General features: G+C 69.4%; 49 protein-coding genes. 14 read left to right on the top strand and 35 right to left on the bottom strand.

From position 1 onward, the window contains the following. Window positions 1-96: 96 nt before the first annotated feature. The 9 genes from ACFWX1_RS26170 to ACFWX1_RS26130 form a co-directional block, all read right to left on the bottom strand. Window positions 97-1,290, bottom strand: a complete 1,194-nt coding sequence (locus tag ACFWX1_RS26170) for an MCE family protein (protein ID WP_378391565.1) — start codon at window positions 1,288-1,290, stop codon at window positions 97-99. Next, complete coding sequence (locus tag ACFWX1_RS26165; protein WP_378391563.1) at window positions 1,287-2,318, bottom strand: MCE family protein; 1,032 nt, start codon at window positions 2,316-2,318, stop codon at window positions 1,287-1,289. Before ACFWX1_RS26165 ends, ACFWX1_RS26170 begins: the two co-directional genes overlap by 4 nt. Beyond that, window positions 2,315-3,352 (bottom strand): MCE family protein, encoded by a 1,038-nt coding sequence (locus ACFWX1_RS26160; RefSeq protein WP_378391561.1) that lies wholly within the window; start codon window positions 3,350-3,352, stop codon window positions 2,315-2,317. The genes ACFWX1_RS26165 and ACFWX1_RS26160 overlap by 4 nt, the downstream gene beginning before the upstream one ends. After that, complete coding sequence (locus ACFWX1_RS26155) at window positions 3,349-4,695, bottom strand: MCE family protein (protein WP_378391559.1); 1,347 nt, start codon at window positions 4,693-4,695, stop codon at window positions 3,349-3,351. The genes ACFWX1_RS26160 and ACFWX1_RS26155 overlap by 4 nt, the downstream gene beginning before the upstream one ends. A gap of 76 nt (window positions 4,696-4,771) precedes the next feature. Beyond that, window positions 4,772-5,632: an MlaE family ABC transporter permease gene (locus ACFWX1_RS26150; protein ID WP_378326410.1), complete on the bottom strand. Its 861-nt coding sequence runs from the start codon at window positions 5,630-5,632 to the stop codon at window positions 4,772-4,774. Window positions 5,633-5,636: 4 nt separating this feature from the next. Further along, a complete protein-coding gene (locus tag ACFWX1_RS26145) occupies window positions 5,637-6,419 on the bottom strand; it encodes an MlaE family ABC transporter permease (protein ID WP_378391557.1) in 783 nt (260 codons plus the stop codon). A 96-nt stretch (window positions 6,420-6,515) separates the two neighbouring features. Next, a complete protein-coding gene (locus ACFWX1_RS26140) occupies window positions 6,516-7,277 on the bottom strand; it encodes a glucose 1-dehydrogenase (RefSeq protein ID WP_378391555.1) in 762 nt (253 codons plus the stop codon). A gap of 30 nt (window positions 7,278-7,307) precedes the next feature. Further along, on the bottom strand, window positions 7,308-8,207 hold the full coding sequence (locus ACFWX1_RS26135) for a 3-oxoacyl-ACP reductase (protein WP_378391553.1): 900 nt from the start codon (window positions 8,205-8,207) through the stop codon (window positions 7,308-7,310). A gap of 102 nt (window positions 8,208-8,309) precedes the next feature. Beyond that, on the bottom strand, window positions 8,310-8,498 hold the full coding sequence (locus ACFWX1_RS26130) for a ferredoxin (RefSeq protein ID WP_378339266.1): 189 nt from the start codon (window positions 8,496-8,498) through the stop codon (window positions 8,310-8,312). A gap of 103 nt (window positions 8,499-8,601) precedes the next feature. Between ACFWX1_RS26130 and ACFWX1_RS26125 the strand changes: the two genes are divergently transcribed. Both ACFWX1_RS26125 and ACFWX1_RS26120 read left to right on the top strand, forming a co-directional pair. Continuing rightward, window positions 8,602-9,783, top strand: coding sequence for an acyl-CoA dehydrogenase family protein (locus ACFWX1_RS26125; RefSeq protein WP_378391551.1), 1,182 nt, complete (start codon window positions 8,602-8,604; stop codon window positions 9,781-9,783). Window positions 9,784-9,873: 90 nt separating this feature from the next. Then, complete coding sequence (locus ACFWX1_RS26120) at window positions 9,874-10,950, top strand: acyl-CoA dehydrogenase family protein (RefSeq protein WP_378391549.1); 1,077 nt, start codon at window positions 9,874-9,876, stop codon at window positions 10,948-10,950. Window positions 10,951-11,000: 50 nt separating this feature from the next. On the opposite strand, the gene ACFWX1_RS26115 is transcribed toward ACFWX1_RS26120, so the two are convergent. From ACFWX1_RS26115 to ACFWX1_RS26080, 8 genes are all read right to left on the bottom strand, one after another. Beyond that, window positions 11,001-11,606 carry a hypothetical protein gene (locus ACFWX1_RS26115; protein WP_378391547.1) on the bottom strand — a complete coding sequence of 202 codons (606 nt, stop codon included), beginning with the start codon at window positions 11,604-11,606 and terminating at the stop codon, window positions 11,001-11,003. 365 nt (window positions 11,607-11,971) lie between these two features. Beyond that, window positions 11,972-12,493 (bottom strand): hypothetical protein, encoded by a 522-nt coding sequence (locus ACFWX1_RS26110; protein WP_378391545.1) that lies wholly within the window; start codon window positions 12,491-12,493, stop codon window positions 11,972-11,974. A 29-nt stretch (window positions 12,494-12,522) separates the two neighbouring features. Next, a complete protein-coding gene (locus ACFWX1_RS26105) occupies window positions 12,523-13,236 on the bottom strand; it encodes a vWA domain-containing protein (RefSeq protein ID WP_378391543.1) in 714 nt (237 codons plus the stop codon). Between the two features lie 47 nt (window positions 13,237-13,283). Then, the gene (locus tag ACFWX1_RS26100) at window positions 13,284-14,366 is read right to left on the bottom strand and encodes a lipopolysaccharide kinase InaA family protein (RefSeq protein ID WP_378391541.1); all 1,083 of its coding nucleotides are present in this window, start codon (window positions 14,364-14,366) and stop codon (window positions 13,284-13,286) included. After that, on the bottom strand, window positions 14,363-15,409 hold the full coding sequence (locus tag ACFWX1_RS26095) for a protein phosphatase 2C domain-containing protein (RefSeq protein ID WP_378391539.1): 1,047 nt from the start codon (window positions 15,407-15,409) through the stop codon (window positions 14,363-14,365). The genes ACFWX1_RS26100 and ACFWX1_RS26095 overlap by 4 nt, the downstream gene beginning before the upstream one ends. A 4-nt stretch (window positions 15,410-15,413) precedes the next feature. After that, window positions 15,414-16,466: a hypothetical protein gene (locus ACFWX1_RS26090; protein WP_378391537.1), complete on the bottom strand. Its 1,053-nt coding sequence runs from the start codon at window positions 16,464-16,466 to the stop codon at window positions 15,414-15,416. 85 nt (window positions 16,467-16,551) lie between these two features. Further along, complete coding sequence (locus tag ACFWX1_RS26085; RefSeq protein WP_378391535.1) at window positions 16,552-18,747, bottom strand: hypothetical protein; 2,196 nt, start codon at window positions 18,745-18,747, stop codon at window positions 16,552-16,554. A 3-nt stretch (window positions 18,748-18,750) separates the two neighbouring features. After that, window positions 18,751-19,974 (bottom strand): BTAD domain-containing putative transcriptional regulator, encoded by a 1,224-nt coding sequence (locus tag ACFWX1_RS26080; protein WP_378391533.1) that lies wholly within the window; start codon window positions 19,972-19,974, stop codon window positions 18,751-18,753. Between the two features lie 151 nt (window positions 19,975-20,125). Between ACFWX1_RS26080 and ACFWX1_RS26075 the strand changes: the two genes are divergently transcribed. Next, on the top strand, window positions 20,126-20,341 hold the full coding sequence (locus ACFWX1_RS26075; protein WP_378391531.1) for a DUF397 domain-containing protein: 216 nt from the start codon (window positions 20,126-20,128) through the stop codon (window positions 20,339-20,341). 74 nt (window positions 20,342-20,415) lie between these two features. On the opposite strand, the gene ACFWX1_RS26070 is transcribed toward ACFWX1_RS26075, so the two are convergent. The 5 genes from ACFWX1_RS26070 to ACFWX1_RS26050 form a co-directional block, all read right to left on the bottom strand. Next, window positions 20,416-21,300, bottom strand: coding sequence for a helix-turn-helix domain-containing protein (locus tag ACFWX1_RS26070; RefSeq protein ID WP_378391529.1), 885 nt, complete (start codon window positions 21,298-21,300; stop codon window positions 20,416-20,418). A gap of 738 nt (window positions 21,301-22,038) precedes the next feature. Beyond that, complete coding sequence (locus ACFWX1_RS26065; protein ID WP_378391527.1) at window positions 22,039-24,726, bottom strand: GNAT family N-acetyltransferase; 2,688 nt, start codon at window positions 24,724-24,726, stop codon at window positions 22,039-22,041. A gap of 2 nt (window positions 24,727-24,728) precedes the next feature. Then, on the bottom strand, window positions 24,729-25,901 hold the full coding sequence (locus tag ACFWX1_RS26060) for an acetoin utilization protein AcuC (RefSeq protein ID WP_378391525.1): 1,173 nt from the start codon (window positions 25,899-25,901) through the stop codon (window positions 24,729-24,731). 38 nt (window positions 25,902-25,939) lie between these two features. Beyond that, window positions 25,940-27,241 (bottom strand): diguanylate cyclase, encoded by a 1,302-nt coding sequence (locus ACFWX1_RS26055; RefSeq protein ID WP_378391585.1) that lies wholly within the window; start codon window positions 27,239-27,241, stop codon window positions 25,940-25,942. A gap of 641 nt (window positions 27,242-27,882) precedes the next feature. Next, window positions 27,883-28,731, bottom strand: a complete 849-nt coding sequence (locus ACFWX1_RS26050; protein WP_378391523.1) for a sulfurtransferase — start codon at window positions 28,729-28,731, stop codon at window positions 27,883-27,885. Between the two features lie 138 nt (window positions 28,732-28,869). Here ACFWX1_RS26050 and ACFWX1_RS26045 point away from each other — a divergent pair, with 138 nt between their 5' ends. From ACFWX1_RS26045 to galE, 3 genes are all read left to right on the top strand, one after another. Beyond that, window positions 28,870-29,562: a metal-dependent transcriptional regulator gene (locus ACFWX1_RS26045; RefSeq protein WP_378326421.1), complete on the top strand. Its 693-nt coding sequence runs from the start codon at window positions 28,870-28,872 to the stop codon at window positions 29,560-29,562. After that, window positions 29,559-30,743: a galactokinase gene (galK, locus tag ACFWX1_RS26040; protein WP_378391521.1), complete on the top strand. Its 1,185-nt coding sequence runs from the start codon at window positions 29,559-29,561 to the stop codon at window positions 30,741-30,743. The genes ACFWX1_RS26045 and galK overlap by 4 nt, the downstream gene beginning before the upstream one ends. A gap of 108 nt (window positions 30,744-30,851) precedes the next feature. Then, window positions 30,852-31,841, top strand: coding sequence for a UDP-glucose 4-epimerase GalE (gene galE / locus ACFWX1_RS26035; protein WP_378391519.1), 990 nt, complete (start codon window positions 30,852-30,854; stop codon window positions 31,839-31,841). On the opposite strand, the gene ACFWX1_RS26030 is transcribed toward galE, so the two are convergent. Both ACFWX1_RS26030 and ACFWX1_RS26025 read right to left on the bottom strand, forming a co-directional pair. Continuing rightward, window positions 31,810-32,892 carry a DUF4192 domain-containing protein gene (locus ACFWX1_RS26030; protein WP_378391517.1) on the bottom strand — a complete coding sequence of 361 codons (1,083 nt, stop codon included), beginning with the start codon at window positions 32,890-32,892 and terminating at the stop codon, window positions 31,810-31,812. The genes galE and ACFWX1_RS26030 overlap by 32 nt on opposite strands. A gap of 158 nt (window positions 32,893-33,050) precedes the next feature. Further along, window positions 33,051-33,902, bottom strand: coding sequence for a M23 family metallopeptidase (locus ACFWX1_RS26025; protein WP_378391515.1), 852 nt, complete (start codon window positions 33,900-33,902; stop codon window positions 33,051-33,053). 87 nt (window positions 33,903-33,989) lie between these two features. Between ACFWX1_RS26025 and ACFWX1_RS26020 the strand changes: the two genes are divergently transcribed. From ACFWX1_RS26020 to ACFWX1_RS26010, 3 genes are all read left to right on the top strand, one after another. Then, window positions 33,990-35,120 carry a sensor histidine kinase gene (locus ACFWX1_RS26020; protein WP_378391513.1) on the top strand — a complete coding sequence of 377 codons (1,131 nt, stop codon included), beginning with the start codon at window positions 33,990-33,992 and terminating at the stop codon, window positions 35,118-35,120. Beyond that, window positions 35,090-35,776 carry a response regulator gene (locus ACFWX1_RS26015; protein WP_378391511.1) on the top strand — a complete coding sequence of 229 codons (687 nt, stop codon included), beginning with the start codon at window positions 35,090-35,092 and terminating at the stop codon, window positions 35,774-35,776. Before ACFWX1_RS26020 ends, ACFWX1_RS26015 begins: the two co-directional genes overlap by 31 nt. A 62-nt stretch (window positions 35,777-35,838) precedes the next feature. Beyond that, a complete protein-coding gene (locus tag ACFWX1_RS26010; RefSeq protein ID WP_378391509.1) occupies window positions 35,839-36,639 on the top strand; it encodes an alpha/beta fold hydrolase in 801 nt (266 codons plus the stop codon). Between the two features lie 13 nt (window positions 36,640-36,652). Here ACFWX1_RS26010 and ACFWX1_RS26005 read toward each other — a convergent pair whose 3' ends face one another. Next, the gene (locus tag ACFWX1_RS26005) at window positions 36,653-38,461 is read right to left on the bottom strand and encodes a Xaa-Pro dipeptidyl-peptidase (protein WP_378391507.1); all 1,809 of its coding nucleotides are present in this window, start codon (window positions 38,459-38,461) and stop codon (window positions 36,653-36,655) included. 89 nt (window positions 38,462-38,550) lie between these two features. Here ACFWX1_RS26005 and ACFWX1_RS26000 point away from each other — a divergent pair, with 89 nt between their 5' ends. Continuing rightward, window positions 38,551-40,092: a DUF4139 domain-containing protein gene (locus ACFWX1_RS26000; protein ID WP_378391505.1), complete on the top strand. Its 1,542-nt coding sequence runs from the start codon at window positions 38,551-38,553 to the stop codon at window positions 40,090-40,092. A gap of 3 nt (window positions 40,093-40,095) precedes the next feature. Here ACFWX1_RS26000 and ACFWX1_RS25995 read toward each other — a convergent pair whose 3' ends face one another. From ACFWX1_RS25995 to ACFWX1_RS25985, 3 genes are all read right to left on the bottom strand, one after another. Further along, window positions 40,096-40,527: a CBS domain-containing protein gene (locus ACFWX1_RS25995; RefSeq protein WP_378391503.1), complete on the bottom strand. Its 432-nt coding sequence runs from the start codon at window positions 40,525-40,527 to the stop codon at window positions 40,096-40,098. Between the two features lie 89 nt (window positions 40,528-40,616). After that, a complete protein-coding gene (locus ACFWX1_RS25990) occupies window positions 40,617-41,075 on the bottom strand; it encodes a hypothetical protein (RefSeq protein WP_378391501.1) in 459 nt (152 codons plus the stop codon). Window positions 41,076-41,154: 79 nt separating this feature from the next. After that, on the bottom strand, window positions 41,155-42,144 hold the full coding sequence (locus ACFWX1_RS25985) for a neutral zinc metallopeptidase (protein ID WP_378391499.1): 990 nt from the start codon (window positions 42,142-42,144) through the stop codon (window positions 41,155-41,157). 178 nt (window positions 42,145-42,322) lie between these two features. Between ACFWX1_RS25985 and ACFWX1_RS25980 the strand changes: the two genes are divergently transcribed. Then, window positions 42,323-44,335, top strand: a complete 2,013-nt coding sequence (locus ACFWX1_RS25980; RefSeq protein ID WP_378391497.1) for a prolyl oligopeptidase family protein — start codon at window positions 42,323-42,325, stop codon at window positions 44,333-44,335. Here the strand turns inward: ACFWX1_RS25980 and ACFWX1_RS25975 are convergent, their stop codons facing one another. Both ACFWX1_RS25975 and ACFWX1_RS25970 read right to left on the bottom strand, forming a co-directional pair. Further along, complete coding sequence (locus tag ACFWX1_RS25975; RefSeq protein ID WP_378391495.1) at window positions 44,336-44,707, bottom strand: hypothetical protein; 372 nt, start codon at window positions 44,705-44,707, stop codon at window positions 44,336-44,338. 122 nt (window positions 44,708-44,829) lie between these two features. Continuing rightward, the gene (locus tag ACFWX1_RS25970) at window positions 44,830-45,417 is read right to left on the bottom strand and encodes a TetR/AcrR family transcriptional regulator (protein ID WP_378391493.1); all 588 of its coding nucleotides are present in this window, start codon (window positions 45,415-45,417) and stop codon (window positions 44,830-44,832) included. Between the two features lie 64 nt (window positions 45,418-45,481). Here ACFWX1_RS25970 and ACFWX1_RS25965 point away from each other — a divergent pair, with 64 nt between their 5' ends. Together ACFWX1_RS25965 and ACFWX1_RS25960 are read left to right on the top strand one after the other, a co-directional pair. Continuing rightward, a complete protein-coding gene (locus tag ACFWX1_RS25965) occupies window positions 45,482-45,862 on the top strand; it encodes a nuclear transport factor 2 family protein (RefSeq protein ID WP_378391492.1) in 381 nt (126 codons plus the stop codon). Window positions 45,863-45,925: 63 nt separating this feature from the next. Further along, window positions 45,926-46,351, top strand: coding sequence for a DUF2871 domain-containing protein (locus ACFWX1_RS25960; protein ID WP_378391490.1), 426 nt, complete (start codon window positions 45,926-45,928; stop codon window positions 46,349-46,351). A 40-nt stretch (window positions 46,352-46,391) separates the two neighbouring features. Here the strand turns inward: ACFWX1_RS25960 and ACFWX1_RS25955 are convergent, their stop codons facing one another. From ACFWX1_RS25955 to ACFWX1_RS25935, 5 genes are all read right to left on the bottom strand, one after another. Next, on the bottom strand, window positions 46,392-47,501 hold the full coding sequence (locus tag ACFWX1_RS25955) for an NAD(P)/FAD-dependent oxidoreductase (RefSeq protein WP_378391488.1): 1,110 nt from the start codon (window positions 47,499-47,501) through the stop codon (window positions 46,392-46,394). 78 nt (window positions 47,502-47,579) lie between these two features. Continuing rightward, a complete protein-coding gene (locus ACFWX1_RS25950; protein ID WP_378391583.1) occupies window positions 47,580-48,398 on the bottom strand; it encodes an RNA polymerase sigma-70 factor in 819 nt (272 codons plus the stop codon). Window positions 48,399-48,543: 145 nt separating this feature from the next. After that, window positions 48,544-52,557: a vitamin B12-dependent ribonucleotide reductase gene (locus tag ACFWX1_RS25945; protein WP_378391486.1), complete on the bottom strand. Its 4,014-nt coding sequence runs from the start codon at window positions 52,555-52,557 to the stop codon at window positions 48,544-48,546. A 36-nt stretch (window positions 52,558-52,593) separates the two neighbouring features. Then, window positions 52,594-53,085: a transcriptional regulator NrdR gene (gene nrdR / locus ACFWX1_RS25940; RefSeq protein ID WP_378326443.1), complete on the bottom strand. Its 492-nt coding sequence runs from the start codon at window positions 53,083-53,085 to the stop codon at window positions 52,594-52,596. Window positions 53,086-53,398: 313 nt separating this feature from the next. After that, window positions 53,399-53,884, bottom strand: a complete 486-nt coding sequence (locus ACFWX1_RS25935; RefSeq protein WP_378391484.1) for a LysM peptidoglycan-binding domain-containing protein — start codon at window positions 53,882-53,884, stop codon at window positions 53,399-53,401. 360 nt (window positions 53,885-54,244) lie between these two features. Between ACFWX1_RS25935 and lexA the strand changes: the two genes are divergently transcribed. Beyond that, complete coding sequence (lexA, locus tag ACFWX1_RS25930) at window positions 54,245-54,913, top strand: transcriptional repressor LexA (RefSeq protein ID WP_378391581.1); 669 nt, start codon at window positions 54,245-54,247, stop codon at window positions 54,911-54,913. Window positions 54,914-55,076: the final 163 nt, after the last annotated feature.

Raw genomic sequence — 55,076 nt, 5'->3', positions numbered from 1 at the left:
GGCCCCCCCCCCCCCGCACCCCCCCCCTTGGGCCCTTCACGCCAACCACACCGGGGCTCAGCGCTGTGATGGAGGCCTTCACGGACCTGCGCCGCTTCACTTCTTGCCTCCGGACAGCTGGGTGAGGACGTCGGTGACCGGCAGCGGCAGCGGCGGGAGTTCGCCGGTCTGGAGCGAGGCGATCACCTGCGAAAGGCTCGGCAGCTTCAACGTCCCGTCGAGCACCGGCGCGAGTTTCTTGCACATGTTCCCGATCACGTCGGGAATCTCCTTCGGCGTCCCCGCGCTGATCAGGCGGCACAGGGTGAGCACGGGCGGATGGGTGATCTCGTTGAGGTTGTCCCGCACGGCGATGGTGCCGGACGCCGCGTCGTAGGAGTTGATGAAGTTCGTCGCGCCCACCGGGGCGACGTCGAGCACCTCGGCCAGCGAGGAACGCTGGTCCACCAGCACCTTCGTCAGTGAAGCCAATTTGTCCACATTGGATGCGAGGGCGTCCTTGTTGTCCGCCACGAACGTCTTGACGTCGCCGAGCGCGCCGCCCAGCGAGCTCAGCGCCGCGCCGACGTCACCGGAGTCGGCGGCGAGGAAGCTGCTCACATCGGCGACGCGTTTGTAGAACTCGTTGAGCTGCGCGTCGCTCTGTGCCAGCGCGCCGGTGAACGAGTTCAGGTTCTGGACGGTCCCGAACAGGTCGTCCTTCGAGTTGTCCAGCGTCTTCGCGAGATCCGCGAGCCGCCCGACCGTCGAATTCAGGTTGGCCCCGTTGCCTTTCAGGTTCGCCGCCGCGGTGTCCAGCGCGTTCGACAACGCGCCGTTCTTGTTCGCCCCGTCCGGCCCCAGCGCGGTGGACAGCTTGTCCAGGCTGGCATACAGATCGTCCAGCTCGACCGGCATCGCGGTCCGTTCCTTCGGCAGGACCGTGCCACTGGCCAGGACCGGCCCGCTGTCGTAGGCCGGGGTGAGCTGGACGTACCGGTCGCTCACCAGGCTCGGCGCGACGACGACGGCGCCCGCGTCGGCCGGGATCTGCACGCCGTCCACCCGCATGTCGACCCGCACCGCGTCACCCTGCGGTGTCACGCCGGTGACCTCGCCGACCTTCACGCCCAGCACGCGGACCGACGATCCGGCGTAGAGCCCGACGGTCTTCCCGAAGTACGCGCTCAGCTTGGTGCCGTTGCCGTCCCGCTGCACCAGCCACAACACCGCCGCCAGCAGGAGAACGGCCACGCAGCCGAACGAAACCCAGGTGACGACCTTGCGCCCGCCCCGCGTCTGAATGGTCATCGGCCACCTATCCCCTGGTTCGGCGCGGCGATCGGCGGGGTACAGCCCTCGGGGTTGATCGTCAGCCCGCCCGCGATGATCGTCGGCGGCAGCAGCCCGCACAGATAGCCCTCGAACCAGCGGCCGTTGCCGGTGGCGTTCGCGCCGACGCGGGCGAACGGCGCCATCAGCTGCAGGCTCTTGTCGAGGTTGCCCTGGTTGCGCTGCAACACATCGGTGACCTTCCCGAGCTTCTGCAGCGTCGGTTTCAGCTGCGTGCGGTTGTCCGCCACCAGCCCGGACAGCTGCGCCGACACCTGCTGCGTCCCCTTCAGCAGCGAGTCGATCGCCGCCTTGCGGTTCTGCAGTTCGGTCAGCAGCAGGTTCCCGTCACTGATCACGCGTTGCAGCTGGGCGTTGCGATCCGACAGCGTCTTCGAGACCTTTCCCGTGTTGGCCAGCAATGTGTGCAGTTCGGTGTCCCTCGAGGACACTGTCTTCGACAACGCGGACAAGCCGGACAGCGTGTCCTTCAGATACTGCGGGCTGTCCTTGAGGCTGTCCGAGAGCACGTTGAAACTCTCCGCGAGCTGCTTCGTGTCGATGTCGCCCACGGTGCTCGACAACTGCTGGAACGCGTCCTGCAACTGGAACGGCGTCCGCGTGCGGGCGACCGGGATCGTGCTGGCCGGATCCTGCGCGCCCGCCCCCTTCGGCTCCAGCGCGAGGTACTTCTCCCCCAGCAGCGTCTTGATCTCGATCGACGCCGAGGAGGCGTCCCCGACCCGGACGCCCTTCACCCGGAACTTCACCAGCACCTGTTTGCCAGCCAGGCCCACCGACGTCACCTCGCCGACCTTGACGCCGGCGACCTCGACCTCGTTGTCCGGCTCCAGACCGGCCGACTCGCCGAAGTACGCGGTATACGTGACGCCGTTGCCGAACAACGGGAGCTGATCGGAGAAGTACGTCGTCAGCGTGACGAGCACGACCAGCACCAGCGCGATCCCGCCGACCATGGCCTGGTTGCGGTCCTTCAGTCGTTTCACGGGCCGCACCTCTCCGGTCGCTGGGTCGCGGGCAGGGGCAGGATCGGCAGCTCGATGTTGAGCGAGGAGATCCCGATCCGGCCGTTGATCCCGCACAGGTAATAGTTGAACCAGCTGCCGTAGCTCAGCGTGCGGGTGAACTTCTGCAGGTTGCCCGGCAGCACGCTGAGCAGATGGTCGAGCAGCTGTTCGGAATCGCCGAGGTTCTGCGACAGCGTGCCGAGCTTGTCGACGTCGTCCTTCAGCGCCGGGCGCGCGTCCGCGAGCAGGCCGGTGGTGGCGTTCGTCAGCTCGTCCAGCGCGCCCACCGCGTCCCCGATCGGCTTGCGTTGTTCGGCGAGCCCGCTGACCAGCCGCTGCGTCTGGTCGATGAGATCGCCCAGTTGCGGGCCGTGCTGGTTGACCGTGCCGAGCACGGTGTTGAGGTTCCCGATGACGTCGCCGATCACCTTGTCCCGCCCGGCGATCGACGTCGTGAGCGACGCCGTGTGTGCGAGCAGGCTGGAGATCGTGCCGCCCTCGCCCTGGAACACGCGGATGATCTCGCCGGAGAGCTGATTGACGTCCTTCGGGCTCAGGGCGCGGAAAAGCGGTTTGAAACCGTTGAACAGCACGGTGAGGTTCAGCGCGGGTTTGGTCCGTTCCAGCGGGATCGTCCCGCCCTGGGGCAACGTCTTCCCATCCGCGACATCGGTGCCGAGCGCGAGGTACCGCTGCCCGACGAGGTTGCGGTACTTGATGGTCGCGGTCGTCGACGCCGGGAGCTTGTACGTCGCTTCGACGTCGAAGTGCACCTCGGCGAAGTTCTTCTCGCCTTCGGTGACGCCAATACTGCCGACCTGTCCGACCTTCACCCCGGCGATGCGGACGTCGTCGCCGACCTTCAGCCCGGAGGCGTCGGCGAACTTCGCGGTGTACCCGGATTGCGCGCCGAAGTTCGTGTTCGCGATCGTGGCGCCGAGGATCCCGGTGAGCACGACGGTGACCGTGGCGAAGATCAGGATCTTCACCAGCGAGGGCACGAAACTCCTCACTTCAGCTCCACCTCCGCTCCGCGGTACAGCGGCCCGACGAGCAGGCTTCCCCAGCCCGGCGCCTGATCCGGCGCGACCCCGAGCGCGGGCGACATCAGCAGGTTCATCAGCTGCTGCTCGTCCGGCGAGCCGATCACCGACGACCCGCCCGACCCGCCGGGCGCGCCGCCCCCGGACGTCACGGGGCCGGGCAGCCTCCCGTCGGGCGACTTCGGCGGCGCGGGTTTGCTGGAACCGTCCTGGATCGGGCCGTCCGGCGGGTATTGCGGCCAGTGCCCCGGTTTGGGCACCTGCGGATAACAGCGAGGGCCGCGTTTGTCGGTGTACTTGGGCTCGTCGACGCCGGGCAGGTACTTGCCCCGGCTGGAGGTGAATTCGATCGTGACGCGGCTGACCTCCGGATGCGCGGTGCCCTTGCCGAAGGCCAGTTCCGCGTTCGGCACCGAATCGGCGAGCTGCTTGAGCATGCACGGATATTCCGGCGCGTACTTCGCCAGCACGTCCAGCGTCGGCTGGATCGCGGTGGTGAGCCGGATCAGGTTGTCCTTGTTGACGGTGAGGAAGCTCGTCAGGTCGGTCGAGGCCGCGGACACCGTCGCGTACAGGTCGGCGAGGCCACGTTGCTTGTCCACCAACGTTTTGCTGGTCGTGGTCAGATCCGACAGCGCGGTGATGAGGTCCGGCCCGGCCTTGTCGTAGATGTTCGAGACGTTGGCCAGCCCGGTGATGTCGGCCTTGAGGTTCGGCAGCGACGGGTTCATCTTGCCCAGGTAGTCCGAGAGCTGGGCCAGTGTCTGGCCGAGCTGCTTGCCGCGCCCGTCCAGCGCCGTCGACACCGCGGTGAGCGTGCTGGACAGCTTCTCCGGTTGCACCGCCTGCAACAACGGCATGACGTCGCCGAGCACCTTCTCCAGCTCGATCGCGGAACTGGTGCGATCCTGCGGGATCACGTCCCCCGCTTTGATGTGCGGCTGTGCTTTTTCCGGCAGTTGCAGCGCGACGTACCGCTCGCCGAACAACGTCTTCGGCAGCAGCCGCGCCGAGACGTTCGCCGGGATCACGCCGATCTTGTCCGGTTGCAGCGCGAGATCCAGCGTCGCGTGATCCCCGTTCGTGCGGACGTCGCGGACCTCGCCGACGAGCATCCCGCGCACCTTGACGTCCGAGCCCACCCGCATCTGGCTGCCCACGTGGTCGGTGTCCAGCCGGACCAGCGTGACCGAGGTGAACGCCTTGTCGTAGAAGGCGATCGTCAGCGCGAAGAACAGCGCGGCCACCACGAGGAACACCAGCCCCAGCACCTGGTGGCGGAGTCTGTGCAGCACATCGCCGCGCACGCTCATGCGATCGACTCGCTTCGCGAGACAGTGCTCGATCCCTTTTGGCGCATGATATCCATGATTCGCTCGCAAGCGTCGCTCATCCGGAAATCCTCACCGTCGTGTTCGCGCCCCAGATCGCGAGGCTGAGGAAGAAGTCCAGCACCGAGATCAGCACGATCGACGTCCGCACCGCGCGGCCCACCGCGACCCCGACCCCGGCGGGCCCGCCACTGGCGTTGTAGCCGTAATAACAATGGGAAAGGATCACGATGACGGCGAACACCATCACCTTCGCGAAGGACCAGAGGACGTCTTCGGGCGGCAGGAACAGCGTGAAGTAATGGTCGTAGGTTCCCGCGGACTGGCCGTAGAGCCAGATGGTGATCTGCCGCGAGGCGAGATACGACGAGAGCAGGCCGACGGCGTAGAGCGGGATCACCGCGGTGACCCCGGCCAGCACCCGGGTCGTGACGAGATAGGGCATGCTCGGCACGGCCATCACTTCGAGCGCGTCGATCTCCTCGGAGATCCGCATCGCGCCGAGCTGGGCGGTGAACCCGCAGCCGACCGTCGCCGAAAGCGCGAGCCCGGCCGAGAGCGGCGCGACCTCACGCGTGTTGAAGTACGCCGAGATGAACCCGGTCAGCGCGGCGGTGCCGAGCTGGTTCAGCGCCGAATATCCTTGCAGGCCCACGATGAGACCGGTGAACAACGTCATCCCGATCATCACGCCGAGCGTCCCGCCGATCACCGCGAGACCGCCGGTGCCGAAGCAGACCTCGGTCAGCAGCCGCAGGGTTTCCCCGCTGTAGCGGCGAATCGTGCGCGGCGCCCAGGCGAGTGCCCGCGCGGCGAAGGAAAGCTGCTTGCCCAGCCCCTCCAGGCTCGCGCCGGGACGCGCGATGACTTCCAGGGTCCGGTCGGACACCAGGGGTTGCTGGATCGGTTCGGCCGTCATCCGCTCACATCGCCTTCGGCGGCACGATCCGCAGGTAGATCGCGGTCAGCACCACGTTGATGAGGAACAGCAGCAGGAACGTGATGACCACGGCCTGGTTGACCGCGTCGCCGACGCCCTTGGGCCCGCCAGCCGGGTTCAGCCCGCGGAACGCGGCGACCACCCCGGCGACGAAGCCGTACAACAGGGCCTTGATCTCGCTGATCCACAGATCGGGAAGCTGGGCGAGCGCGTTGAAACTGGCCAGGTACGCCCCCGGCGTCCCGCCCTGCAGGACGACGTTGAAGAAGTATCCGCCGAGCACGCCGACGACGCTGACCAAGCCGTTGAGCAGCACCGACACCACGATCGCCGCGAGCACCCTCGGCACGACCAGACGCTGGATCGGGTTGACGCCCAGCACCTCCATCGCGTCGATCTCCTCACGGATCTTGCGGGCGCCGATGTCGGCGCAGACGGCGCTGCCACCCGCGCCGGCGACCAGCAACGCGGTGATCAACGGGCTCGCCTGCTGCACGATCGCCAGCGCGCTCGCCGCGCCGGTGAAGGACTGCGCGCCGATCTGCTGCGTCAGCGAACCGAGCTGCAGCGCGATGACGGCGCCGAACGGGATCGCCACCAGCGCCGTCGGCAGGATCGTGACGCTGGCGAAGAACCAGCACTGCTGGATCCACTCCCGGAACTGGAACGGGCGGCGGAAGATCGCCCGAAAGACCTCCCAGGACAACGTGGCGAGCCTGCCGACCTGCGTCAGCGCCGCGGTTCCCGGGAACGTCGCGGTTGCCACGGCACCTCCCAGTAGTTACCTACTCATGAGTCTTACTCATTCCCCGACCCCGCTTTCGGTTAGCGGTGTTCACTCCGTCCCTTCGGCAGCTCCCTCTCATACCTTGAGAGAGTGCGTCGCCGTCGCTCCGCCGTCGGCGGCGAACTCCGCGCCGGTGCAGTAGGAACTCTCGTCGCTGGCCAGGAACAACACCAGTTGCGCGATCTCCTCCGGCCGCCCGACCCGGCCCAGCGGGACCTTCTTGGCGATGAACGACATGTCGACTTCGGCGCCCACCGCGGCCGGGATCATCGGCGTGTCGATCGCCCCGGGATGGACCGAGTTGACCCGGATGTTCTTGGCGCCCAGTTCGAGCGCGGCGACCTTGGTCATCCCGCGGCTCGCGAACTTGCTCGCGGTGTACGCGACGAGGTAGGGCATCCCGGCCAGACCCTCCACAGAGGACACGTTGACGATCGAGCCGCCACCGGCGGCCGTCATCGGTTCAACGACCGAACGCATCCCGAGAAACTGTCCGATCTGGTTGACCCGGATGACGCGCTCGTAATCGGCGAGCGCGGTCTTGCCCAGCTCCGAGAAGTGCAGGATCCCGGCGTTGTTGACCAGCACCGTCGGCGCGCCGAACTCGGCCTGGGTCCGCGCGATCGCGGCCTCCCAATCGGCCTCGGAGCCGACGTCGAGATGCTGGTACACCGCCGCGTCCCCGAGGTCGGCCGCGACCTTTTCGCCGTCCTCGTCGAGGATGTCGGCGATCACCACGCGCGCGCCTTCGGCCACGAAAGCGCGTACGGCGGCTTCGCCCTGCCCGCGCGCACCACCGGTGACCAGCGCGACCTTGCCGTCCAAGCGTCCCGTCACTTCAGCTCCTCGGTAGGGGTCACGGCATTGTCAGGGAAGGGCGAGAATGTCGGTGGCAGCGAACATCCGCTCCGGTTCACGCCCGGCGAAGTAACCACCGACCGCGGTTTCGAGTTCCTCTGCGGTCCAGACACCGTTCGCGGTGTCGAAGCGCTGCTCCACCTCAGGGGGTTTGAGCAGTGCGACCATGCCGCCGTGCACGACGAACACCTGGCCGTTGACGTTTTCGGCCGCGGGCGAGGCGAGGAAGGCGACGAACGGCGCGACGTGCTCCACCGACAGCGGATCGACGCCTTCTTCGGGCGCGTCGCCGAAGACGGCTTCGGTCATCGCGGTCCGCGCACGCGGGCAGATCGCGTTGGCACGCACGCCGTAGCGGGAGAGGCCTCGCGCGGCGGACACGGTGAGCGCGGCGATCCCGGCCTTGGCCGCGGAATAGTTGGGCTGCCCGGCCGAGCCGACCAGGAACGCCTCCGACGCGGTGTTCACCAGCCGCCCGTACACCGACTTGCCGTCCAGTTTGGACTTGTCGCGCCAGTACTTCGCGGCGTTGCGGGACAACAGGAAATGGCCGCGAAGATGGACCGCGAGCACGAGGTCCCACTCCTCGTCGGACATCCCGAACAGCATCCTGTCCCGCAGCACGCCGGCGTTGTTGACGACGATGTCCAGCCCGCCGAAGTGATCGACCGCGGCCTCCAGCAGCGCGTCGGCGGTGGTGCGCTCGGCGACGTCACCGGCGACGGAAATCGCCTTCCCGCCCGCCGCCTCGATCTCCTCCACGACACTCTTCGCGTCGCCGAGATCGTTCACGACCACCGCCGCCCCGGCCTTCGCCAGCGCGAGGGCTTCGGCCCTGCCGAGCCCCGCACCGGCGCCGGTGACGATGGCCGTCCGGCCCGCCAATGTCTCGCCTACGGCCGCACTCACCGCGATGCCTCCTCGTCGAAGCACGTCGGGCCGGGTCCAGCCCGCCTCTCGCCCACAGACTAGAATCTGTTCTCGTACTTATCAAGGGCAAAATTAACAGCACTAACCCGCCATGAACAGGGCATTCTTCGGGCAACCCGACACAGCTTGCGAAACATGTTCTACCTGATCCTCCGGGATCGGCGACCGGACGACCAGGTTCTCGTCGTCGTCGAGGTCGAACACGTCGGGCGCGAACCCGACACACACCGCGTTCGCCTCGCAGAGCGAGCGGTCCACCTTGATCTCCATACTTCCTCCCGTCCGCGAAGCCTGGTACAACTAGAACAAGTTCTACTGTAGCCCCGAGGCGGGTTCACCCACCACAACGAGCCCTGCCGGGCGGAGGTGACGGATGCGGATCGACTACACCGAAGGTCAGCGGGAACTGGCCGGTCAGCTGCGCGAGTACTTCGCCGAGCTGATGACCCCGGCCCGCCGGGAGAGCCTGGCGGCCGAAGGCGGCGAGTACGGCGATGGCGTGGCGTACAAGGAGATCGTGCGTCAGATGGGCCAGGACGGCTGGCTCGCGCTCGGCTGGCCCCGCGAGTACGGCGGTCAGGCCCGGCCGATGCTCGACCAGCTGATCTTCACCGACGAAGCGGCCGTCGCGGGGGTGCCCGTCCCCTTCCTGACGGTCAACACCGTCGGCCCGACGATCATGCGTTTCGGCACCGAAGAACAGAAGGCGTTCTACCTGCCGAGGATCGCCGCCGGGGAGCTGCACTTCTCGATCGGCTACTCGGAGCCGGAGGCGGGGACGGACCTCGCGTCGCTGCGCACGCGTGCCGAACGCGACGGCGACGAGTACGTCGTCACCGGGCAGAAGATGTGGACCAGCCTCATCGAGTACGCCGACTACGTGTGGCTCGCCGTGCGTACCGACCCCGAGGCGCGCAAGCACAAGGGCCTGTCGATGCTGATCGTGCCGACTACCGCGCCCGGCTTTTCGTGGACGAAGGTGCACACCGTCGCGGGCCCCGGCACCAGCGCGACCTACTACGACGGCGTGCGTGTCCCGGTCGCCAACCGGATCGCCGACGAGAACGCCGGCTGGCCGCTGATCACCAACCAGCTCAACCACGAGCGCGTCGCGCTGACCTCCGCCGCGCCGGTGATGACGTCCCTGCGCGAGGTGCGGGAGTGGGCGCAGACCACGAAACTGCCCGACGGCAGCCGCGTGATCGACGCCGAATGGGTGCGCCTGCACCTGGCCCGCGTGCACGCGCACGCCGAGTACCTCAAGCTGCGCAACTGGCGGATCGCCTGGGCGGCCGCGGCGAGCGAGCTGGGCCCGGCAGAGGCGTCGGCGACGAAGGTGTTCGGCACCGAGTTCGCCACCGAGGCCTACCGGCTGCTGATGGAGGTGCTCGGGGCGGCCTCGGTGGTCCGCGACGGCTCCCCCGGCGCGCTGCTGCGCGGCCGGATCGAACGCCTGCACCGGTCGTCGCTGATCCTCACCTTCGGCGGCGGGACCAACGAGGTCCAGCGCGACATCATCGCCGCCACCGCCCTCGGCCTGCCGGTCACGCGCTAGCTGAAGGGGACTTTCCTCGCGTCGCATGCGCTGAAAGTCCCCTTCGTCGCATCACATCGGACGAAAGTCCCCTTCAGCACAGGAGCCCCGATGGACTTCTCCCACTCCGAAGCACAGCAGGCCCTCTCCGGCCTGGCCCGGAAGCTGCTCACCGACAAGGTCACCCCGGAAGTACTGGGCCCGCACGGATCCGGCGGATTCGACGCTCCCCTGTGGACGGACCTGGCGAAGGCGGGCGTCCTGGACGCGGCACTCCCCTCGTCGGTCGGCGGTGGCGGCTTCGGCCTGCTGGAGCAGTGCTCGGTGCTGACCGAGATCGGCCGCGCCGTCGCACCGGTGCCCTACCTGTCCTCGATCACGATGGCCGCCGCGGCGCTGGCCGAGTTCGGCACGCCCGAACTGACCGAACGCTGGGTGGTCCCGGTGCTGCGCGGCAGCCGCGTCCTCGCGGTGGCCTTGCCGGACGCGGGCGCGCCATGCGGCTTCACTGCAGAGTCCACAGTGGACGGCCCTCAGCTCACCGGTGCGCAGTCCGCCGTGCCGTTCGCGGCCTTCGCCCACGGCCTGCTCGTGGAGGCGGCCGCCGGGGACGGCCACGAGGTGTTCCTGATCGACCGCGAGGCCGATGGCGTGGACATCGCGGCGCAGCACACCGTCGACCACGCCGACGCCGGGTTGCTGGAGCTGACCGGTGCGCCAGCGGTGTCACTGGGCGACGTCGGCGAGTGGCTGCGGCTGCGCGGGACCGTCGGGCTGTGCGCGCAGCAACTCGGCGTCGTGGAGCGGGCTCTGGAACTGACCGCGGCGTACGCCCGCGAACGCAAGCAGTTCGACCAGGTCATCGGCGGTTTCCAGGCAGTACGGCAACGGCTCGCGGACGCGTATCTCGACGTCGAGGCGGTCCGACTGACGCTGTGGCAGGCCGCTTGGCGCCTCTCCGAAGCACTTCCCGCCGCCGAAGAGGTCGCGACCGCGAAGTTCTGGGCCGCCGAGGCGGGCCACCGCGTCGTGCACACCGCCGTACACGTCCACGGCGGCGTCGGCATCGACGTCGACCACCCCGTGCACCGCTACTTCGCCGCCGCCAAACGCCTCGAATTCACCTTCGGCGGCGCCACGGCCCACCTCCGCGCCCTGGGCACCCAGCTCGCCGACACCCCCGCCTAGTGTCGAGTAGAGCGGGGCAGCCCGAGCGACTACGCACGACGGCTGCGGGATCAAGACGGCGAGGGCCACGAGACCAGGGACTGCCTTCCGATCTGCCGGCCGTTGTTCCTGACAATCACCTCGGTATCTGCGATCTCGTACTCATAGGTACCGTTGCGCGCCAGGTAACCGCGCGGAGTGGCGGTCGCTGGCACTGTGATGGCCTCCTCCGGATTCGCTGTGTACGCCCCGTGGTAGTACAGCTTGCCGGATGAGTGCTTGCACAACACGATCTGTTTGTCGGTCGTTCGGTAGGCCACCACGAGCTGGGCCGAACCACCTTCGGGCAGCCTCGCGGCGATCCGGGCCGGGCATGGGGTGACGACCGGCGTCGACATCCCGGGTGCTGGGACGTTCCCCGCCGACTTGATCACCTCCGCGCAGCCGCGGACGACGAACAGGATCACCAAGGCGGCCCCACCAAGCCAGAAGATTCCCTTCACGATAGCCGCGGCCGGGAACGGCCGTAACGTCGTGGCCGGGCGAACCTGTCGTGGGGCGGGAGGCACGGCCGATGCCGGCAGGGGCCTCGTGCCGGATTTCGATGGGCGATACCCCACGGTGCCGGAAGCCGGAGGCGCGAAGAACACGTCCGCCTCTGGAACCGGCGTGGACACGGATTCATCCTTCCGAGCGGCCGGTTCCAGCGGCTCGCGCCTAGGCTTCGTGCTTTTGGGGGCCGAGCCGGGCCCAGGCCGGCGAGGTGACCTGGGCCCCGCCGGGCGCGTGCTACGGGTTTTAGGACCGGGACCGACCGTCGGCGCGTTGACGGCCGCCGCGCGGCCGGTGTCGCACCCCAGACACCGTTTGCGTCCTGGGTCGTTCCACACATCACAGCGAAGGCACTGCCAATGGCGGTCGGACGTGGGCTTCGCCTTCACCGTCACCTCGCCGCACACCATGCAACAGTCCTTGCCGACCACGTTGTACGTGTCGCAAGAAGAACAACGCCACGTGCTGTCTGCCACTGCAGGTCCTCGGGCTATCGGTGGTACTCGTGCCCGGCACCCCCATCGGTACCGGCGCCTTTGCTGGCTAACAGCTCTTCGGTGTCCGGATTCGGACGGAAGGTGACCCAGTGGCCGTCACGAACGGCCCCGCCGTCACCGATCACCGATTGCCCGGCCAGGAGGACGCCCGCACCGGTTCGCCGGGCACGAGGCCGCCACCCGCCACGCTCGTTGAGGCGCCGGACGATCGACTGGGCAGCGTGCAACGCGTGAGTGGGTGCGAGGAGGCAGAGATCGGTGCTCCCCCGGCTGGCTACGTCAAGGGGCGCCGCGCCAGGAACAAACCGCATCGTGATCCGTAACAGGTCCGGCACGTCGGTGTGGATGCTCGCGTACGTACACCACATGGCCGGCAGTTCGATGCTCACGTTCTCGGTCCACACCACGGTGATCCTGTCCTCGTACCCGTACAGATACGCGCCAACGCATTGCAGCTCGGTCCGCAGGGTGAGAGCGGGGGCCACCGCCGCGCGTTCGCGCCTGTCAGGCCGCACGCGTCGTTTCGGCAGGCGGATCCCGAACATCACAGGCTGTTCGCGATCGTATTGATGATCTCGTCCAGTTCGAACTCCTCGAGCCCTTTGCCCGCCTTCGATGGGAAGTGCATCGTGAGATTCCATTCCTCCGCTATCCCGTTCCAGGGTTCGGCCTCCGGAGCGAACAGCACCAGCCGCTTCGCGGAGTTCTCCATCAACGACTCCTGGCTGCGGGCGTAACCCCACCACTCCATCAGTTCATCCAGGTCGCGGGGCATGTTCCGCGGGTACGTGCTCGCCGATGTCGCTGCTGGACTGCCCAACGGGTGTGCCGGTGCGTCGGTGAACACGACGACAACGTGCCGACGGCGATCCAATCCCTTCTCCCACGGCGACCTGATGGCGAGAGCCAGCGCCTCCAGTCCCGACTCCGGTATGTCACCGCCACCGATGGGCTGCAGTTCGCGGACGAACCGCTCGAACTTCTCGGCCTCTTCCGGGAATCGACAGAAGTCCGTTTCCTGAATTGCATCATCGCCTTTGTCACCGAAGTCGCGGAACGCGATCACCCTCAGCCGGAGCTGACTGATCGCCTTACCTTTCCCAGCCATCACGGCGGCGAGCCGCCTGTGGAAGGTGAGCGCGCTCTGCTTGACCATCTCCAGCACCGGCGTCATGCTCGCCGTCACATCGATGCAGAGAGCGATATCCACCGCGTACTCCAGACTTCCCTGAGCGCGGCCTGACGAGTTCTGCGTCATTCTTCACTCCGATCCAATCGGCCAGCGCGGCTGGCCCTTGTCTTGCCTCAACCGTCGTCGCGGATGTTGATGCGCACCCGGGACGTCTTCGGGCTTTCCGCTCCCGCGCCGGGTGGCACCGCCGGTGCAGAAACGGGGGTAGGGGTGGCTGCCCGTCCCCCGTCGATGTTGATCCGCACCCCGGAGCGCTTCGTGGGGGCTGCGGGCGGGTCGGTCACCGCCCTCGCCTTCGTCCTCTGCGTCAGGACACAGATGTCGGGGTCCCGGAGGGTGGCCATGAAGGAGTTCACGTTCGGCCGCTTGCCGGGTGACTGTGCAGTGAGGTGCTGGATGAGCATCCGCATACCGGGGGTCAGCCGGTCGTCGATCCGCAGTGGCACGTCGCTGATGACGGCGTGCGCCGCGGATGCGAAACGGTCGGGGAAACCCGGCAACGTGCCGGTGACGTACAGGTGGGTCATCAGGCCCAATGCGAAGAGGTCTACCTTGGTGGTCAGATATTCAGGTCGCACGTCAGCGTCGCCCTGCAGGTAACGTAACCATTCAGGTGCGCCGTACGCGGAATCGCCCGCGATGGCGCCGCGGTCCGGCGGCTTCGTCGTGAGGTACGAGTCGTCGAAGTCGATGAGCTTCGCCGTGTGGAACGTCTTCCCGGGCTTCTTCTGGATGAGCACGTTGGCCGGTTTCAGGTCGCCGTGCACCACACCGATGTCGTGCAACTGCCGCAGGCTCAGCGCCAGCGTCCGGAGCAGGACGATCTTCTTCCGTGGATCCAGGGACTGCGGGCTCTCCAACGACGCCACCGAAATGCGTTCGGTCACCTTGTAGTAGGTAGAGCCCTCGTGGAAAAAGTCGACCGCGAGGACGAGGTTGCCGCCGCCGACGGCGTCGGGCTTCAACCGGTCCATGATGGACCGGTGCCGCTGCTCGAACTCCTGGCACTCCGCCATCCGCCGCCGTTGACTCGCCGAGCCGGTCCCACCATCACGGGGACGCTTCGGTTCGAGGAAAGCCTTGAGGAAGTACTCCTTGCCGCCCTGCTCCGCGAACGCCCAGACGCACTTGCCGCCGCCGTCGTTCGTCGGCTTGCTCGTGATCCGGTAACCGCGGATGGTCTCGCCGAGCTTCATGTGTTGTCCTCATCGACCTGCCGCAGCCAGAGCTCGTAGTTCGGCCGGTACTTGTCCCATGTCTCGGCCTGCCAGCGCCGCAAGCCCCCATCCTGGCCGACGGTGCCGACAGGAGGTCCGCTGTAGGAACGGAAAACATAGTCTGCCCGGCGGCTGAAGCCTGCCCGCAGGGTGCGGAAATCCCGGTATCCCGACGCCACCAGGCTGAGTGAGGCGTCGTCGGCGCTGTAGGACACCACTCGGCCCGCCAGCCGCTTCGCCCAGTCGAGGCCGTTATCGGCCTGCTGGAGGGTGTTCAGCAGGTGCCACTCGAACTGCGCCGGGGTGGCGACGTACCCGAAGAACCCATCAGTGGCGCAGACCAGCACGGTCGGCAGGTCCAGGGCGACCTGTCGGGTCTCGATCTCGAAATGCCGGTCGGCGCAGATGACATTGGTCATCGGCGGGTCCTGGAGCAGTTGCTCCAGCGCGTCGGTCTCCACGGTGTGATCCCTGCTGAGGGGGTGCAGGCCGGTGTTATGCGCCAACACGTACGCCCTGGAGTCACCAGCCCACAGCACCTGGCAGTCGACCACCGAGCCACGTGGGCGGTAGAGCACTGCCGCCATCGTCGTCGGCAGTTCCCTGCGCATCGTCCCGACGATCTTGCTGCGCGTCGGGCTCCGCCACTGGGCCAGCGTCGCGTGCAAGTGACGGCGCAACAGCTCCACGTCGTACGGTCCCTGCCCCCGAGCAACGGTGTGGAACCACTTCTGTACCTCCGCGCGAGCCACCCGGGCACCTACCCATGCGCCGCTGCGTCGCTTGCCCTGCGGGGACCGGTACGCCATCGCGGCCCCCGCCCCACCGGCGCCGTCGAAGGCCCCGATCAGTCCCTCACCCGTCGGCACGTGGTGCAGCAGCAACGGCTCGGCGTCCTCGCCGTACCCTGGGAGCTGAGTCTGCACCCCGATGGCCAGGACGCCGTCGCTCTCGTGGCACCAGGCTTGACGATCCTCGCGGGGGGACGGAGCCGGTGTCATCTCGTCATTGAGTCCTGGCATGTGTTCAGGCCCGCGTTCCCCGGACTCGGCTGGTCCGTTTCCCCGGGACACCCCGGCCAGCCCCGTCATCCGCCGTCCGCCCGCTCCGCTCCGCGGTGGCGTGGCCGCCCGGCGGCTCGTCGGCCGGTGGCCCGTCAGGGGACGCCGACCGGATAGATTCCGCCGGAGCCAGCGGCTCCAGCGCAGCTGCGGGTTCGTGCGGGCTGCCTACGGTCACCCCGCTGTCCCCGCTGTCCGCGCCACTGGCCTCGGCCCCGGTGCTGCTGGTCAGGGCACCACGTACTCGGCTGCCGCCGAAGAAGGTGCCGGGGCGAGCGGTGACGCGATCGATCAGCGGGCGTACCGCATCGTCGATCATCCACGGTTCCAGGTCGGCGCCGGTGTGTTTGAGCACCGTGTCGAGCATCGCGCTCAGCTCCGCCCGCTCGGTCGCTTCCGCCTTGGCGATCCACTCCAGTGCGGCGCGAGGCCCCTCCCGTTCGACGATGCCCGCGAGCAGGCCTTCAACGCCCTCGTCCCGCATCATCTGCAGGTGCCGGTGTCGGCGCATCTTCTCCAGCCGGGTCTCTCGCTCCAGGTCGCGGAACGCTCGGCCGCTAGTTGTCACCTCGTCCTCGTCGACGAGCAGCTCCACCCGGACGTTCCGCAGCCGAAGCGCGTTATCACCGGCGAAACCAGTCATCAAAGCGTTAAGCGCGTTCTCGGCGGCGTGAAACTCACGAACGTCGTAGGCACGAGACGTATCCCGGAGCATTCGCCGGATCGGGTCGTACAACGAGCCGCTGACGTCTCGGATGCCACGCGCGACGACCTCAGCTGGGTCACCCACCCAGCAGTTCAGAGAGACCTGGGCGCGGAAGCCGAAGTTGGGGTCACGGCTCAGCAGCGTCACATCGAGCACGAGCCGGTGTTCGCTGACGTCCACCAGGAGCTTGTACCGATATCTGCCATGCCTGGCGTCTGGGACGGGTTCACCGTGACGGATCGTCACCGGTGCCCCCTCGTGGGGCACGAGCACCATCGCCGTGCCGGGGCGCGGCTGCCGCAAGGGCTTCAACCATCGAACGGTAGGGAGTTCCTCGCTACGCAGGACGGGGTCATAGGTCAGTTCCACCTCATACGCCTTCCGTGAGGACAGCCGGTCACGCCATGCGCGTAATCGCGGTCAACAGCCTGGATGCTGCCGTGGACGGGTTGATGCGATCATCGGCCCACTGGCGGAGATGCCACTCGAGCCGTTTGCGGTGGCCGCCAGGGCAACGGGCGACGCCGAGCATGACGTCGCGCAGGTTCGCGTAGGCCGTCCCACGACCGTTGCCGTACCGGTCAAGGCAGTCGCGCAACGCATTCAACGCTTGGGTCTGCGCGGGTTTACGAGCCAGCGCACGAGCCCACAGTTCCACCAACCTCGGCTGCCACCTCGGTGCCTCGTTGAGCAGGACCGGCTCTACGCCATCCGGCCCCGGCTGGCAGGCGACGAAGGAGAAGACCGACAGCGCCTTGGCGACGAACGGGCTGGAGTCCTGTGGCTGCGACCAGTGCAGCAGACCGGTCAGCACGGCATCCGCCTGACCGTGTTCGACGAGCCGCAGGACGCTGTGCCCCACCGGAACCAGGGTTGCCCAGTCAGGACGGTCCAAGCTGGCGCGCAACACCGCCATGGCTCGTGCGGGTGCCTGAATGCCTACCAGCCCACCCGCCACGGTCGCCGCCGTCAAACCCAAGCGCCTGCCGAAGGGCGACGCGGTGTCCGCCGCCCAGGTCTCGAGCACCGTCCACATCGGTTCGGTGAGATCAGGGTGGGTCCCCGCGACGTCCACCGCCGTGGCCGCGGCCTGGCGAACCGCCCTCGTTTGGCTACCCGCCCACGACCGCAGGTAGCGATGCAGGGCATAGCCGTAGTCGCTCCAGGCGATCACTCCCGCCGCAACCGAGGTGCGGGCACGCACGTCGACGTCCGGATGGGTCACCAGGCGCCGCAGCCATTTCTGCAGCACTGGACGGAAACCATCCAGATATGTCCAGGCGTAGCCGAGAACGGCCTGCTGCACCAGCGAGTCGCGGAACCGTACTCGTGGTACCGCAAGCACAGCACCGAACTCGTTCACCTCGGACAGCACCGACACTTCCAGCCACGGATGGTCTGAAGTGAGCCGATCGCGGAACCGGAGATCCGGAGTTGGTTCAGGAACCGCCACCAGCAACCGGTAGAGGTCCATGGCTGCGTCCGCCACCGCGAGGTAGCTCGCGTCCTCCAGCGCAGCAGCGGCCATGGCGAAACAACGGGTGGGAACGTCCTGGTGGGTGTTGAACCACTGGTGTACCTGCCGGGTGGGGTCACACAACGCCTTGACCTCGGCGGCCAGGTCACCTCCCGCCTTGATCACCTCGGCAATCCGAACGGCGACGTGCGGCTGGGGCTGTTCACCGAGCAATCCCAACGCGCCGCAGTCGCGGAGCCTGCCGTCCAGGCTGGCCACGGCATCGGGCTCCGGCTCGTGGCCGAGCACCCTGCGCTGGATGATCCGGGCGGGGTCCACCAGGCCGAGTGACACGAGCAAGCCGCTGGACCTCGTTCCCGCGTCCAGGAGACCGCCACGCGCGGGACCGGAAACCAAGACCAGAAAACTATCCGCTTCCCGCACTCGGGCTGTCATGTCGGTCAGCCAGTGCTCGGTGATGATGTCCGCGGAAATCCCCGCGCCACCAGCGGGTGCGTCATCGAGCAGGATCACGTACCCGCAACCCCGCTCGGGAGGTTCCCACGTCAGGTTCCCGACCGCCGAGTCGTTCGCGACTCGGAAGCAACAACCGTCGTCGTCCCCTGGGGTGTCGGCGAGCACCTCGGCCAGAAGGTTGTAGGCCGTTGCCTCCCTGCCGGTGCCTGGCGGCGCCGCGAGCACGACCAGCCGTTGGCTGCCCAACCGCTCGAGCGCGTCGTTGTACCCGTCGGGCGGGCAGAAGAAATCAACGTACTCAGCCAGGTCCGCGCTATCGACGCGAGACAGCCTTGTGTCGGCCCGACTCGACAGAGCGCCGGGGCCGACGGCGAATCCACCGCTAACGCTCACAGATCCGTTGAACAGGGCCACACTGCCGATCCGTGTGCCGGTGGGGTCACGCTGGAGCCTGGTGGCGACCCGCTCGGCGATGGCGGCGGCTCGAGCGGCCTCCGCGTCATCGACGTCGTCACCGCCCCGCAACGCCTTCAGCGCGTCGTCCTCCGAGACCGGCTTCTCGTCCTCGTCATCGGCTCCGACCCCCTTGGGCAGTGCGTCGGCGTCTCCATCGGGCCGTACGGGCTCGTAGTCAATGTCGCGCTCAGGTACCGCAGTCACCGCTTAACCTCCGATCCGGAATCCGCCCCTGTTGATGACCACCTTCCCGTTGTAGACAGCGGCATTCCTGACCTTCTCGGCGAAAATCCCGCCCTTGGCCAGTGCCGGCCCGTCGTCTACGAGGCGTTCGACGCCCTGCCGAAAGGATTGGTCGGCCCGCAGCGAGACGACGAGGGTCTCGCATAGCTGGCGCACGGCGTCGAGGTCCCCTGGGCTGGACAGCACCCGGGTGAGGGTTGCCGTCGCACGGTCATCGCCGTCAAACTCGTTGCGCAGAAAGCGGACGAGGTCCCCACCTGGTACTCCGGCGCGTTCAACAGAGCCATCTCTCGCCGTGGCGACAACCAATTGTGCCGCAGAACGTGCCAGCGTCTCCGCCGCCTTGTCGTATGAGGTGGAGCCGAGATTTGTCAAGGGTTCCTCAATCGTCGCAGTGGGTTGGTCGGACATGTCCCAGCGGAGGGCCGGGTCACCGTCGATGACACGCTGGTTAAGCTTGGTGAGAGCTGGGCCCGGCTCGTCCCCTAGTTCCTTGAGCTCCTTGCGCAGTTCCCGGAACACCTGGAGCGCATCGGGGATACGGCCGACCAAGCAGTAGGCGTTCATCAACAACTCGGCGACGTCCTCGTCACACGGATCGAGCTTGATGAGCGTTTCGAGCCTGGTCAGGGCCTGGTTGGGCTCGCCGAGCCGGAGCTCGAGCCTGGCGCACTGTGTGAGCGCACGTCGGTATTCCTGTTGCAGACCGACGCGGACGCCTGCAATCCAGCCACCCTCCAGCCGGTGTAACGGTTCCGGTTCTGCCGTGTGGATCGATGTCTCGGTCCACTCGTTGAGACCCGCGCGGATGTGGTGGAGCGCTTTGACTGGTGCCCGTTCGGCGAGTCGTGCCGCCTGGGAGCAGCTTTCGCGGAACCTCCAGAGATCCACCCGCTCACGGGCCACCCGCATGCGGTACCCGCCTTCCCCTGGTGGCAGCAGGTGCCCCTCCCCGGGCTCGGCCGTTTCAAGACGGGCGCGGACTTCGGTTGCGATGTTTCGCAACCGAGCTTGGGCGGTCGCTGGCGGGTTGTGCTCCCAAAGCCGGTCGATCAGCGTGTCCTTCGGCACAGGACGACCGTCGGCGAGCAGCAAGACGGCCAGGAACAGCATACGTTTGGGTTCACCGATGCGGACGAGCCTCCCATCCACATGAGCGGTCACTACGCCGAGCAGCCGGAAATGCACTGGCACCTCCTCACACTCCCGACGGCCGTGTCCGCACTGGTAGTTCCAGTGCGATTCGGGTGCGGGTACGGAACGCTTTTCCGTACCCTTGCCCCGCAAGCTCGTTCTCGTCGGGCAGCAACGGGCCGCCCTCGAGAGTGAGGAAAAGAAAATGAGCGAGTTCGGGAAGACCAGGATTGCCGGCGGCCACGGGTGGCGGATCAGCAGTCGGTGTCAGGGCGGCGGCTGCGTCGAGGTCGACATCACCTCTGACGTCGTGTTGGTCCGCGACTCGAAGGAGGTGAACAGTCCGGTCCTGAGCTTCACCCAGGAAGAGTGGAACGACTTCCTGGAGGGCGTGCAGAACGGGGAGTTCGACCTGACCTGACGAGCCCTGCGCCCGTCGGAGGGGCCGAGGCCGGAGAGTCTCGGCCCCTCCCGAGACATCGGAGCCGCGTTTTGTCAGTCGTTGTCCACGGTCTTCCGCAGCTCTGCGGAAAGTGCCGTGACAAACGCGCGGAACTCGCTCCCGAAGATGGCCGAACCACATAACATTGACCATTTCTGTTGGTAGATCGCTACATCGTCGAGATCGTTGACTATGAGGTTCGCGTGCAATGTCTCAACTTCCACGAGGTCGTCCAGATCGCCGTCGTTCTCGGCGTAGACGATGAACGCGTGCGGCGCTGGAGCCATTGCCTGCTGCCCATGCGGGACGACCCCAATCAACACATTGTCGAGCGTGCTCACGGCGACGAGCCGGTCAAGTTGGGCGAGCATGGAGCTGACCGCAACCGGTCGCCAGCGCAGCGCGGGCTCGGTGATCAAGAACTCGAACCGCCGATCCTCCTTGTACAACAGGACCTGCCGGTCCATCCGTGCGGCGACGGCCGGCGCCACCGGATGATCGGGGGTCGGCTGAGCTAGCGAGTACACGCGGCGTGCGTAGTCGGCGGTCTGCAGCAGGCCGGGAACCACCGATGGCTGGAAGGTCCGGATGAGGCGCGCGCACTGCTCCCGGTCCTGTATCTCCGTCTGCATCTGGGAATCGGGTCCCACAGCGGCGCGAAAGGGGCGCACCTCGGTGAACACGGCATCGGTCATGGCCACCAGCCATTCCCGCCGATCGTCCGATGCTCCCGTGGCACGTGCCCAGCCGTCCACCTCGGGCAGTGACGGGACCGTGCGCCCGGATTCGATCCGAGACACCTTGGACTGACTGATGCCGATCTGCTGAGCGAGTTCGCGACCGGAAAGCCCGGCCAGGTCGCGCAGGTGCCGCAATTCGGTCGCAAGCCGCAGCCGCTTCGCCTGTGCCCGGTCACCCTCATCCGCAGCCCTGGTCATGGTTCCGACATCTCCTTGCGCCAGCCAACGTGCTCCCCTCACATGATCCACTCTGATTCGATTGATGCAGACTGTGTCACGCGTGAGTCGCGCTGTCAACTCTCGCGACCCGTCAAGAGCGCAGGGTTTTCCTAGAAGCTATCGAACACATGTTGACGTGCACCATCATGATGATTCATAGTGATTCACTATGAATCATCATGATGCTTCTCCTGCTCGAGGGCGATGTCCGTGCCGGGATCGCTTGGCTGGACGCGCAGGATCGAACGACCCTTGCCGTGATGATGAGTTGCCGACGATCGGAGACGAACAGCCAGGCTGGGAGACGCACGTGGTCGACGTGTTCTTGTCAGGAATCCGCGATCTGATCTCAGGGAGGTCGCTGTGGATGATCACAAGTTATGGCTCAGTGTTCACTTTGGTGGCGCGGTCCGCATCGGAAGCCGTACGGGCCCTCGTGCTCGCGGTAGCACTGTTCGCACTGCTGCTCACTGCGAGGACCGTGCGTCAACGCCGTCATGGCCGCAGCCGCCGATACAGAAAGGGACCTCGCCCGGAGAACGGCCGGTAAGCCCCTGAGTCACGCCCCGCCTGCGGCGCGCTCACCAGTTCTGGCCCGCTACTCCTCAGATGACCCTGGTGACCGGATCGACAGAGAAGCGGCGATCACTATGCTGAAGGCCCCAGCATCGCGCGGCCACCTGCCAGCCGCTTCCCTAACCTCACAGATCAGTACATCTAGTCGGTGGGGGTGATGGCGCGCAGGCGGCGGGGACCGGTATCGGGGCGAGTCGGGGGCGGGCCGAGGACCAGGCGGGCGTTGGCGACGAAGGCGCCGGCGGGCGAGGCCAGGATCGGGTCGAGGGCGAGCGAGCGGACTTCGGGGTTGTCCTCGGCGAGGGCGGCGACGCGGAGCACCATGTCCTGCAGCGCGGGCAGGTCGGCCGGTTCGTCGCCGCGGTAGCCGGTGAGCAGCGGGGCGGTGCGCGGCTCCCGTAGCAGGGTGGCGGCGTCGACGTCGGTGACCGGGATCGCCCGGTAGGCGCGATCGCCCAGCAGCGTGCTGACCAGGCCGGACAGCCCGAACGACACGAGCGTGCCGAACGACGGGTCGTCCTGCAGGCCGATCACGCAGGAGATCCCCTTGGCCGCCATGCGCTGGACGTAGACCTCGTCGTCCCCGGACACCTCGCACAGGCCCTCGTACGCGGTGCGCACCGAGTCCTCCGAAGTCAGGTCCAGCCGCACCCCGGCGAGATCCGGACGTCCGCGCAGCCGCTCGTCGACCGCCTTCAACGTCACCGGATAGCCCAGTTCGGCGGCCGCGGCCACCGCTTCGTCCACTGTGGACACGACGCGGAACGGGACGACCTCGATGCCGTAGCAGCCCAGCAGCCGGACGACGTCGGTGTCCGAAAGCAGCGTCGTCTTCCCGTCCTCGGCGTCCAGCAGTTCCCGCACGATCGTCTGCGCCTGCTCGACGTGCAGCCCGCCCGGCCGCACGAGTGTCCCTTGTGGACGCTGACGCCACGCCGCGTACCGGATCACCCGCGCCAGCGCGTTCACCGCGCGTTCCGGGCTCGGGTAGCTCGGCACCGAACCACGCGTCGGCGTCCCGTCGTCCGACAAGACCGCCAGTTCTGCGGGAACGCCTTCGGCGGCGAGGAAGGTCGACACTATGGGCTTGTCCCGTGCCATTTCCACGACGGCTTCGCGCAACGCCCTCGCGTACGCTGTGCCCGGAATCGCCAGCGGCGGCACGAAAACCACGACGAGCGCGTCGGTATCCGGGGAGTTCAGGGCTTCGCGCACGGCCGCGGCGAACTCCTCCGGACCCGCCTGCGGGCCGACGTCGACGGGGTCGAACGCCAGCTTCAGTCCCTGCGAACGCGCGGTGTCGGCGGCGAGCAGGCCGATGGCGCTGGAGTTGCCGACGATGCCGACCCGCGGCCCCGCGGGCAGCGGCTGGTGGGCGAACACCAGCGCGGTGTCGAACAGCTGCGCCAGCGACTCGACCCGCACGACCCCGGCCTGCTCGAACAGCGCCTGCACGCTGGCTTCGTCGACCTCGGCCGAGGTCGCGGCCAGCTGCGGGCGCACCGCGTGCCGCCCGGACTTGACCGCGACGATCGGTTTCGTGCGCGCGAGCCGACGGGCGAGCCGGGCGAACTTGCGCGGGTTGCCGAACGACTCCAGATACAGGAGCACGAGATCGGTGTCGGGGTCGGTTTCCCAGTACTGCAACAGGTCGTTGCCGGAGACGTCGGCGCGGTTGCCGGCGGAGACGAAGGTCGACAGGCCGAGCCCGCGCGCCTCGGCGTCGGCCAGGATCGCGGTGCCCAGCGCGCCGGACTGGCAGAAGAACCCGGTGCGCCCGCGCGCGGGCAGCCGGGGCGCGAGGGTGGCGTTGAGCCGCACCGACGCCGCGGTGTTGAGCACGCCCAGCGCGTTCGGGCCGACCACGCGCATACCGTGCGCCCGCGCCTCACCGACCAGCCGCAGCTCGGCGTGCAGCCCGAGCGGCCCGGCCTCGGCGAACCCGCCCGACACGATGAGCAAGGTCTTGACGCCCTTGGCCAGCGCACCATCCAAAACGGACTCGACGGCTTCGGCGGGCACCGCGACGATGGCCAGGTCGACCGAATCCGGGATGTCGAGCACCGAGGAGTAGGCCCGCACCCCGCGGACCGACCGGTGCTCGGGGTTGACCGGATAGACCGTGCCGGTGAAGTCGGCGGCCAGCATGTTGGCGAACGCGACGTGCCCGACCTTGGTGGGGTCGGCGGAGGCGCCGATGACCGCGACCGACCGGGGATGCAGCAGGTTGTGCACACTGCGAGCCTCGGCGGCCTGCTCGCGCGAGCGCGCGACGGCGAGGGACTCCTCCGTCGGGTCGATGTCGAACTCCAGATGCAGCACGCCCTCCTCGATGGCGCGGCTCACCTGGTACCCGGCGTCGCGGAAGACCCGGACCATCGCGGCGTTCTCGGCCAGCACCTCGGCGGTGAACCGGCGCAGCCCGCGTTCCGAGGCCGCCGCGGCGAGGTGCTCCAGGAGGATCGAGCCCAGCCCGCGCCCCTGGTGCGCGTCGTCGACGACGAAGGCGACCTCCGCCGAGGGACCACCGTCCAGCCGTTCGTAGCGGCCGACGGCGATGATGTCGTCGCCGAGCATCGCCACGAACGCGACCCGGTCGTGATGGTCCACAGTGGAGAACCGGACGAGATCGCGCGGCGGGATGCGCGGATAGGCGCCGAAGTAGCGGAAGTAGCGGGTGCGTTCGGACAGCTTGCCGTGGAAGGCGACCAGCGCGTCGGCGTCGCTGGGCACGATCGGTCGCAAGTGGACGGTGCCGCCGTCGGACAGCACGACGTCGGCTTCCCACTCACGCGGGTAGTCGTACGGGTCGCGTTCCTCGGCCGCCATGCTCAGTCCCTCGGGTCGTCCGGATCGAGGCCGTGCAACGGGAAGACCGCGCGACGCGTGTCCCGGATGGCGATGTCGACCGGATCGTCGACGTCGTCCCCCCATGGCTTGAACGCGGTCTCCCTGCCGTCGGTCATCGCGGCGGGGATCTCCGTGTCCGGCGCCGCGCGGCCGACGTCGGACACCCACTCCGGCGGGAGTTTCGTCTCCGGCGCCACGTCGCGGTCGAGCACGGTGGCGATGAGGTGGGTCCACGAGCGCGGTACCACCCGCACCAGCTGGTAGCCGCCCCCGCCGACGGCGAGCCAGCGCCCGCCCGCGTAGGTGTCCGCCAGCTCCCGCAGTGTCGTGTAGATCGTGCGGTGGCCGTCGACCGACAGCGAGAGATCGGCCAGCGGATCCTCCTCGTGCGAGTCGACCCCGCACTGCGTGACGAGGATCTGCGGCTCGAACTCGGCGAGCAGCGACGGGACGACGGCGTGGAAGGCACGCAGCCAGCTCGCGTCGCGGGTGCGCGGCGGCAGTGGGATGTTGACCGCCGTGCCCTCGGCGCCGCTCTTACCTGTCTCGGCGGAGTAGCCGGTGCCCGGCCACAGCGTGAAGGGATGCTGGTGCAGGGAAACCGTCAGCACGCGCGGGTCGTCGTAGAACGCGGCCTGCACGCCGTCGCCGTGGTGGACGTCGGTGTCGATGTAGGCGATGCGGTCGAAGCCGTGGTCGAGCAGCCACGAGATCGCGATGGAACAGTCGTTGTAGACGCAGAAGCCGGACGCGCGGTCGGCCATCGCGTGGTGCAGCCCGCCCGCGATGTTCACCGCGCGGGTGGCCTCGCCTTCGGCGATCTTGCGGGCGGCCAGCAGCGTCGAGCCGACGACGAGCGCCGAGGCGTCGTGCATGTCGCTGAACACCGGATTGTCGTCCGTGCCCAGCCCGTGCCCGACGTCCCAGCCGACCAGCGGCGCCTGCCGGACCGCTTCGAGGTACTCCGGGACGTGCACCCGCAGCAGTTCCTCGTCCCCCGCCGCGTCCGGGACGAGCAGTTCGACGCCGTCGAGCACGCCGAGTTCGGTGGCCAGGCGGATGGTGAGCAGGAGCCGGACGGGGTTGAACGGGTGCTGCCCGCCGAGGTCGTACCCCAGCAGTGCGGAATCCCAGACGACGGCGGGCGAGCGCATGTCCGCACTGTAATGCCCCGCCTCCCGCGAGGCAGGTCTCAGCCGACGTCGGCGATGCAGACGACCTTGTTCCGGCCGCTGCTCTTGGCGCTGTAGAGGGCCTTGTCTGCCGCTTGGAGCAGCCGGTCGAGCGCGGCACCCGCGGCGGGATAGGTGGCGACGCCGATCGAGGCCGACAGCCCGTCGATGACCTTGGCGCGGCTGCCGTCCGTGATTTCGACGCTGAGCCCGGCGACGGCCTCGCGGACGCGTTCGGCCACTGTGCGGACGTCGGTCTCGCGGATGTCGGGCAGCAGCACCACGAACTCCTCGCCGCCGAACCGGCCGACCGAGTCGTAGTCGCGCACCGCGCCCTTGATCGTGCCCGCCACGGCGCGGAGCACGGCGTCCCCGCCGAGGTGCCCGTACTGGTCGTTGATCCGCTTGAAGCGGTCGAGGTCGACCATGAGCACCCCGAAGCTGGCCTGCGGCAGGCGTTGCGCGCGGTGCAGTTCGCGGGTGGCGAGGCTGTGCCAGCCGGTGGTGTTGAACAGCCCGGTCTTCTCGTCGGTGGTCGCCGCGATCTCCAGTTGCTTGACGAGCACGGCCCGGTGCAGCACCAGCAGCGGCGGCACGATCATCAGCGCGAGCGCGGGCAGCGTCGCGAGCGTGAGCGCGGTCAGCACGCCGAGACACAGCGTGGCGACTTCGAGCAGGTTGTCGCCGAGCCCGCCGAACAACGTGCGGAACGAACGCTTCTTGACGGTGAGGCCGGGGACGGTGATCAGCGCGCCGACGACGAAGTAGGTGGCCGTCACGATCGCGATCACGATGACGCCGGCCCAGCCCGCGTCGAGCGCGGCGTACATGCTCGGCACGCCGCTGCGGGCAAGGACGGCCGCCGCGACGTGACAGGTGACGACGACGAGCGCGGCGTTGAAGACGACGCGGAACAGCGGGGCCCGGCGGATGCGGTAGAGGCTCCGCGTGCCGAGATGCAGGTACAGGATCGCGACCAGTGCGGTGACCAGAGCGGGCGGCAGGAGCAGGACGCCGGCGAACGTCCACACCGACGTCATGTTGATGTGCGGGGTGTCCGAGACGAGGCGGCGGACGCGTTCGATCTGACGGCCCAGCTCGGCCTGCAGGATCGCCAGCCCGGCGAGCCCGGCGAGGATCACGACGTCCCGCACGCGGGTCGCCCGGCCCGCAGTGGCGACCGTCGCGGCGACGGCGACGAGTTCGATCAGCAGGCAGTAGGCGATCAGCCCTGGGCGCTGCGCCCAGAGCTTCCACCGGCGAGGTGACAGAACGTCACCGATGCGGGCCGCGGCGCTGTGCGCCGTCTCCGCCCCATCCATACTCACGGTGGTGCACCCTCCTGGGTGATCTACGAACCGTGTCCACCCAATCACGACCAACGGCCTCGATCGATGGACGTTACTCGATTGGAGCAGTGAAGGGAGGCGGTCGGCATGCGCAATCGCGAGACCTGAGCCCGCCCCATTTCCCCGTATCCGCTGGGTACCCGCGCTGTCACCGGGAGCAGAGGAGGTGACTGTGATGCGCAACCGCGAAACCTGAGCCGTCCCACGACCTGGAATCCGCTTACCCGTACGAAAGGACGCCGCCATGCGCAACCGCGAGACCTGAGTCCCCGCATCCCATCCGATTCCACCGTTGGCACAAGGGAGGGAAACCGCCGTGCGAAACCGTGAAACCTGAGCCGCCGCGGCACCCCGGGACCACATTTCCCGCGCGCGAAAAGCGCGAAAGGACAGAAAGGACGCTGTCATGCGTAACCGCGAAACCTGAGCCGTCCCGATCCCACCGGGTATCGCAGGGCGGGCCCGGCCCACCGAACACACGGTGCGGCCGGGTCACGCCCGCGATCCCGGGGGCCCGTTTTCCGGGCGGTCGCCAGCCGATCCGTGACTCAGCGTGAGGTTGACGGCGCGGTGTTGTCTTCCCCTGTTCCCCCTCTTCCGGTCGTGTCCGGCGATCAGCCGGGAAGGTCGCCGGTGGCCGCCGGGCGTTCGGGGTCGCGGGACCAGTGCGACCACGAGCCCGCGTACAGCGCCGCGGGCTCGGGATGTCCCGCGACCTCCAGAGCCAGCACGACCGACGACGCCGTCACCCCCGAACCGCAGTAGGCACCGACCGGGCCGCCGGGGCGGACGCCGAGCCCGGCGAAGCGCGCGGCCAGCTCGGCGGGCGGCAGCCAGCGGCCGTCGGCGCCCACGTGCCCGGAGAACGGGGCGTTCACGGCGCCGGGGATGTGCCCGGCCCGCGGGTCGATCGGCTCGGTCTCCCCGGCGTAGCGCTCGCGGGCGCGCGCGTCGAAGAGGACGCCGTCGCGGGCGAGCCGCGCGGCCTCGTCGGCGCCGAGCACCGGCATGCCGCCGGGCCGGACCTCGATGTCGCCTTCGGCCGGCCGCGGGGTCTCCGTGCTCACCGGACGATCTTCGGCCAGCCAGGCCGCGTAACCGCCGTCGAGCACCGCGACCTCGGTGTGGCCCGCCCAGCGCAGCAGCCACCAGGCCCGCGCGGCGACCGAGCCGTCGGCGTCGTCGTACACCACGACCGGGTGATTCGCCCGCACCCCGGCCGCGCGCAGGCCCCGCTGGAGCTCGTCCGGCTCGGGCAGCGGATGACGGCCGCCTTCCCCCGGTTCACCGGCGAGCGTGGTGTCGAGGTCGACGAAGACCGCGCCGGGCACGTGACCCTCACGGTAGGACTCGGCACCGGGTGGCCCGGCCAGCCGCCAGCGCACGTCGAGGACAATGGGAGAGGCTCCGGCGGGCCCCTCGAGCAGAGTGGCGAGATCCGTGGTGGAGATCAGGGGACGCATCGGCCCATCCTCCCGTCACGACGCCCGTCCCCGCAGCTCGGGCGGACTATCCGGCCCGCACGGGTTGTTATCCCCAGGCCTGCCGTTGTTGTCGGGCCCAACGACTACGATATGCAACTGCGGACGAAGGGGACCAGCGTGAACGAACTCATCGACACCACAGAGATGTACTTGCGTACGATCTACGAGCTCGAAGAAGAGGGTGTGGTCCCGCTGCGCGCCCGCATCGCCGAGCGGCTGCAGCAGAGCGGCCCGACCGTGAGCCAGACCGTCGCCCGGATGGAGCGTGACGGGCTGGTCGTCGTCGCCGACGACCGCCACCTGCAGCTCACCGACCACGGCCGCGAGCTCGCCATCGCCGTGATGCGCAAGCACCGGCTCGCCGAGCGCCTCCTCGTCGACGTCATCGGCCTCGAGTGGGAGCACGTGCACAACGAGGCCTGCCGCTGGGAGCACGTGATGAGCGAGGCGGTGGAGCGCAAGCTGGTCAAGCTGCTCGACCACCCGACCACCTCGCCCTACGGCAACCCCATCCCCGGGCTGGACAAGCTCGGCGGCGGTGAGCCCGCGCCCCCCGCCGAGGCCGATCTGGTGCGGCTGGACGAGTTCGCGCGCACCGGGGGCGGCGAGGTCGAGATCAAGCGCATCGCCGAGCACGTCCAGCTGGACGAGTCGCTGATGACCGAGCTCAAGTCCGTCGGGATCGTGCCCGGCCGCAAGGTCAAGGTCGGCAAGGCCAACGGCGGCGGCACCGTCGAGGTCACCGGCGGGGACACCACCGCGCAGGTGTCGAGCTCGGCGTTGCACGCGGTGCTGGCGCAGGCCAGGTGAGCCCGGCGGAGCAGGCCGCGGCGGCGTTCCACGCCGTCCACGGCACGGCCCCGGCCGGGGTGTGGTCGGCACCGGGCAGGGTGAACCTGATCGGGGAACACACCGACTACAACGACGGTTTCGTCCTGCCCTTCGCGCTGCCCCACCGGCTCGCCGCGGCGGCCTCGTCCCGTGAGGACGGCATCCTCACCGTGTCCACGCTCGGTGACGACGGCCAGCTCCAGCACTCCGGCCCGCTCGAAATAGCCTCGCTCGTCCCCGGCGCGGTCGAAGGGTGGGCCGCGTACCCCGCCGGTGTGGCGTGGGTGCTGCGCGATCAGGGCTTCGGCCGAGGCGCGGACGTGGTGATCGCCGGTGACGTCCCGTCGGGGGCCGGGCTGTCCTCCTCCCACGCACTCGAATGCGCGGTGTCGCTGGCTTTGCTGGGGCTCGCCGGCATCGAGCTCGACGCGCCCGCCACGGGCGTGCCCGGCCGTTACGAGGTGGCCCGCTGGGTGCAGCGGGCCGAGAACGACTTCGTCGGCGCGCCGACCGGTCTGCTCGACCAGACCGCGTCGCTCTGCTGCACCGACTCGCATGTGCTCTTCCTCGACGTCCGCTCCGGCGAGATGGAACAGGTGCCGTTCGGGCTGGCCGAGGCCGGCGTGCGGGTGCTGATCATGGACACCAGGACGAAGCATTCGCACGCGGACGGCGGCTACGGGGAACGCCGCCGCGGCACCGAGCGGGCCGCGGAACTGCTCGGGGTCAAGGCATTGCGGGACGTCACCCTCGACGGCCTGGCCGACGCGCTCGCCGCGCTTCCGGCCGAGCTGGCCCCGCTCGTGCGGCACGTCGTGACCGAGAACCAGCGGGTGCTCGACGTCGTGGCGCTGCTGCGCGCGGGCAGGCTCGCCGAGATCGGACCATACCTGGACGCCTCGCACGTGAGCATGCGCGACGACTACCGGATCTCCACGCCCGAGCTGGACCTCGCCGTCGAGTCCGCCCGCGCCGCGGGCGCGCTCGGCGCCCGGATGACCGGCGGCGGTTTCGGGGGTTCGGCCATCGCGCTGGTGCGCGAGCCGGATCTGGACCGGATCGGCGCCGCGGTCGAAGCCGCCTTCGCCGAGGCGGGCGGGCGCCGGCCGCGGTTGTTCACCGCCGTTCCTTCCCGGGGCGCGGGCCGCGACACTGTCTAACGCGGCGGCGACGGCCAGGAGACAACCCCCAGCGGTTCCGGGGCGTCGCCATGAGGAGAGACTGTGCCCCGCAGTCACCACCGAACTCCGCACCAGAAGGGCCACCAAGTGACCGAGGACCAGAGCAGCCTGAAACTGATCGTGACGGGCGGCGCCGGATACGTGGGCAGTGTGTGTGCCGCCCGGCTGATCGAGGCCGGTCACGAGGTCACCGTGGTCGACGATCTGTCCACCGGGCACAAGGACGCCGTGCCCCCGGCCGCCCGGTTCATCGAGGGCGACGCCGCCGAGGTGGCCGCCGAGATCCTCGGCGAGGGCTTCGACGGTGTTCTGCACTTCGCCGCGAAGTCGCTCGTCGGCGAGTCGATGTCGGATCCGGCGAAGTACTGGGAAGGCAACGTCGTCACGTCGCTGCGCCTGCTGGAGGCGATGCACGCGCACGGCACCCCGCGGCTGGTGTTCTCCTCCACCGCCGCCGCCTACGGCGAGCCGGAGGTCTCCCCCATCCCGGAGACCGCGCCGACGCGGCCGACCAACACCTACGGCGCGACCAAGCTCGCCATCGACGCCGCGATCACCAGCTTCGCGCGAGCACACGGACTCGCCGCGGTGAGCCTGCGGTACTTCAACGTCGCCGGCGCGTACGGCGCCTACGGCGAGCGGCACACCACCGAAACCCATCTCATTCCCCTCGTTCTCCAGGTGGCCACGGGCGACCGTGCCCACATCCAGATCTACGGCGACGACTACCCGACGCCGGACGGGACCGCGATCCGCGACTACATCCACGTCGTCGACCTCGCCGACGCGCACTCCCTCGCGCTGAAGCACGCGACCGCGGGCGAGCACCGGATCTACAACCTCGGCAGCGGCACCGGTTTCTCCGTGCGCGAGGTGGTCGAGTCCTGCCGTGCGGTGACCGGGCACGCCATCCCGGCCGAACTCGCGCCCCGCCGTGCCGGGGACCCCTCGGTGCTGGTGGCCGCCAGCGACCGCGCCCACGCGGAGCTCGGCTGGAAGCCGGAGCGCACCGACCTGGCCGGGATCGTCGCCGACGCCTGGGAGTTCACCCGCTCCCGCCACGCCGCTCGCTCCTGACGGGGTCACCCGGCGGTTCGCCGGAGAGACCGAGGTCGGCGACGCCCTCGCACCGCGCGAGACCGGCGAGCGACTCCGGGGTGAAGCCGTGGTCGAGGGCTCCGGCGAGCAGCCGCGACAGCAGATGACCCGGTACGGCCGCGAGCGCGTTCGCCAGCGCCATTCCGGCGAAGGTGCCGTCGGACCGCATGTAGGCCGCATACCCCAGCAGACAGGCCGCTTCGGCCCGATGCGGGGCGGGCAGCTCACGGACCAGCGTGAGCCACAGTGCCTCGGCCTGCCGGGCGATCGGGGTGTCCGCCGGGAGCGCGGTGGCGAGGCAGGCGTCGCGGACGCGTTTGTCGGCGAGCGCGCAGGCCAGCCGGACAGCCTGCTCGTCGGTGGGCGGGCCCGCCCCGCGGCGCTGCCGTTCCAGCGCCGCGCGGATCTCCGCGCCGCCCTCCGCCACCGCGTCCGCCGGATCCCACGGCGGTGCGGGGAGCGCGGCCAGTGCGGCGGCCCGCCGCGCGAGTGCCTCGGGGCACCGGGGTTCGAGCTGCCGTTCCATTTCGGCTCTGCTGGCGAAGGCGACCTGCCCGGATTCCGTAGTGACCGCGGCGGCCACGGTGCCGCGCGGATCCGGCAGGACCCCGCCGCAGACGGTGTCCTGATAACACGCCCATGGCGCGCCGGACACGATCTCCGGGGCCCACAGCGCGTGCAGCATCCGCAGCCCGTGCCCGGCCAGCGCGCGGTCGAGGTGATGGACGAACCCCGCGTGCGGCGGCCTGCCGCCCCGCGGAGGCTTGCCGCCGATCACGGCCGCCGTGACCCCGGTGTGCGGACTGCTCGCGAACCGCTGCGCCAGCGCTTCCGCCTGGTGCGCCCGGTGTTTCCGGGCGGGCAGATCCGCGCGGAGCAGCAGCCCGACGACAGTGCCGGGCGGCCGATGGCCGAGCAGTACCACGGAGTTCTCGGGCCGGAACCCGAACAGGTAGGGGAACGCGGCGAGCAGCTGCGCCGGATCCCGGAGGTCGACCGGATCGGTGCCGGCCGCGGTGGAAGTGGTCATGGGTCCACCTTGCGGCGGGACGGGGCCGTCCGGGGCGACCGCGGCGAATCTGTGGATCACCGGGTCCGGTGTGGACAAGCCTGCCCGGCGGGGGCACGGGCAGGCTTGTCCTGTCGGTGGGTCGCGCTATCCTGCGCGGCCCACCGAGTCATGCGGCCTCAGCCGCAGTGTTCGAACGGGCTCTCGTAGGCGCTGGTCCCGACCGAACCGCCCCAGCGCACGCAGGTCGATCCGGCGGTCTTGGTGACCGGCCCGGCGTAGTAGGTGAAGCTGCCGGAGTCGGTCGTCCGTGCCGAGCCCTGGACTTCGAGGAACGCCGAGACCGGGCTCGCGGTGCCCAGTGACACGGCCTTCAGCGTGGTCACGCAGTTCGCCTTGGTCGAGGCGTTGTACAGCAGGTACGACGTCCCGGCGGTCCCGAGCGGCTGCGAATCCACGACGGAGAACCCGGAGCCGCAGACCTGCTCGGCCGAGTACGGGTTGCCACCGCAGTTGTTCTTGGACGTGAAGTCCTTGTGGCCGTAGTAAGGCACGGCGACGCCGTTGAGCACGGCCTTCTGCGTCACGCCGTTGAGGTTCTCTTCGAAGTGCAAGTGCGGCCCGGTGACCCCGCCGGTCGCGCCCGCCTTGCCGATCTGGGTGCCGCCGTTGACCTTCTGGCCCACCGACACCTCCTGCGCGGACAGGTGCGCGTAGCGGGTCCGCCAGCCGCCGCCGTGGTCGAGCTCGATCCAGCGGCCGTAGCTGGTGCTGCCCTCGTTGGCCACCCTGGTCACCGTGCCCGCGGCCGAGGCGAGCACCGGCATCCCGGTGATGCCCGCCTTCTGGAAGTCGACCGAGTTGGCCGGATTGTGGCCGCTGAACGTCGCGGCGGTGACCGTGACACCGCATTTGAAGGGGACCTGGAAGTTCGGCGCGGCCGACGCCGTCGCCTGGCCGGCGAGTGTCAGGCCGAGCGCGGGCAGGACCGCGGCCGCGGCGAACACAGCGAGCCGTCGCAACCTGGACATGGATACCTCCTGGGGCGGGAAAGCCGGACACCGCACAGCCAAGACCGCCGAAGTACATTTTCCGTACAACCAGCAGAAGGGACGAGCATGACGACACCGCAGCCCGGCCGCCACCCGTCGGTGCCGCCGATGCCGCATTGGGTGCGCTGGGGGCTCGTCGCCGTCTCGATGGCCACGGCGATGCCGCGGGCGGGCACGCTCGGCTGGGTCCTGATCGTGGTCACCCTCGCCCTGTCCCTCCCGGTGCTGTGGTACCCGCTGACCGGCGGCCCGCGCGGGCTGCTCCCGGTGGTGCTGCCCACGATCGTGGCGACCTCGGCCGCCGTGTGGGTGCTGGCGCCGTCCAGCTGGGCCTCCGCCTCGATGTACACGATGACGTTCATGGCGGTGTTCCGGCTGCCACCGGCCTCCGCGATCGCGAGCATCGTGCTCAACCTGGCGGGGATCACGTGGTGGGTGTTCGCGCGGCAGCTCGACATCAGGGACGTCCTGTCGATCTACGCGATCCTGGCCGTGGTCGTGCTGCTCGCCCTCAACCGCCGCAACCGGATGGAGAAGCTGGAGCAGGCCGAACTCGCGCTGGCCCGCGCGCAGACCGCGAACGAGGAGCACGCCAGGTCCGCCGCGCTCGCCGAGCGCGCCCGCATCGCCCGCGAACTGCACGACGTGCTCGCCCATTCCCTCGCCGGTCTCGCGCTGAACCTGCAGGGCGCCCGGCTCATGCTGGTGCGCGACGGCGCGAGCCCGGATGCCGTCGGCCAGATCGAACGCGCCCAGAAGCTCGCCACCGACGGGCTCGCCGAGGCGCGCAAGGCCGTCGCCGCGCTCCGCGAGGACGCGGTTCCGGTGGAGCGCGCGATGTCCGACCTGCTCGCCGCGTACCGCCTGGACACCGGTGCCCGTGCCGACCTCGCCATCGAGGGCGAACCGCGTGAACTGGACGCCGCGGTGGGCGCGACGCTGGTGCGCGCGGTCCAGGAGGCGCTGGCGAACACCCGCAAGCACGCGCCGAAGGCCGACGTCGACGTCACCCTGAACTTCGCCTCCGGGCAGGTCGAACTCACCGTGGCCGACCACCAGGGCAGGCGCCCGCCGGAGGCCCCGGCGGCAGGCTACGGTTTGCGGGGAATGGGAGAACGGGTCGCGTTGCTGGACGGGCGGCTCGACAGCGGGCCGGTGGAGGACGGATGGCGGATACACCTGACGGTGCCGGGGTGAGTCGGGGGGTGGGAAAACCACTGAGCGTCGTGCTCGCCGACGACCAGGCGGTCGTCCGGGAAGGTCTGGTGACCCTGCTCGGCCTGCTGCCCGGTGTCGAGGTGGTCGGTTCGGCCGCCGACGGGCTCGCCGCGCTCGCACTCGTCGCCGAGCACAAGCCGGACGTGCTGCTGGTCGACCTGCGCATGCCGCGCTGCGACGGCGTGGAAGCCACGGAACGGGTCCGCGCGGAGCACCCGGAAACCGAAGTCGTCGTGCTGACCACCTACGCCGACGACGAATCCCTGCTGGCGGCGCTGAAGGCGGGTGCGCGCGGTTTCCTCACCAAGGACGCCGACGCCGAGGCCATCGCCCGCGCGCTGCACGCCGCCGCGGACGGGCAGTCCACTGTGGACGCCGAGCTGCAGCGCCGTCTCGTGGCGGCCGCGACCCGGAGCGCGCCCGTGCGCGTCAAGGAGGTCGAGGGCCTCACCGCGCGCGAGATCGAGGTGCTGCGGCTGATCGCGGCGGGGCTGTCCAACACCGAGATCGCGCGGACGCTGGTGGTCAGCGAAGCCACCGTGAAGACCCACGTGAACCACCTGTTCACGAAGGCGGGCCTGCGCGACCGGGCCCAGGCCGTCGCCTTCGCCTACCGGGCGGGCATCGCGGACTGATCCGCCGAGGCGACCGCCCACCTGCGTGCCACGCGCCGGGTGGCACCCGGAAGGATCTCCCCATGCACACCGCCATCTCTCGCGACGGCACGAAGATCGCCTACGACCGCACCGGGGACGGACCGGCGCTGATCCTGGTCTCCGGCGCGTTCGGCTACCGGACCTTCCCCGGGCTGGTGGAGCTGGCCGGGCTGCTCGCCGGGCGGTTCACGGTCTACAACTACGACCGGCGCGGCCGCGGCGACAGCGGCGACACCGCGCCGTACTCCCCCGAGCGCGAGATCGAAGACCTCCAAGCGGTCGTCGACGCCGCGGGCGGCGAAGCCTACGTCTGGGGTCTGTCGTCCGGCGCGGTCCTCGCGCTGAAGGCCGCTACGCACGGTGTCCCGATCAAGAAGCTCGCGCTGTACGAACCGCCGTTCGTCACCGACGCCTCGGGAAAGCACCCGCCCGCCGACTTCCTCGAGCACTTGCGGACGCTGATCCGCGACGACGAGCGCGCCGAAGCGGTCAAGTACTTCATGACCAAGGGCATGGGCGCGCCGTGGTTCGTCATCCTGATCATGCGGGCGATGCGCGGCGTGTGGCAGCGGCTGGCCGACCTCGCCCACACTCTCCCGTACGACGCCGAACTCCTCGACGGCCACACCGCGGGCGAGCCGTTACGCGCCGGGGAGTGGGCGGGCCTGACGGCGCCGGCACTCGTGCTCGACGGCGCCAAGAGCCCGGCCGCCCTGCGCAAGGCGGCCAAGGACCTCGCCGCCGTCCTGCCCGGCGCGAAGCACCGGAGCCTGGAAGGCCGGAAGCACACCGTGTCGATGGCCGTCCTGGCTCCGGTGCTGATCGACTACTTCGCCGGGTAGCGCGGGTAGCGCGTCAGAAGGCCGACCGCAGCGCGGCTTTCCCGCCGGTCACCGGAAGCGTCACCGAGGTCCGGGTGAGGTCGAGCGCCAGGCCGGCGCCCGGCTTCGGCCGCAGGGTGAAGTCGTGGTCGCTCGAGGCCAGCAGGAACTCCAGCCGGTGGCCCGCCGCGAGGATGTAGTCCTTCGGCATCAGCTCGACGCCGATCCGGTACGTCTGGCCCGGCGTGATCGGTTCGGTGCGCGCGATGTCGTGCCGGTTCTGCGGATCGGTCCAGCCCCGGCTGATCACGTGCGAGGAGCCGTCGGGCGCGCGATCGAGCAGCACCACGGTGACGTTCGCGGCGGGCCGGTCGAACGACAGCGCCAGATCCGCCTTTGCGGTTCCCGAAAGCCGCAGCGGCTGCTTCGCCGCCGACGTCGCGTACAGCAGGCGGTTCCCGGACGAGGGCAGGCCGGCGAGCTGCTCGATCGTCTTGCTCGCGTCGTCGGCCAGCCGCTCGACGTTTCCGTTGCCGGGCACGGGGTTCCGCAGGTCCAGCGTGCCCTTCGCACCGCCGCCCGGCCACGGATAGGCCTTGACGTCGGAGGTTCCCGGCGCGGGCCAGTCCGCCTCGTCGACCCAGGACTTGTCCTCTCGCTGGATCGTCGCCTTCGGCTCGTTCTGGATCCCGTTGCCGACGCCGTAGAGGTAGTGCGACATCCACTTGTTCAACGTCGTGAGCCAGACGTCGCGGCGCAGGCTGTACGGATCGGCGTGCCCGGACTGGTGCAGCCAGATCTTGTGCTCGACCCCGTGCTGCCGCAGCGCCGCGTACCACTGCGCGACCTGGTCGGTCTTGACGTTCCAGTCGTTGAGCCCGTGCACCGCGAGCACCGAGGCCCGCACCTTCCCGACGTCGTTGCGGTAGTTGCGGACGTCCCAGAACCGGCTGTAGTCCCCGGTCACACGGTCCTGGCCGGCGGTGAGCCCGTCGATCACCGGACGGCAGACCTTCCGGTCGGCGCGGGTGTAGACGTATCCGGCGAGCACGTCGGCGTCCTCGCCCTGGTAGCCGCCCGCGGCGACGACCGCGCCCGCGTTGCGGTAGTACTCGTACCAGTTGGAGATCGCGGCGATGGGCACGATCGTCTCGAGTCCTTCGACCCCGGTGCTGGCGACGGCGTTGGGCAGGGTTCCGTTGTAGGACACGCCCATCATGCCGGTCTTGCCGGTGCTCCATGCCGCCTTGACCGCCGTCCCGCCGGCGTCGCGGGCCGGGGTGCGGCCGTTGAGCCAGTCGATCACCGAGCGGGCACCGATCGTCTCGTTCACGTCGCCGGTCGTCGGGCAGCCGGTCGACTGCCCGCTGCCCAGCGATTCCCCGTACACGACGGCGAATCCGCGGGCGGTGAAGTAGTCCTGGTAGCGCCAGGTGATCGGGGCCGCGTACGGGCCGACGCCGTGCGAAGCCACCCGCGCGCCTTCGGGGCCGCGGTCGCGGCCGGGGACCGACAGTTCCACGTCGACGTTGTGGTTGGGGACGTCGTTGCCGCCCGCGTAGTACGGGCTCGCCTGGTAGACGACCGGGACCTTCATGCCCTGAGCCGTCGCGCGCGGCCGCACGACCTGGGCGTGTACGAGGTCGTTCTTGCCGTCGTGGTCGCTGTCCACCGGCGCGGTGACCCAGACGTCCTCGCGGATGACGTCGGCGGGGTCGAACACCGGTTGGGCCTGGCCGTCGCGGAACACCGGCGCGGGCGGGGCGTCGGCCAGCGCCGCGGCGGGCACCAGGGGAAGGGCGAGCACGGCGGCGAACAGGACGGCGAACCGAGCGGATCTCACGAGGCCCCCAAGCCGGGACGAAGCGGACGACGACCGCTCCGAGATTTCCGTTCCGGCCGATCCGGTGTCAAGAGACTAACGTCGGGGCCATGCCGACTGTTTCCGCGCCGATCGTCGCCGTCACCGTCTATCCGCAGCAGGCCCGGATCACCCGCCGAGGCCGCGTCGACGTGGCCGGCGGGCCCCGGATCGCCTTCGCCGGGCTGCCGCTGGCCCTGGACGCCGGCTCGGTGCGGGTCGCCGGCTCTGGCCCCGCCCGGATCGTCGGCGTCGACGTGCGCGTCGAACGCCATACCGAACCCGCCGACGCCGCCCTTCGCGAGCTGGTCGAGCAGCGGCAGGCCGGGCAGGACGCGGTGGACGGCGTCGCCGACGAGGAAGCCGCCGCGGCGGCGAAGGTCGGACTGCTCACCAGCCTGGCGCGGCGCAGCGGCGGCAGTTTCGCGAAGGCACTGGCGAACGGCGAAGCCGAACCCGGCCGTGTCGCCGAGGTCACCGGCGCGCTCGGCACGCAGCTTTCCGCCGCGCTCAAGGAAAAGCGCGCCCTCACCGCGCGGCTCGACCGGCTCCGCGACGAACTGGCCGCGCTCGACCGGCGGATCGGTGAGCACAGCGCACAGTCCGAAAAGGACAGTACGAGCGTCGTCGTCGAGCTGGAACCGACCGCCGACAGCGGCGAAGCCGAACTCGAACTGTCCTATGTGGTCTCCGGCGCGAGCTGGGAACCGGGCTACGACGTCCGGGTCGGCTCCTCCGACGTCACTGTGACGTCGTTCGGCCTGGTGTCGCAGTACACCGGCGAGGACTGGCCGGAATGCGCGCTCGCGCTCTCCACCGCCCGGCCCGCGACCAGCGTGACGGTGCCCGAACTGGAGCCGTGGTATCTCGACCGGGCACAGGAGTTCCGTCCGGTCGCCGCATACGGCGGCGCGGCCCCGGCGGCCCCCGGCGGCGCGGAAATGGCCATGGCGCCGAGGCGGATGCCCCGCCCGGTCGCCGAAGCCGAGCAGGGCGCGACGGCGATGACCTACCGCGTCACGCGGCCGGTCGCGGTACCCTCCGGCGCACAGGGGCACCGGACGACCTTGGCGCACCTGGAGTTCCCCGCCGAACTGGGCTACGTCACCGCACCGGTACTCACGCAGGAGGCCTACCTCCGCGCCACCGTGGTCAACACGTCGGAACACACGCTGCGCGCGGGCAAGGCGTCCGTGTTCCACGAGACCGAGTTCGTCGGCAGCACGCACATCGAAACGTGGGCGCCGGGCGAGGAACTCGAACTCGCCCTCGGCGTGGACGACCGGATCCGGATCGAACGCGAACTCGTCCGCCGCACCGCGAGCAAGGCCACGCTGTCCGGACAGCGACGGCGGGAAGCCGAATACCGCACGACGATCACGAACCACGGGCCTGCCGAAGCGGTACTCACCGTGCTCGACCAGGCACCGGTTTCGCGGGACGACGCCATCACCGTGCGGGACGTGCGTACGACGCCCGAGCCCGCCGAGACCACTCAGCTCGGCGAGTTCACGTGGCGGCTGAAGATCGCGCCCGGCGCGACGAGCACGCTCACCCTCGGCTACCGGGTCGACGTCGCGAAGGGCGTCGACCTCAGCGGCTGGCGGGAGTAGCGGCTAGCCCTGCGAGATGTAGGCGTGGAGTTGCTCCTGCGACTTCTCCAGCTCTTCCATCCGGTTCTTCACCACGTCGCCGATGCTGACGATCCCGGCGAGCCTGCCCTCGGACAGCACCGGGACGTGCCGGATCCGGTGTTCGGTCATCAGCACGCTGAGACTTTCGACCGAGTCGTCCGGACTGCAGTGCGCGACCAGTCTGGTCATGATGTCGGCGACCGGGCCGTCGAGCAGCGCCGGGCCGCGGTCGTGCAGCCGCCGCACCACATCACGCTCGGACACGATGCCCGCGATCCCGCCGTCGGGCCCGATCACCACCATCGCGCCGACGTTGTGCTCGGCCAGGCCGGCGAGCAGCGCGGTCACGGTGGTCTCCGGCGTGACCGTCGCGACCGTGGTTCCCTTCCTGCGCAGCAGATCCGCGATCCTCATGACGATCCCTCTCCTCCGGTGAGGTGGATCACACCAGGTTAGGGCCGGACGGCTCCCTACGAAAGTCCTGCGCATCCGGGAGAACCGTGCTATTGGGACGGCTCATCGAGACGCTCCGCCAGCGCCTTCAGCCCCGCCCGAATCCCCTCCGCGTAGGAGTCGTCACCCAGTGCGTCCACTTTGTCCCCGGCCAGCGCGAGCTGCCGCCGTGCCTCGGCGAAATCGCCCAGCTTGCGATAGTCCTCCCCCAGGTTCAGATGCAGTGACGGATAGAAACCACGCACCGCCAACGTCGCGTGGTAAGCCTGCGCGCGTTCGTCGGTGAGTGAATCCGCCGCGGCGAGCGCGCGCAGATCCCAGGCGAGCTCTTCGGCGGGATCGTCACAGACGTCGGCCATGTAGTGGGCGAGCGCGCAGCGGTGCAGCGGATCGCCGTCCTCGCCGATCCGCTCCCACAGCGCGGTGAAGCGGACGCGGGCTCCCGCACGATCACCGCCGATGTGCTGCTGCAGGCCCGCGTTGATCTCGATCATCACGTCGTCATCCATCGCTTCGCACCGTATCGGCCACTACCGACAGTTCCGGCGCCCAGCGTCCTCCCCGGCCGTTCACCGGGGCGGGAACGGCCTAACCGACCTCGGCGACCGGCGCGGACCAGGTGTTGCACGCCGCCGTCGTCCGGCCTTCGAACCCGGCCTTCGCCCACACCAGCTGGTGCTTGCGGGTCCCGTGCGTGTCACTGTCCTGCGCGCGGCCGTAGTCGGCGACACCGGCGTTCGCCAGCGACGCGGTGATCGAGCCCTTGCCCGAGGCCGCGGCGATGAACAACGCCCCGAAGCAGTTGGCCTGCAGTTCGATCCGCCGCACCTGTTCCTTGTCGGCCGCGGTGTCCTGGTTCGGCGAGGACATCCTGGCCGCGGCCGCCGCCAGGATGCCGCTCTGCCGCTGGACGTGGTGGCCGTACTCGTGGGCGATCGTGGCGATGTGCCGGGCGCGGTTGAGGTTCGCGTCGGCGAGCATCCATTCGGTGGGCGCGTAGATGGTGGTGTCGCCCCCGCAGTAGTAGGCGACGGCCTCGTTCTTCGACGGCGCGTCCCCGCACGCGCTGTGCGTGGGGAGGTTCAACGACAACGCCACCGCGACCATCGGCTCGCCCGCCTTGTCCAGCGCGGGGCGCCAGGACTGTTCGAGGCAGTCCAGCAGCGCCCGGTAGAACGCCTCGAGCTGGGCGGGCGCGCGGCCGAGCTCGGGCAGGGAGCAGGACGCGGGGCCGAGCGCGATCCCGGTGGCGAGCAACGCGTTGTCCGCCAGGCGCGGCACCGCCCTCGGGGCGGCCTGGCCGCTCGTGCCGGGGTCGGCGGCCTGCCGCGTCCCGTCGGCGCCCGGCGCCGCGACGGCGTGCCCCGCGATCCGGTGCGGACCCGCCGCGGCGATGGCCGCCACGGTGACGACGATCAGCGCGGCCGCTACGACCGCGCCGGAGAAAGCCCGGCGACGGCCGCCGCGCGACGGGAGTCTCCCGGTCGCGGGTGCCCATTCCGGGTACGCCCCGGCCTGCCGGCTCAGTGGCGGCTCGGCCATGGCGGGCACGCCGGACGGTCTGTCGGCATCAGTCACGTTCTCCCCTGGATCCCCTCGGCGGCGGCGCGGGTCGTCCGCGCGCACGCTCCCCCTCCGGCCACGACATCACACGGAGCGGGATCCAGCATACGGATATCCGCCGGTGACCGGATCACGAAATTAATACACCCACCCGGTGGCGGTCAGGACAGGATCCTACGGAGAGACTGTGAGGATGAGTGTGGAAGATCAGTACCTCTGGCTCGAGGACGTGACCAGCGGCGAAGCGCTGGACTGGGTACGTGCCCGCAACGCCGAAACGCTCGCCGAGCTCACCAGCGGCACGCGCTTCGCGGAGATACGGGACGGGATCCGTGAGGTGCTGGACGCCGACGACCGCATCCCGTACATCCGCCGCCGCGGTGCCTACTTCTACAACTTCTGGCAGGACGCGGCGCATCCGCGCGGACTGTGGCGGCGCACCACGCTGGCGGAGTACCGGCGGGGCGAACCGGACTGGGAGATCCTGCTCGACGTCGACGCGCTGGCCGAGGCCGAAGGTGAGAACTGGGTCTGGCAGGGCGCGGTCGTGCTCCGCCCGGACTACCGGCTGGGCCTGGTCGAGCTGTCGCGCGGCGGCGCCGACGCGACCGTCGTGCGCGAATTCGATCTAGACGCGCACGCGTTCGTCGAAAACGGCTTCACCGTGGCGGAGGCCAAGACCCGGATCGGCTGGATCGACGCGGACCGCGTCTACATCGGCACCGATTTCGGGCCGGGCTCGCTGACCACGTCGGGGTATCCGAGGCTGGCGAAGGAATGGCGGCGGGGCACCCCGCTGGAGGAGGCCGAAACGGTCTTCGAGGGCAAGCCGGACGACGTCTCCGTGTCGGCCTACCACGACCCGACCGTGGGCTACGAACGCGACTTCGTCTACCGGTCGCTGGACTTCTACCGCTCCGAACGGCATCTGCGGACCCCCGGCGGGCTCGTCAAGGTGGACGTCCCCGAGGACTCCCGCACCTCGGTGCACCGTGAATGGCTGCTGGTGCAACCGCGGTCGGCGTGGACGGTCGGCGACGACCGCTACCCGGCGGGCTCGCTGCTCGCCATCGGGTTCGACGACTTCATGGCGGGCGGGCGCGCGTTCACCGTGCTGTTCCGGCCCGACCCGCACACCTCGCTCGACTACTGGGCCTGGACGCGCAACCATCTGCTGCTCGGCGTCCTGAAGGACGTCCGGACCGAGCTGCGTGTGCTCACCCCCGGCGACGGCGGCTGGGCGGAGGAGCCTCTGGCGGGCGCGCCCGACTTCGGCAGCGCCGAGATCACCGACACCGAACCCGACCTCAACGACGAGTACCTGCTGGACTCCAGCGGCTACACGCAACCGTCGACGCTGAGCTACGGACAGGTCGGCGGCGAGGTCGAGGTGCTCCGGCAGGCACCGGCGTTCTTCGACTCGACCGGGATGACGGTGGCCCAGCACTTCGCGACGTCGCTGGACGGAACGCAGATCCCGTACTTCGTCGTACAGCCTTCCGGCGCCGAAGGCGGGCCGACGCTGCTCACCGGGTACGGCGGCTTCGAGGTGTCGCTGACCCCGGGCTACAGCGGCGTGATCGGCCGGGGCTGGCTCGCGCGCGGCGGCACGTACGTCGTCGCGAACATCCGCGGCGGCGGTGAATACGGGCCGGACTGGCACACGAGCGCGATCAAGGCCGACCGGCACAAGGTGTACGAGGACTTCGCGGCGGTCGCGGCGGATCTCGCCGAACGCGGCATCACCACCCCGGAACGGCTGGGCATCCAGGGCGGCAGCAACGGCGGCCTGCTCATGGGCGTCATGCTGACCCGCTATCCCGAGCTGTTCGGCGCCATCGTGAGCCAGGTGCCGCTGCTGGACATGCGGCGCTACCACCGGCTGCTGGCGGGCGCGTCGTGGATGGCCGAGTACGGCGACCCCGACGACCCTGCGGAGTGGGAGTTCATCGGGGAGTACTCGCCGTACCAGAACGTCCACAGTGGACGGAAATACCCGCCGTCGCTGTTCGTGACGTCCACCAGGGACGACCGGGTGCACCCCGCGCACGCACGCAAGATGGTCGCGCGGCTGCGGGAGCTGGGCCACGACGTCAGCTACCACGAGAACATCGAGGGCGGCCACGGCGCGGCCGCCGACAACGAGCAACTGGCCTTCAAATGGGCGCTGATGCTGGAATTCCTGTGGGAGCGGCTCGCGGGCTGATCACCAGGCGTGCCACCCCGCGCCGTGGCGGTGCCGGGCGGGCTCCGGGTCGTTCCCGGTGCCCGCCCGGATCCGGCCGCGGGCGTTGACCTCGCGGCGCAGCACGGCGAGTTCCCGGCGCAGCCGCTGCCGCGCGCGGCGCTCGGCGAGCCGGGCCAGCCGGGAGATCTCGCGGTCGTGCGGGATCGAACGGGGGAAGGCGCAGACCTCCACGCGACGGCGGATCAGCCGCGGGCGGACGCGGCGACGCTCGAGGCGGGCCTGGCGCCACGCGGCGTGGTCGTAACGCAGATCCGTGAGCGCGACGGAATTCCACCCGTGCCGGGACGGACTCCGGTGCGCGGGCGGGACGTGGTGTGCGGTGCGGGACACGACAGCTCCCTGGGTAACACCGCGAGGAACTTCCCCGCGGAGCTACCCGAAGCCCGCCGCTCCCGTACGGTCGCCCGAGGTGATCTCCACGCCGTGCAGTATCCGGCGCGCGCCACGCGCTGTCACCCGGGTTTCCGGGCACCGAAGACGCGCAGGACTGAGCGGCGGAGTTCCGCCAGCGCCGCGTCGGCGGTCAGCCGCCCGGCACCGACCTGCTCCCCTGCGGCATGGCCGAGCGCGACCGTGGCGGCGAGGAGCCACTCCGGGGACGCCCCCTGGTCGAACTCCCCGCTCCGCTGACCACGCCGCACGAGGCCGAGGAGCCGAGCGAGCACCGGTTCGTGCCGTGCGCGGTCGGTCTCGGCGTCCACCGAGGGCAGGCCCTGGAGCAGGGGATAGCGCTCGAACATCCGCCATCCGGCGTCGAGGAAACGGAGCAGTGCCTCGGCGGCAGGGCCCTCGTCGAGCCGGGCCGCGTCGAACACGGCCACAGCCTCGGCCGTGATCTTCTCGACCACGGCGGACAGCAGCGCGTCCCGGGACGAGAAGTGCGCGTAGACCGTCTGCCTGCTGACGCCGGACGCGGCCGCGACGTCTTCCACGCTCGCGTCAGGACGCCGGGCGAGCACCGTCATCGCCGCGTCGAGGACCGCGGCGGCACTGCGTTCGGCGTCGGCCCGCCTGCGACGGCGGGGAGTTATCTCGGACATCCTTGTCAAGGATAGTGCCCCGCGCTAACTTTGACAGCATTGTCAAGGTTAAAGGAGCGAGTTGATGGGGACCGACCATCCGAGCCCGGCGCGGGACTTCGCCGGGTACCTTGAGTCCTATGTGGACCAGATGGCCTTCGGCGACGAGGACCCGGCCGTGATCGTGGACCGCTATCACACCCCCGGCATCGTCTGGGTCAGCGACGGGATCCGGCTCGACCGCGAAAAACTCGTCGCGCACGCCCGCCCGGTGCGCAGGAACATGACCGCCTGCCGCGTGGACGTCGCCGAGACGCTGGTGACCGGCGACCGGATCGCCGCGCGCTACACCCTGAGCGCCGCGACGCGCAAGGGACGCGAGACCGTTACGGAGGTCTACCTGTTCGGGCGCCTCGCTCCCGACGGCAGGCTGCGCCACATCGACCAGATCACCCGGACTCCCTGACCGCCCACCCCCCGAACCGGACACGCGGTGCCACCACCGCCGCGTGACGAAGACAGGAAACGCATGAAGAAGCTCTATTGGTCCGTCGTCGCCTACACCGCGCTCGGCCTGCTCGCCGGGCTCTACTACCGCGAGCTGACCAAGGCCAACGATTTCACCGGCGACACGCAGCTTTCGGTGGTACACACCCACCTGCTCGCGCTCGGCACGCTGTTCTTCCTGATCGTCGTCGGCCTCGAGAAGCTGTTCACGTTGAGCGCGCACCGGAAACTGTTCGCCTGGTTCTTCTGGCTCTACAATGTCGGGACACTGTGGACGGTCGCGTTCCTCGTCGTGCACGGGACCTTGACCGTGCTGGGCAAGAACTCCGGCGCCGCGATCGCCGGGATGGCAGGGCTCGGGCACATCCTGCTGTCCGCCGGGCTGGTGGTGTTCCTGATCCTGCTGCACCGCGGCATCTTCCCGCGCGCCAAGGCGGAAAAGGCCTGACACGGCGGGCCGGGGCACCCGCTCCCGGCCCGTGCCCGGGTCAGCGCACGGTCATCCAGGCCGCGAGACGGGTGATCATCTCCTTGAACCACGCGGAAATCCGCCCGGTGAGCACCGCGTTCACCGGGCTGTCGTCGGCGCGGGTGAACTGGGTGACACCGTCGCGGCGACCGAGGCTGATGTTCTGCCACTCGTAGCGGATCCTGGCCGGTTTCGGGCGCCGCCCGGTCAGCTCGCGCGCGATGTCGCCCGCCGCGAACTGCCCCATCGGCAGCCCGGTCTGGCAGGACATCCGGGTTTCCCGCCCACCCGCGGCACGCCCGGCCGCGGCGTCGCCGATGCCGTAGACCTCGGGATGCGACACCGAGCGCAGCCGGTCGTCGACCCGCATCCGGCCGTGTCCGTCCACGGCGAGCCCGGCTTCGGCGGCCAACGCGGGAACACGGAAACCGGCCGCCCACACCACGGCGTCGGCGGGCACGCTCCGGCCGTCCTCCAGCAACATCTCCTTCGGGCCGACCTTGGCGACACGAACTCCTTCGCGCAGCCCGATTCCCCTCCGCTCGAACGCCCTGTGCAGGTGGCGCCGGGCACGACCGGACAGCCAGCCGCCCATCGGCGCGTCACAGACCAGCTCGACGCGCAGATCCGGCCGTGTTTCGGCGATCTCCGTCGCGGCCTCGATGCCGGTGAGCCCGCCACCGACCACGACGACGGCGCTCTTCGCGGGCAGGGCGTCCAGCCGAGCGTTCAGCCGTTCCGCTCCGGCCGGATCGGCGACCGTCAAGGCGTGCTCACGAACGCCAGGTACGGCGTCGACGTCCGCGCCGCTGCCCAGCGCGTAAACCAGGGTGTCGTACAGGACCGCGTGCGGCTCCGCGTCGAGCAGCACCGTCCTGCCGTCCGGATCGATGCCGGTCACGGTCGCCGTGACGAGGTCGATCCCGGTCCCGGCCAGCACGTCCGGCAAGCGCCGTTCGCGCAGTTCCTGTCCCGTGGCGAGCTGGTGCGTCCGTACCCGTTCGAAGAACCGGCCGTCCCGGTCGACCAGCGTCATCCGGACGTCGCGGTCGCGCAGCAGTTTCGCGGTCCGTTTGGCGGCGCCGAGCCCGGCGTATCCGGCGCCGAGGATCACGATGCGGTGAGTCATGGATGCGTCCCCTTTCGTGGCACGAAGGGGAGAACCGGTGACCGGGGCGATCCGTGACAGGTCCGGGCGTGAGCGTCCTCACCCCAGCTGGGTGGTGACGAACGCGAGCTTGGCCGGGTTGACGACCATCCGTACGGCGGTGACGCGATCGCCGTCGACCTCGGGCGCGAGGACGGCCATGAGGACGTCGCCGACGTGGAACAGGACCGCGGGGTGCCCGTTGACCTCGGCGATCTCGGTGCGGACCAGCGCCACCTCCGGCCGCCCGCTCATGCCGAGCAGGTACCGCAGCACCCGGTCCTTGCCGACGATCGGGCGCCGCGCCGCGGTCACCGTGCCACCGCCGTCGGCCCACGAGACGACGTCCTCGGCGAGGAGCTTTTCGAGCCCGGCGACGTCGCCGTCCAGCGTCGCGGCGAGGAAACGCTCCACGATGCGGCGTTGCTGCTCGCTCTCCGCCGCGAACCGGGTTCGCGCGTCCGCGACGTGCTTACGCGCGCGGAGGTGGAGCTGCCGCGAGTGCGCCTCGTCGATCTCAAGGATCTCCGCGATTTCCCGGTGCTGATGCCCGAAGGCCTCCCGCAGGACGAACACCGCGCGCTCCGGCGGCGTCAGCCGCTCAAGCAGGATCAGGACCCCCAGCGACACGGAGTCACGCTGTTCGACCGTCTCAAGTGGACCGAGCGCGCCGTCGCCGGTGAGCACCGGCTCGGGCAGCCACGGGCCGACGTAGCTCTCGCGTTTGACCTGCGCGGAGGAGAGCCGGTTGAGGCAGAGATTGGTGACGACCTTCGCCAGCCAGGCCGAAGGCGCCTCGATGCGATCCCGGTCCGCGCCGTGCCACCGCAGGAACGCGTCCTGCACGATGTCCTCGGCTTCCGCGGCCGAACCGAGCATGCGGTAGGCGAGCCCGAACAACCGGCGGCGCTGCTGCTCGAACAGCGTCACCTCGGGCCCCGTCACCGTCACCTCCCCGATGCTAGCGCGTCCGAACCGATCGGATGGGGCCCGTTCGAACCCCCATCCGATCGGCTCGGGCCGGTCAGCTACAGCCGGAGGTTGCGCCGCAGCCTTCGCAGGCGTAGCAGGAACCGGCGGGTCGCATCTTCGTGCCGCAGGTCATGCACAGCGGGGCGTCCGCGGCCTTGCCGAGGTGCAGTTCCATCAGCTCGGTCGTGGTGTGCGCGTCCTGCTGTTCGGGTTCGGACTCCGCGCGCCGCGGCGCGGGCGAGGAGTCCACAGTGGACCGCAGGGTTTCGAGGTCGACGTTCTCGCCCGAGGCCGGGTAGCTCGCCTCGACCTGGGCCGACCGTTCGTCCGCGGTGAAGATGCCCAGCTGCGAACGCTTTTCGTAGGGCAGGTAGTCCAGCGCGAGGCGCCGGAACAGGTAGTCCATGACGCTGGTGGCGATCCGGATGTCCGGGTCGTCGGTCATGCCCGCCGGCTCGAAGCGCAGGTTGGAGAACTTCGAGACGTAGAACTCGAGCGGGATACCGTGCTGCAGGCCCACCGAGATCGACATCGAGAAGGCGTCCATGACTCCGGCCAGCGTCGAGCCCTGCTTGCCGAGCTTGACGAAGATCTCGCCGAGCCCGTCGTCCGGGTAGGAACCCGCGTGCAGGTAGCCCTCGGCGCCGCCGACGGTGAAGGACACCGTCTGGCTCGGCCGCTTCTTCGGCAGGCGGCGGCGCACCGGCCGGTACTCCACGACCTTCTCCGGCTCGGCCTCCGCCTTGTCCTTCTTGCCGGTGGACAGCGGTTGCCCGACCTTGCAGTTGTCGCGGTAGATGGCCAGCGCCTTCAGCCCGAGCTTCCAGCCCTGGAAGTAGATCTCCTCGACCTCTTCGACGGTCGCGGACTCCGGCATGTTGACCGTCTTCGAGATGGCGCCGGACAGGAACGGCTGCACCGCGGCCATCATCCGGACGTGCCCCATCGGCGCGATCGAACGCTCACCGACCGCGCAGTCGAAGACCTCGTAATGCTCCGGCCGCAGCCCCGGCGCGTCGACGACGTGCCCGTGCTGCGCGACGTATTCGACGATCGCCTCGACCTGCTCGCCCTGATAACCGAGCGCGGTCAGCGCACGCGGCACGGTCTGGTTGACGATCTGCATGGACCCGCCACCGACGAGCTTTTTGAATTTCACAAGGGAGAAGTCCGGCTCAATTCCGGTGGTATCGCAATCCATCATGAATCCGATAGTTCCCGTCGGAGCCAATACACTAGCCTGTGCATTTCGCCAACCGTGAACTTCACCGATTTCGATGCCGCGTTTCCATTCTTCGGTCGCCAACCCGCGAACAGCGGCATCATTTTCGTGATAAGTGCGGACCAGTTCATTGGCCGCCGCGTGCTTGCGCATCACGCGCTGGTGCGCCTCGGCGTTGCGGGCGTAACCCTCGTACGACCCGACGACCCCGGCCAGCTCGGCTGAGCGCCGGTAGGACACACCGGTCATCAGTGAGGTGATCGACGCGGCGAGCGCGCGACCGCCTTCGGAGTCGTAGGCGTGGCCCAGCGCCATCAACAGGGCGCCGAGGTTGGCGTAGCCGATTCCGAGCTGACGGAATTTGCGGGTGGTGTCCCCGATCGCTTCGGTCGGGAAATCCGCGAAGCAGATGGAAATGTCCATCGCGGTGATGACGAATTCGACGGCACGGGCGAACAGTGGCGCGTCGAACCGACCGTCCTCGGTGACGAATTTCAGCAGATTCAGCGAAGCGAGATTGCAACTGGAATTGTCCAGATGCATATACTCCGAGCAGTTGGCCACTACGGTGCCGCCGACCACATAGGAATGGTTACGGGGCTCGGTCAGATTGAATGTGGTCTCGAAGCCCCGGGATACCCGGGAAACCAGGCGCACCGACTCGTCGACATCATAGGTCCGGTACTCGGTGAGCACCGCGCTCAGCTTGGCCGCCTTGTCCCGGTGATCGAAGCCGATCTTCTCCGCGAAGCGCTGGATGTGGCGCCCGCTCACCCGCAGATCGAAGCTCGGCCCGTCGCTGCCGTACGTGCGCTCGCTCCCGTCCTTCGCGACGTAGGCGAACGAGCGGGTCTTGGTGCCTGTCCGGTAGATGCGCGCCTTGATCCCCAGGCTCGCCAGCAGCTCCTGCACTCCGATCAGCAGTTCCTCGGAGCGGCTGCCGAGCCCGACATACCTGGTGCCCTTGCCGACCTGGTTCACCACACACCCGTCCGCGTCGAACAGACCACGCAAGAACGCTGTGACGGCTTCTTCCGGCGCCTCATAGATCGACTCCGGGACGACCTTGTCCTTGGCCTTCCCGTCGGAAACCCCCAGCGCTCGCAGCATGAACTCGAACCGGGTCCGCAGGGCGCGCAGCTGCACGGTTCCGTTCGACTGCACACTGGGCTTGCTCTCGAAGCCGGTGATGCCGGCCAGCAGCTTCCGGTGACGCGGCAGCAGGGTTTCGCACTCCCATCCACCGGCGTAGACAGTGACCGCACCGGACTTCGTCACGCATCCGTCACCGACGAGCCAGCCGAGGTAATGTGCCAGCTCGGTGTCCCACTTCTCCGGGACGGCCGCCAACGCCCGGCCCGGTGCGCGGGTCGCCGACTGAACCGCCAGCGCGGGCAACGCCGCCGAAGCGTGGGGCCGCGGCGCGTATTCGAGCGAACGCACGACACGGTCGGTGTCCTCGAGGTGCTCGGCCCGTACCCAGCCACGGTTTTCGGTCCAGACCCGGTGGTTCGGCGTGCACCGCAGCCTCGACCCGTCGCTGAACCGCAGTTCGACGATCTCATTGGTGCCGGTGATCATGTACCGCGTCGGCTGGGTGGCGATCACCCGCGACCGGGGATCGGCCTCGTTGGTCACATCATGGGTGTAGACCGCGAAGGGCTCGCCGAGCGATGCCCGGCGGACGAGGTCACCGATCCGCACCAGACCGGCGTCCGTCATCACCCGCTGGTCCCCAGGGAAGCACGGATTGGATGCGGTGATGCGGCCGGATTCGGGGCAGGTGTGCCAGTCGTTGATCGTGCCGTCGTACTGCAGGCCGGGGTCGGCGCATTCCCACGCGGCCTGCGCCATGGTGCGGAACAGTTTCTTCGCGTCGACGCGGTCGATCACCTCGCCGCTGAGCCGGGCGCGCAGGCCGAACTGGCCCTCGGTCTCGACCGCCTGCATGAACTCGTCGGAGACGCGGACCGAGTTGTTGGCGTTCTGGTACTGCACCGAGGAGATGTCCGCGCCGGAGAGGTCCATGTCGAACCCGGCGTCGCGGAGGACCTTGATCTTCTCCTCTTCCCGCGCCTTGGTCTGGATGAACTCCTCGATGTCGGGGTGGTCGACGTCGAGGACGACCATCTTCGCCGCGCGCCGGGTGGCGCCGCCGGACTTGATGGTGCCCGCGGACGCGTCCGCGCCGCGCATGAACGAGACCGGGCCGGACGCGGTGCCACCGGAGGTGAGCAGCTCCTTCGAGGACCGGATGCGGGAGAGGTTGAGCCCGGCGCCGGAGCCGCCCTTGAAGATCAGGCCTTCCTCGCGGTACCAGTTGAGGATCGACTCCATCGTGTCATCGACGGCGAGGATGAAACAGGCCGAGACCTGCTGTTTGGACGCCGTGCCGACGTTGAACCACACCGGCGAGTTGAAGCTGAACACCTGGTGCAGCAGCATCCAGGTCAGCTCGTGCTCGAAGATCTCGAGATCGGCGGGCGTGGCGAAGTAGCCGTGCTCGGAGCCCGCCCCGGCGTAGGTGCGCACGACCCTGTCGATGAGCTGCTTGAGACTGTGCTCGCGCTGCGGTGTGCCGAGTGCGCCGCGGAAGTACTTGCTGGCGACGATGTTGGTGGCGTTGACCGACCAGAACTCCGGGAACTCGACACCCCGCTGCTCGAAGTTCACGGTGCCGTCGCGCCAGTTGGTCATGACGACGTCCCGCTGCTCCCAGGTGACCTGGTCGTAGGGATGCACGCCCTCGGTGGTGAAGACCCGCCGCACGGTCAGCCCGTTCGGTGCCTTCTTCCTGCTCTTGCCCGCCGCGGCGGCGCCGTCTGCTCCCACGGTCTCGGTCATGGGTGTTCCCTCACTCCCGCACGGGGACGGCGTTGTTCACCGCCCGCGCTGATCGCTTTCGTCCTGCGCAGCACGACCCGCGGTGATGGCCTCACGGAGGTCCGCGATCTCTTTCTCGAAGTCCTCGACGGACGAGAAGGAGCGGTAGACACTGGCGAAGCGGAGGTAGGCGACTTCGTCGAGTTCCCGCAGCGGGCCCAATATCGCCAGGCCGACCTCGTGACTCGGGATCTCCGCCAGCCCCGCCGAGCGGATCGACTCCTCCACCCGCTGCGCGAGCTGCTGCAGCGCGTCGTCGTCGACCGGCCTGCCCTGGCACGCCCGCCGGACGCCCCTGACCACCTTGTCCCTGCTGAACTGCTCGGTGACCCCGGATCGCTTGACGACGGCGAGCACCATCGTCTCCGAGGTCGTGAACCGCCGGCCGCACTGCGCGCACGAGCGCCGCCGCCGGATGGCCTGGCCTTCATCCACCTCTCGGGAGTCGACGACCCGAGAGTCCGCATGCCGGCAGAACGGGCACCTCATCCGCCGATCACCTTCCCCTCCGTGCCGGCCGCCCCGTTCGACGTCCCTCCCGGCAGCCACGCGCAACCGGGAACCGCGCTCACCGGGCACCCGTGCTGCGGTGTACCTGGTGATCAACTTGTGGACATCCGGTGGGTGAACACCGGCCAGCTGTGGACAACTGGTACCGAGTCTACCCCAACCTGTGGACCAACTACAGCGGTGTAACTACTACATATAGCGGTCGACCTTAGATCGCACCGAGGAGGTTCGCAACCGCCACGACCGGGTGAAACAGGGAAATCCCCCACGGCGGCCGGGAATGCTTGACACATCACCGCCCGTCGGTCATGGCGCCCGCCGCGCCGTCGGCGACCGGCACCGTGAGCAGCAGCCCGGGCACGAGCACGGCGTCGTCCAGGCGGTTGAGCTCCTTGATCCGGTCGACAACCGCGCCAGGGTCGCTCGATGGCGCGAACCGCTCGGCAAGACTCGACAGCGTGTCGCCCCGCTCGACCGACACCGCCGCGGTCCGCGCGGGCACCGCCGCCCCCGGCGCGCCGTGCGCGAAAAGACCCAATCCGGTGATCACGAGACAGGTCGCCACCGCGAGCGCGGCGAGCAACGGCCACCGGACCGCGCGCCGCCGGGGTGTCGCGCAGCCGACCGGCACCGCCCGCCTGCCCGCCACGACCCGCGCCCTCGTCGGCGGGCGCAGCGCCTCCGCGCGCCTGCCCCGGGACACCCGCACCCGTGGCGGCAGGGGCGCCGAGCCGGTGTCGACCGGGCGGACCACTCCGCGTTCGGCCAGAATGGACATCACGGACCTCCTCGTAACCTGCACCGTCCTGCTGTCCGGCCCGGCCGGGGCACTGAGCACCGGCTATCGGTTCGAACCGAACAGGCGTTCTATCGAACGTCCGTGCGAAGGTCTACCACCCCGCACCGACAAAATCGAGAGGGACACGGCGTGTCCGTCGAACAGATGTTTGAAATCGACGCTGCCGGGGGCTAACGTCGGTGACCAGGGCATCTGCCGGGCAGATGCCGCCGGTGAGCGCGCCCGCGACCGTGGGCGCCGCCGGCGGGAAACGTGGAACGTCTGGGAGGCGACGCAGTGGCTAAGAAGGACTCGGCGACGGGCGGCAAGACGGGAGGTGCACGCGGGGGCACGGCGAAGGTGCACCCCCTGCCCGAGATCTACGACGTGGACGACGCGCTGACCGTGCGCCAGCAGCAGGTGCTGGACGTGATCAGGACCTGGGTGAGCAAGTTCGGGTACCCGCCGAGCGTGCGCGAGATCGGCGAGGCGGTCGGGCTGACCTCGACCTCCTCGGTCTCCCATCAGCTGCGCGCGCTGCAGCGCAAGGGATATCTGCGCCGGGACGCGAACCGGCCGCGCGCGGTCGGGGTACTGGCGTCCACCGACGACAACCCCATGGGCATCGAGATGGACCAGCAGCCGTCCATGCCGAAGGCGGCGTACGTGCCGCTGGTCGGCCGGATCGCCGCCGGTGGCCCGGTGCTCGCCGAGCAGGCCGTCGAGGACGTGTTCCCGCTGCCGAGGGAGATCGTCGGCGAGGGCGAGCTGTTCCTGCTCAAGGTCACCGGCGACTCGATGGTCGACGCGGCCATCACCGACGGCGACTGGGTGGTGGTCCGCCAGCAGCCGACCGCCGACAACGGCGAGATCGTCGCGGCGATGATCGACGGCGAGGCCACCGTCAAGACGTTCAAACGCAAGGGCGGGCACATCTGGCTGATGCCGCACAACGAGGCGTACGAACCCATCCCGGGTGACGACGCCACGGTGCTGGGCAAGGTGGTCGCGGTACTGCGACGGCTCTGAGCGGGGCGGTTGGGGTGAGGTGTGTTCGCGAAAAGCGCGAACCGCCGGCCCCGCTCAGGTGTCTTGTGGGGGTGCAACCCCCACACCCCGCGGGGGGGGGGGGGGCGGGCGCCCCCCCCCCCCCCCCGCGGCGCCCCGCCGGGCGCCCCAGAGAAGAACGACG

This window comes from Amycolatopsis sp. NPDC059021 (assembly GCF_042739895.1).
Taxonomy (GTDB): Bacteria; Actinomycetota; Actinomycetes; order Mycobacteriales; family Pseudonocardiaceae; genus Amycolatopsis.
The sequence above is the reverse complement of the archived record's forward strand: the minus strand, read 5'-3'. Positions and strand labels throughout refer to the sequence as shown.

Coding starts and splice junctions, on each gene's coding strand:
- ACFWX1_RS26075 (WP_378391531.1), top strand. CDS start 20,126: ATGAGCGAGTTCGGGAAGACCAGGATTGCCGGCGGCCACGGGTGGCGG.
- ACFWX1_RS26010 (WP_378391509.1), top strand. CDS start 35,839: ATGCACACCGCCATCTCTCGCGACGGCACGAAGATCGCCTACGACCGC.
- ACFWX1_RS25995 (WP_378391503.1), bottom strand. CDS start 40,527: ATGAGGATCGCGGATCTGCTGCGCAGGAAGGGAACCACGGTCGCGACG.
- ACFWX1_RS26030 (WP_378391517.1), bottom strand. CDS start 32,892: ATGACCACTTCCACCGCGGCCGGCACCGATCCGGTCGACCTCCGGGAT.
- ACFWX1_RS26020 (WP_378391513.1), top strand. CDS start 33,990: ATGACGACACCGCAGCCCGGCCGCCACCCGTCGGTGCCGCCGATGCCG.
- nrdR (WP_378326443.1), bottom strand. CDS start 53,085: ATGAGGTGCCCGTTCTGCCGGCATGCGGACTCTCGGGTCGTCGACTCC.
- ACFWX1_RS25970 (WP_378391493.1), bottom strand. CDS start 45,417: ATGTCCGAGATAACTCCCCGCCGTCGCAGGCGGGCCGACGCCGAACGC.
- ACFWX1_RS26000 (WP_378391505.1), top strand. CDS start 38,551: ATGCCGACTGTTTCCGCGCCGATCGTCGCCGTCACCGTCTATCCGCAG.
- ACFWX1_RS26125 (WP_378391551.1), top strand. CDS start 8,602: ATGCGGATCGACTACACCGAAGGTCAGCGGGAACTGGCCGGTCAGCTG.
- ACFWX1_RS26105 (WP_378391543.1), bottom strand. CDS start 13,236: ATGACGCAGAACTCGTCAGGCCGCGCTCAGGGAAGTCTGGAGTACGCG.
- ACFWX1_RS26025 (WP_378391515.1), bottom strand. CDS start 33,902: ATGTCCAGGTTGCGACGGCTCGCTGTGTTCGCCGCGGCCGCGGTCCTG.
- ACFWX1_RS25945 (WP_378391486.1), bottom strand. CDS start 52,557: ATGACCGAGACCGTGGGAGCAGACGGCGCCGCCGCGGCGGGCAAGAGC.
- ACFWX1_RS25955 (WP_378391488.1), bottom strand. CDS start 47,501: ATGACTCACCGCATCGTGATCCTCGGCGCCGGATACGCCGGGCTCGGC.
- ACFWX1_RS26150 (WP_378326410.1), bottom strand. CDS start 5,632: ATGACGGCCGAACCGATCCAGCAACCCCTGGTGTCCGACCGGACCCTG.
- ACFWX1_RS25990 (WP_378391501.1), bottom strand. CDS start 41,075: ATGGATGACGACGTGATGATCGAGATCAACGCGGGCCTGCAGCAGCAC.
- ACFWX1_RS26130 (WP_378339266.1), bottom strand. CDS start 8,498: ATGGAGATCAAGGTGGACCGCTCGCTCTGCGAGGCGAACGCGGTGTGT.
- ACFWX1_RS26015 (WP_378391511.1), top strand. CDS start 35,090: ATGGCGGATACACCTGACGGTGCCGGGGTGAGTCGGGGGGTGGGAAAA.
- ACFWX1_RS26070 (WP_378391529.1), bottom strand. CDS start 21,300: ATGACCAGGGCTGCGGATGAGGGTGACCGGGCACAGGCGAAGCGGCTG.
- ACFWX1_RS25960 (WP_378391490.1), top strand. CDS start 45,926: ATGAAGAAGCTCTATTGGTCCGTCGTCGCCTACACCGCGCTCGGCCTG.
- ACFWX1_RS26060 (WP_378391525.1), bottom strand. CDS start 25,901: ATGCGCTCGCCCGCCGTCGTCTGGGATTCCGCACTGCTGGGGTACGAC.
- ACFWX1_RS26100 (WP_378391541.1), bottom strand. CDS start 14,366: ATGAAGCTCGGCGAGACCATCCGCGGTTACCGGATCACGAGCAAGCCG.
- ACFWX1_RS26050 (WP_378391523.1), bottom strand. CDS start 28,731: ATGCGTCCCCTGATCTCCACCACGGATCTCGCCACTCTGCTCGAGGGG.
- ACFWX1_RS26095 (WP_378391539.1), bottom strand. CDS start 15,409: ATGCCAGGACTCAATGACGAGATGACACCGGCTCCGTCCCCCCGCGAG.
- ACFWX1_RS26170 (WP_378391565.1), bottom strand. CDS start 1,290: ATGACCATTCAGACGCGGGGCGGGCGCAAGGTCGTCACCTGGGTTTCG.
- ACFWX1_RS26155 (WP_378391559.1), bottom strand. CDS start 4,695: ATGAGCGTGCGCGGCGATGTGCTGCACAGACTCCGCCACCAGGTGCTG.
- ACFWX1_RS25950 (WP_378391583.1), bottom strand. CDS start 48,398: ATGCTCGGTTCGGCCGCGGAAGCCGAGGACATCGTGCAGGACGCGTTC.
- ACFWX1_RS25980 (WP_378391497.1), top strand. CDS start 42,323: ATGAGTGTGGAAGATCAGTACCTCTGGCTCGAGGACGTGACCAGCGGC.
- ACFWX1_RS26120 (WP_378391549.1), top strand. CDS start 9,874: ATGGACTTCTCCCACTCCGAAGCACAGCAGGCCCTCTCCGGCCTGGCC.
- ACFWX1_RS26055 (WP_378391585.1), bottom strand. CDS start 27,241: ATGGATGGGGCGGAGACGGCGCACAGCGCCGCGGCCCGCATCGGTGAC.
- ACFWX1_RS25965 (WP_378391492.1), top strand. CDS start 45,482: ATGGGGACCGACCATCCGAGCCCGGCGCGGGACTTCGCCGGGTACCTT.
- ACFWX1_RS26065 (WP_378391527.1), bottom strand. CDS start 24,726: ATGGCGGCCGAGGAACGCGACCCGTACGACTACCCGCGTGAGTGGGAA.
- ACFWX1_RS25935 (WP_378391484.1), bottom strand. CDS start 53,884: ATGTCCATTCTGGCCGAACGCGGAGTGGTCCGCCCGGTCGACACCGGC.